The organism is Candidatus Pelagadaptatus aseana (assembly GCF_040362265.1).
Classification (GTDB): domain Bacteria; phylum Pseudomonadota; class Gammaproteobacteria; order Pseudomonadales; family Cellvibrionaceae; genus Pelagadaptatus; species Pelagadaptatus aseana.
This window is the reverse complement of sequence record NZ_BAABNJ010000002.1, coordinates 265,677-323,347: the sequence shown is the minus strand read 5'-3', so window position 1 is coordinate 323,347 and position 57,671 is coordinate 265,677. Positions and strand designations below refer to the sequence as shown.

54 protein-coding genes (1 of these 54 only partly in view) are annotated in these 57,671 nt (G+C 52.5%); 27 read left to right on the top strand and 27 right to left on the bottom strand.

Translation table 11 applies throughout. The features are described 5' to 3' along the window. The 12 genes from ACPXV9_RS04055 to ACPXV9_RS04000 all read left to right on the top strand — a co-directional run. Positions 1-61: the 3' end of a PEGA domain-containing protein gene (locus ACPXV9_RS04055; protein ID WP_423894811.1), read on the top strand. It extends 2,024 nt beyond the left edge of the window; only the last 61 of its 2,085 coding nucleotides appear in the window; its start codon lies off the left edge, out of view; it ends in the stop codon at positions 59-61. Beyond that, positions 61-354, top strand: a complete 294-nt coding sequence (locus ACPXV9_RS04050) for a hypothetical protein (protein WP_423894810.1) — start codon at positions 61-63, stop codon at positions 352-354. The genes ACPXV9_RS04055 and ACPXV9_RS04050 overlap by 1 nt, the downstream gene beginning before the upstream one ends. A gap of 28 nt (positions 355-382) precedes the next feature. Further along, positions 383-1,192, top strand: coding sequence for a MotA/TolQ/ExbB proton channel family protein (locus ACPXV9_RS04045; RefSeq protein WP_423894809.1), 810 nt, complete (start codon positions 383-385; stop codon positions 1,190-1,192). A gap of 13 nt (positions 1,193-1,205) precedes the next feature. Continuing rightward, complete coding sequence (locus ACPXV9_RS04040; protein WP_423894807.1) at positions 1,206-2,282, top strand: vWA domain-containing protein; 1,077 nt, start codon at positions 1,206-1,208, stop codon at positions 2,280-2,282. Next, positions 2,282-3,286 (top strand): VWA domain-containing protein, encoded by a 1,005-nt coding sequence (locus ACPXV9_RS04035; protein WP_423894806.1) that lies wholly within the window; start codon positions 2,282-2,284, stop codon positions 3,284-3,286. The genes ACPXV9_RS04040 and ACPXV9_RS04035 overlap by 1 nt, the downstream gene beginning before the upstream one ends. A 15-nt stretch (positions 3,287-3,301) precedes the next feature. Beyond that, positions 3,302-3,922, top strand: coding sequence for a hypothetical protein (locus tag ACPXV9_RS04030; protein ID WP_423894804.1), 621 nt, complete (start codon positions 3,302-3,304; stop codon positions 3,920-3,922). Positions 3,923-3,924: 2 nt separating this feature from the next. Then, entirely contained in the window at positions 3,925-4,599 is a 675-nt protein-coding gene (locus ACPXV9_RS04025) for a hypothetical protein (protein WP_423894802.1), read from the top strand. Between the two features lie 10 nt (positions 4,600-4,609). Next, positions 4,610-6,082, top strand: a complete 1,473-nt coding sequence (locus ACPXV9_RS04020; protein ID WP_423894801.1) for a M48 family metalloprotease — start codon at positions 4,610-4,612, stop codon at positions 6,080-6,082. Positions 6,083-6,179: 97 nt separating this feature from the next. Then, positions 6,180-6,965, top strand: a complete 786-nt coding sequence (locus ACPXV9_RS04015; protein ID WP_423894799.1) for a hypothetical protein — start codon at positions 6,180-6,182, stop codon at positions 6,963-6,965. Between the two features lie 55 nt (positions 6,966-7,020). Beyond that, positions 7,021-7,815, top strand: coding sequence for a DUF4126 family protein (locus tag ACPXV9_RS04010; protein WP_423894797.1), 795 nt, complete (start codon positions 7,021-7,023; stop codon positions 7,813-7,815). A 206-nt stretch (positions 7,816-8,021) separates the two neighbouring features. Beyond that, a complete protein-coding gene (locus tag ACPXV9_RS04005) occupies positions 8,022-8,333 on the top strand; it encodes a hypothetical protein (protein ID WP_423894795.1) in 312 nt (103 codons plus the stop codon). 154 nt (positions 8,334-8,487) lie between these two features. Continuing rightward, positions 8,488-9,069, top strand: a complete 582-nt coding sequence (locus ACPXV9_RS04000; RefSeq protein WP_423894793.1) for a UbiX family flavin prenyltransferase — start codon at positions 8,488-8,490, stop codon at positions 9,067-9,069. Here the strand turns inward: ACPXV9_RS04000 and nhaC are convergent. The 16 genes from nhaC to rpsB all read right to left on the bottom strand — a co-directional run bounded on the left by nhaC (position 9,035) and on the right by rpsB (position 25,495). Then, the gene (nhaC, locus tag ACPXV9_RS03995; RefSeq protein WP_423894791.1) at positions 9,035-10,564 is read right to left on the bottom strand and encodes a Na+/H+ antiporter NhaC; all 1,530 of its coding nucleotides are present in this window, start codon (positions 10,562-10,564) and stop codon (positions 9,035-9,037) included. The two genes, ACPXV9_RS04000 and nhaC, sit on opposite strands and share 35 nt — an antisense overlap. Positions 10,565-10,631: 67 nt before the next feature. Further along, entirely contained in the window at positions 10,632-11,237 is a 606-nt protein-coding gene (rnhB, locus tag ACPXV9_RS03990) for a ribonuclease HII (RefSeq protein WP_423894789.1), read from the bottom strand. Next, complete coding sequence (gene lpxB, locus ACPXV9_RS03985) at positions 11,237-12,373, bottom strand: lipid-A-disaccharide synthase (protein ID WP_423894788.1); 1,137 nt, start codon at positions 12,371-12,373, stop codon at positions 11,237-11,239. Before lpxB ends, rnhB begins: the two co-directional genes overlap by 1 nt. A 43-nt stretch (positions 12,374-12,416) precedes the next feature. Continuing rightward, positions 12,417-13,199 carry an acyl-ACP--UDP-N-acetylglucosamine O-acyltransferase gene (gene lpxA / locus ACPXV9_RS03980; RefSeq protein WP_423894786.1) on the bottom strand — a complete coding sequence of 261 codons (783 nt, stop codon included), beginning with the start codon at positions 13,197-13,199 and terminating at the stop codon, positions 12,417-12,419. A gap of 19 nt (positions 13,200-13,218) precedes the next feature. Further along, positions 13,219-13,656, bottom strand: a complete 438-nt coding sequence (gene fabZ, locus ACPXV9_RS03975; protein ID WP_423895040.1) for a 3-hydroxyacyl-ACP dehydratase FabZ — start codon at positions 13,654-13,656, stop codon at positions 13,219-13,221. Positions 13,657-13,694: 38 nt separating this feature from the next. After that, positions 13,695-14,732, bottom strand: a complete 1,038-nt coding sequence (gene lpxD, locus ACPXV9_RS03970; protein ID WP_423894784.1) for a UDP-3-O-(3-hydroxymyristoyl)glucosamine N-acyltransferase — start codon at positions 14,730-14,732, stop codon at positions 13,695-13,697. Between the two features lie 141 nt (positions 14,733-14,873). Further along, positions 14,874-15,383 carry an OmpH family outer membrane protein gene (locus ACPXV9_RS03965; protein ID WP_423894782.1) on the bottom strand — a complete coding sequence of 170 codons (510 nt, stop codon included), beginning with the start codon at positions 15,381-15,383 and terminating at the stop codon, positions 14,874-14,876. Positions 15,384-15,411: 28 nt separating this feature from the next. After that, positions 15,412-17,979, bottom strand: a complete 2,568-nt coding sequence (gene bamA, locus ACPXV9_RS03960) for an outer membrane protein assembly factor BamA (RefSeq protein ID WP_423894781.1) — start codon at positions 17,977-17,979, stop codon at positions 15,412-15,414. Positions 17,980-18,054: 75 nt separating this feature from the next. After that, positions 18,055-19,413, bottom strand: a complete 1,359-nt coding sequence (gene rseP / locus ACPXV9_RS03955; protein WP_423894779.1) for an RIP metalloprotease RseP — start codon at positions 19,411-19,413, stop codon at positions 18,055-18,057. Positions 19,414-19,445: 32 nt separating this feature from the next. Then, positions 19,446-20,630, bottom strand: coding sequence for a 1-deoxy-D-xylulose-5-phosphate reductoisomerase (gene ispC / locus ACPXV9_RS03950; protein ID WP_423894778.1), 1,185 nt, complete (start codon positions 20,628-20,630; stop codon positions 19,446-19,448). A gap of 46 nt (positions 20,631-20,676) precedes the next feature. Continuing rightward, positions 20,677-21,516: a phosphatidate cytidylyltransferase gene (locus ACPXV9_RS03945; RefSeq protein WP_423894776.1), complete on the bottom strand. Its 840-nt coding sequence runs from the start codon at positions 21,514-21,516 to the stop codon at positions 20,677-20,679. Between the two features lie 30 nt (positions 21,517-21,546). Next, positions 21,547-22,272 carry a polyprenyl diphosphate synthase gene (uppS, locus tag ACPXV9_RS03940; protein ID WP_423894774.1) on the bottom strand — a complete coding sequence of 242 codons (726 nt, stop codon included), beginning with the start codon at positions 22,270-22,272 and terminating at the stop codon, positions 21,547-21,549. Positions 22,273-22,317: 45 nt separating this feature from the next. Continuing rightward, positions 22,318-22,875, bottom strand: coding sequence for a ribosome recycling factor (gene frr, locus ACPXV9_RS03935; protein ID WP_423894772.1), 558 nt, complete (start codon positions 22,873-22,875; stop codon positions 22,318-22,320). Continuing rightward, the gene (gene pyrH / locus ACPXV9_RS03930) at positions 22,865-23,611 is read right to left on the bottom strand and encodes a UMP kinase (protein WP_423894770.1); all 747 of its coding nucleotides are present in this window, start codon (positions 23,609-23,611) and stop codon (positions 22,865-22,867) included. Before pyrH ends, frr begins: the two co-directional genes overlap by 11 nt. Before the next feature lie 144 nt (positions 23,612-23,755). Then, positions 23,756-24,613, bottom strand: coding sequence for a translation elongation factor Ts (gene tsf / locus ACPXV9_RS03925; protein ID WP_423894768.1), 858 nt, complete (start codon positions 24,611-24,613; stop codon positions 23,756-23,758). Between the two features lie 135 nt (positions 24,614-24,748). Beyond that, positions 24,749-25,495 (bottom strand): 30S ribosomal protein S2, encoded by a 747-nt coding sequence (rpsB, locus tag ACPXV9_RS03920; protein ID WP_423894767.1) that lies wholly within the window; start codon positions 25,493-25,495, stop codon positions 24,749-24,751. A 563-nt stretch (positions 25,496-26,058) separates the two neighbouring features. Here rpsB and map point away from each other — a divergent pair. From map to nth, 4 genes are all read left to right on the top strand, one after another. Then, positions 26,059-26,829 carry a type I methionyl aminopeptidase gene (gene map / locus ACPXV9_RS03915; RefSeq protein WP_423894765.1) on the top strand — a complete coding sequence of 257 codons (771 nt, stop codon included), beginning with the start codon at positions 26,059-26,061 and terminating at the stop codon, positions 26,827-26,829. 14 nt (positions 26,830-26,843) lie between these two features. Continuing rightward, positions 26,844-29,528 (top strand): [protein-PII] uridylyltransferase, encoded by a 2,685-nt coding sequence (locus ACPXV9_RS03910; protein WP_423894764.1) that lies wholly within the window; start codon positions 26,844-26,846, stop codon positions 29,526-29,528. Between the two features lie 125 nt (positions 29,529-29,653). Continuing rightward, on the top strand, positions 29,654-30,853 hold the full coding sequence (gene dapC / locus ACPXV9_RS03905; protein WP_423894763.1) for a succinyldiaminopimelate transaminase: 1,200 nt from the start codon (positions 29,654-29,656) through the stop codon (positions 30,851-30,853). A gap of 5 nt (positions 30,854-30,858) precedes the next feature. Continuing rightward, positions 30,859-31,512 (top strand): endonuclease III, encoded by a 654-nt coding sequence (gene nth, locus ACPXV9_RS03900; protein ID WP_423894761.1) that lies wholly within the window; start codon positions 30,859-30,861, stop codon positions 31,510-31,512. Between the two features lie 25 nt (positions 31,513-31,537). Here nth and dbpA read toward each other — a convergent pair whose 3' ends face one another. Continuing rightward, complete coding sequence (gene dbpA, locus ACPXV9_RS03895) at positions 31,538-32,920, bottom strand: ATP-dependent RNA helicase DbpA (protein ID WP_423894759.1); 1,383 nt, start codon at positions 32,918-32,920, stop codon at positions 31,538-31,540. A gap of 30 nt (positions 32,921-32,950) precedes the next feature. After that, positions 32,951-34,546, bottom strand: coding sequence for an ABC-F family ATPase (locus tag ACPXV9_RS03890; protein ID WP_423894757.1), 1,596 nt, complete (start codon positions 34,544-34,546; stop codon positions 32,951-32,953). Positions 34,547-34,809: 263 nt separating this feature from the next. Here ACPXV9_RS03890 and ACPXV9_RS03885 point away from each other — a divergent pair, with 263 nt between their 5' ends. The 6 genes from ACPXV9_RS03885 (at position 34,810) to ACPXV9_RS03860 (ending at position 41,446) form a co-directional block, all read left to right on the top strand. Then, positions 34,810-35,157 (top strand): ArsC family reductase, encoded by a 348-nt coding sequence (locus ACPXV9_RS03885; RefSeq protein ID WP_423894755.1) that lies wholly within the window; start codon positions 34,810-34,812, stop codon positions 35,155-35,157. 55 nt (positions 35,158-35,212) lie between these two features. Continuing rightward, on the top strand, positions 35,213-36,247 hold the full coding sequence (gene dapD, locus ACPXV9_RS03880; protein WP_423894753.1) for a 2,3,4,5-tetrahydropyridine-2,6-dicarboxylate N-succinyltransferase: 1,035 nt from the start codon (positions 35,213-35,215) through the stop codon (positions 36,245-36,247). A 36-nt stretch (positions 36,248-36,283) separates the two neighbouring features. Continuing rightward, on the top strand, positions 36,284-37,231 hold the full coding sequence (locus ACPXV9_RS03875; RefSeq protein ID WP_423894751.1) for an alpha/beta fold hydrolase: 948 nt from the start codon (positions 36,284-36,286) through the stop codon (positions 37,229-37,231). Positions 37,232-37,254: 23 nt separating this feature from the next. Further along, positions 37,255-38,382: a succinyl-diaminopimelate desuccinylase gene (gene dapE / locus ACPXV9_RS03870; RefSeq protein WP_423895039.1), complete on the top strand. Its 1,128-nt coding sequence runs from the start codon at positions 37,255-37,257 to the stop codon at positions 38,380-38,382. A 241-nt stretch (positions 38,383-38,623) separates the two neighbouring features. Further along, entirely contained in the window at positions 38,624-39,985 is a 1,362-nt protein-coding gene (locus tag ACPXV9_RS03865) for an ABC1 kinase family protein (protein ID WP_423894749.1), read from the top strand. A gap of 408 nt (positions 39,986-40,393) precedes the next feature. Then, a complete protein-coding gene (locus ACPXV9_RS03860; protein WP_423894747.1) occupies positions 40,394-41,446 on the top strand; it encodes a hypothetical protein in 1,053 nt (350 codons plus the stop codon). Here the strand turns inward: ACPXV9_RS03860 and ACPXV9_RS03855 are convergent. Next, positions 41,433-42,017 (bottom strand): TetR/AcrR family transcriptional regulator, encoded by a 585-nt coding sequence (locus ACPXV9_RS03855; protein ID WP_423894745.1) that lies wholly within the window; start codon positions 42,015-42,017, stop codon positions 41,433-41,435. The genes ACPXV9_RS03860 and ACPXV9_RS03855 overlap by 14 nt on opposite strands. A 91-nt stretch (positions 42,018-42,108) precedes the next feature. Between ACPXV9_RS03855 and ACPXV9_RS03850 the strand changes: the two genes are divergently transcribed. Next, complete coding sequence (locus ACPXV9_RS03850; RefSeq protein ID WP_423894744.1) at positions 42,109-42,480, top strand: hypothetical protein; 372 nt, start codon at positions 42,109-42,111, stop codon at positions 42,478-42,480. A 38-nt stretch (positions 42,481-42,518) separates the two neighbouring features. Here ACPXV9_RS03850 and ACPXV9_RS03845 read toward each other — a convergent pair whose 3' ends face one another. From ACPXV9_RS03845 to ACPXV9_RS03810, 8 genes are all read right to left on the bottom strand, one after another. Continuing rightward, the gene (locus ACPXV9_RS03845; RefSeq protein WP_423894743.1) at positions 42,519-44,390 is read right to left on the bottom strand and encodes a DUF3604 domain-containing protein; all 1,872 of its coding nucleotides are present in this window, start codon (positions 44,388-44,390) and stop codon (positions 42,519-42,521) included. 93 nt (positions 44,391-44,483) lie between these two features. Further along, positions 44,484-45,155 carry a hypothetical protein gene (locus ACPXV9_RS03840; RefSeq protein ID WP_423894741.1) on the bottom strand — a complete coding sequence of 224 codons (672 nt, stop codon included), beginning with the start codon at positions 45,153-45,155 and terminating at the stop codon, positions 44,484-44,486. A 22-nt stretch (positions 45,156-45,177) separates the two neighbouring features. After that, entirely contained in the window at positions 45,178-46,485 is a 1,308-nt protein-coding gene (locus ACPXV9_RS03835) for a hypothetical protein (protein ID WP_423894739.1), read from the bottom strand. A 144-nt stretch (positions 46,486-46,629) separates the two neighbouring features. Then, entirely contained in the window at positions 46,630-47,316 is a 687-nt protein-coding gene (locus tag ACPXV9_RS03830) for an SDR family NAD(P)-dependent oxidoreductase (protein ID WP_423894737.1), read from the bottom strand. A 36-nt stretch (positions 47,317-47,352) separates the two neighbouring features. Next, positions 47,353-48,612 carry a glutathione S-transferase family protein gene (locus ACPXV9_RS03825; RefSeq protein WP_423894735.1) on the bottom strand — a complete coding sequence of 420 codons (1,260 nt, stop codon included), beginning with the start codon at positions 48,610-48,612 and terminating at the stop codon, positions 47,353-47,355. Between the two features lie 69 nt (positions 48,613-48,681). After that, positions 48,682-49,389, bottom strand: coding sequence for a hypothetical protein (locus ACPXV9_RS03820; protein ID WP_423894733.1), 708 nt, complete (start codon positions 49,387-49,389; stop codon positions 48,682-48,684). Between the two features lie 144 nt (positions 49,390-49,533). Beyond that, on the bottom strand, positions 49,534-50,565 hold the full coding sequence (locus tag ACPXV9_RS03815; RefSeq protein WP_423894731.1) for an AraC family transcriptional regulator ligand-binding domain-containing protein: 1,032 nt from the start codon (positions 50,563-50,565) through the stop codon (positions 49,534-49,536). 109 nt (positions 50,566-50,674) lie between these two features. Next, positions 50,675-52,249, bottom strand: coding sequence for a flavin-containing monooxygenase (locus ACPXV9_RS03810; protein ID WP_423894730.1), 1,575 nt, complete (start codon positions 52,247-52,249; stop codon positions 50,675-50,677). 176 nt (positions 52,250-52,425) lie between these two features. Here ACPXV9_RS03810 and ACPXV9_RS03805 point away from each other — a divergent pair, with 176 nt between their 5' ends. The 4 genes from ACPXV9_RS03805 (at position 52,426) to ACPXV9_RS03790 (ending at position 57,586) form a co-directional block, all read left to right on the top strand. Further along, positions 52,426-53,448 carry an AraC family transcriptional regulator gene (locus tag ACPXV9_RS03805; protein ID WP_423894728.1) on the top strand — a complete coding sequence of 341 codons (1,023 nt, stop codon included), beginning with the start codon at positions 52,426-52,428 and terminating at the stop codon, positions 53,446-53,448. A gap of 148 nt (positions 53,449-53,596) precedes the next feature. Then, the gene (locus tag ACPXV9_RS03800; RefSeq protein ID WP_423894726.1) at positions 53,597-55,348 is read left to right on the top strand and encodes a SulP family inorganic anion transporter; all 1,752 of its coding nucleotides are present in this window, start codon (positions 53,597-53,599) and stop codon (positions 55,346-55,348) included. A gap of 204 nt (positions 55,349-55,552) precedes the next feature. Continuing rightward, on the top strand, positions 55,553-56,551 hold the full coding sequence (locus ACPXV9_RS03795; protein WP_423894725.1) for an AAA family ATPase: 999 nt from the start codon (positions 55,553-55,555) through the stop codon (positions 56,549-56,551). Positions 56,552-56,602: 51 nt separating this feature from the next. Beyond that, positions 56,603-57,586 (top strand): DUF58 domain-containing protein, encoded by a 984-nt coding sequence (locus ACPXV9_RS03790; protein ID WP_423894724.1) that lies wholly within the window; start codon positions 56,603-56,605, stop codon positions 57,584-57,586. Positions 57,587-57,671: the final 85 nt, after the last annotated feature.

Genomic DNA, 57,671 nt, shown 5'->3' with positions numbered 1-57,671 from the left:
CGGTGCTCAGGACAGCGTTGGTTTTCGCGTGGTTCGCAGCGTAATCATAGAGGACAAATAATGACGACTTTGATTCGCACCGGTTTTCTGATTGCGGCGCTGCTGATACCGGCGGCAACTGTCTGGGCACAACAGGCCGCGGAGGAAAACACTCCGGACACAGTCGATGCCAGTAACCAACAGCCATCCGAGCAGACCGCGGACGTCGCACCAGACGTGGATGCCACATCAGACGCGAACGCCACATCAAAAAAGCCCATAGACATCAGCAACACATCCTCAACCCGGGGGCGCTTTATCCCCAGTGAAGAAGTGTCGGAAGATTTATCCATCAGTTTTCCTGCGGATATATAATTTTTAAAAATAATTACTGAGACAAACCATGAAGCGCAACGCCAGCTCCGAATTTATCTACCAGCTGTTTGCCCTGATGATCTCGATCATCATTGTCCACAGCGTCTACGTCACCATGATCCGCCCGAACGCCGATGCCATCCTGCAGCAGCAAATGGAACAACAGGCCTCCGGTGAACCCTATGTGGTGCAACGCAGCTGGTACATAGTCTTGCGCGACTACGAGCAGGAAACCTGCTTTATACTGATGCTCTGGGCCATGGCCATCATGTCCTACAAGGCCCGTCAGGTGACCGTCGAGCGACGCATGCTCAACCTGCCACTGCTGCGCGTCAAAGAGGGCAGTCATATCCTGCCGGAAGACACGGAAACCTTTGCCCAACCAATCCATCAGCTACCCCGAGAGCAACAGGACTATCTGGTGCCTCGAACGCTCCTCGCCGCTCTTCAGCGCTTTCGCACCAGCCACAATATCGCGGCCGCCAGTGCGGCAGTGAAAGAAAACTGTGACATCGAATCCGATCGCCTCGACAGCGAATTATCCATGGTGCGCTACATCGCCTGGGCCATTCCCTCAATTGGTTTTATTGGTACCGTGCGCGGTATTGGCAACGCTCTGGGTCAGGCCCATCTGGCGATTGAAGGCGATATTGCCGGGGTTACCGCCAACCTCGGCGTGGCTTTCAACTCCACCTTTGTCGCCCTGATGATCAGTATTGTGGTGATGTTTTTCAGCCATCAGTTGCAATTGATGCAGGAGCGTCAGGTACTGGATACCCAGCGCTACTGTGATGACAAGCTGTTGCGTCACCTCAGCGTCGAAACCGACAGCCAATAGAGCGTTATCGAACATGGCCCGCAAACGCCCCTTTTCCACATTCAACCTGTCGTTTCTGGACATCATGTCCTGCGGCTTCGGGGCGGTGGCGCTGATTTTTCTGATCATCAAGCACGATGTCGACAACACCATCAAACAGGAAAACAACGAGTTGCTGGCCGAAGTCCAACTGCTGGAAGAAGACATACAGATCGGTCAGGAGGGGCTGGTGCGGGCTCGCAACACACTGTCTGAGCTGGATCAGCAAATGGCCGAAGCCACAGGGCTGGCAAGCCGCATCAACAGCCAGATAGAAACCCTGTCAGCCAGTCTGGCAAAACTTCAGGCAGACAATCCCCAAGACAGTGTTGAAGCCCTGCAGCAGCAGCTGGAGGAACTGGAACAACAGCGACAGGCGCTGCTGGCCCAACAAAGTCAGGGCAACAACGTGCGCCAGTTTCTGGGACAGGGTAACCGCCAGTATCTCACGGGCATGAAAATGGACGGCGCCCGTGTTCTGATCCTGCTTGATGCGTCAGCCAGTATGCTCGACGAGCGTCTGGTGAATATTATCCGACGTCGCAATATGGACGATGCCAGTAAACGTCGCTCACAGAAGTGGCAGCGTTCTCTGGCCACGGTGGAATGGTTGACTGCCCGCTTGCCGCAACAGAGTGCCTATCAAATTTACACCTTCAACACCGATGTCACGGCCGCCATCAGCAACACAGAGGGCTCCTGGCTGGAAGTGGAAAACAGTGCTGAGTTGGAGCAAGCCATCCTTAACCTGCGCCAGCGCGTGCCAAACAAAGGCACCAATCTGGAAGAGGCCTTTGCCAGCATCAATCGCCTGTCACCGCGACCAGACAATATTTTCCTGATCACCGACGGCCTGCCCACCCGGGGCAGTGTGGCCAACAAATCCAACAAAGTCAGCGCCAGCGATCGCATCAAACTGTTCAACCGGGCCATGGACAAACTGCCCAGCGGCATTCCCATCAACATCATTCTCCAGCCCATGGAAGGAGACCCCATGGCAGCCGCCGCCTTCTGGCAGATGGCACAACGCAATCGAGGGTCCTTTATCACGCCCTCGGAGGACTGGCCCTGATGCTCAAACGCCGCCAGACCGAAGTATTCAGCATGTCCTTTCTCGACGTCATCTGTTGCGGCTTCGGTGCGATTGTCCTGTTGCTGTTGATCACCAAGAAAACCCTGCCCATTGCCATAGAACAGGCCGAAGTCAATCTCGAGCAGCAGTTTAAAGCCCTGCAGCAAACCCTGTTTGAAGTGCGCGGCGAGACCACCGTACTCAACCGCGATCTCAACGCCAAACACGAGCAGCTGTCACAGTACAATCAGCGCATTGCCCTGCTGAAAACCCGTCTGCGCAATCTGGAACAACAGCACAGCGCTCTGGCGTCATCCCGCGCGGGCAGCGCCGATGAACAGGGGCAACTGCAGTTGGCCCTGCAAAGTCTGACCGAGGAAATGCAGCGCCTGCAACGTCAACAGGCCAACCAGCAAAGCAGTGTTATTGGCGGTATCCCGGTCGACAGCGAGTACATTATTTTTATCATCGACACCTCCGGCAGTATGTTCAACTACAGCTGGCCGAGGATGATCGACGAGTTAATAGCTACACTGAAAGTCTACCCACAGGTTAAAGGCATTCAGATCATGAACGACATGGGCGATTACATGTTCAGTAACTATCGCCGTGAATGGATTCCGGATACACCGGGGCGCCGGGACATCATCATCAAGCGCCTGCGTAACTGGAACCCATTCAGTAACAGCAGCCCGGTGGAAGGCATTGAGAAAGCCATCAAAAGCTATTACGACCCCAATAAGAAAATCAGCCTCTATGTACTGGGCGATGAGTTTACCGGGGCATCCATCCAGAATGTGGTCAAAACCGTAGACAGGCTGAACCACAAACGCAATTCCGGTGAGCGCATGGTACGCATACATGCCGTAGGCTTCCCGGTGCAGTTTGCCCGACCCGCCCATTTGCAGGGCACAGGTATTCGTTTTGCCGCACTGATGCGAGAGTTAACCCATCGCAATGGCGGCAGTTTTGTTGGGCTGAACGACTTTCGCCCTGAGCCATAGGAAAACAATAATCACATGGTCACAACAACCCATTTACGTTTTGCCTTATGCTGGCTGATCGCCATGACACTGTTGACTGGCTGTGAAAGTACCGTTGAAGTCTCCGGCAACTACCCCAAGCCACTGATTCAGCCAATGCCGGTTGATGGCGGCCTGATTCTGGATGAGGATTTCCGCAACTACAGTTTTTTTGAACAGGACAAACGCCGCTGGAGTCGCACAATAACCCTCGGCAACAGTCAGGCCGAAATGCTGCGCACGGTTGTGCCCTCTATGTTTACCAGCCTCGAAGTGCGGGAATCCATGCCCGCCAATTTTTCAGGAAAGCCCCAGCTGTGGCTGCACCCTACGGCACTGGAATTTCAGTACGCCACACCCCGTGAGACCCGGCTGAAACTGTTCGAAGTCTGGATCAAATATCAAATCAAAGCCTACGACAATCAGGGACAGATTCAGGCTGACTGGATTGTCACCGCCTATGGCAAAACCCCCACCGCGTTCTTGAGGTCGGAGGAGGAAGCACTCAATCTTGCAGTGGTGGTTGCCCTGCGTGATTTCGGTGCCAACTTGAGCCTGACCACACCCAAAGTTGCCGAACTGCAACAATGGCTGGCACAACAAACCCAGAGTGAATAATCATGTACCAGATCATCAAACCACTCAAAATATTGCTGCTGATTGGGTTGCTTCAAGGCTGTACATCCGTGGTTGTCGACGAGCACAAAACCTCGGTCACCAACAGCCAGTGGCAACAAGGCGAACAGGCGTTGGTTCTGGGACGTCGCCACTCCAGCAACTACGAAACCGAACTGAGTCTGGTGAGCTGTGTTGCGGATGAACTGCGCAGTAACACCCCCATCGAAGTCATCGATGAACTGGCGTTTATCAATCAGCTCTACCCCTGGTTCGAACCTCGCACCGCCCCGATGCGGCTCAAGGATATGAAGCGCCTGTTGCGCAACCAGCAAATTGCTACGGCACTGCAACAGCGCAACCTGCGCTACATCATTTGGATCAATGGCAATACCGAAACCACCAAGAGTTCCGGCTCCATTGGCTGCGCCATCAGTGTCGGCGGCGGCGGTTGTTTTGGGTTTGGCAGCTGGGAAAAAGAATCGGACTATCAAGCCACCATCTGGGACCTGAAAGAAAGCAAAAACCTGGGCGAAATCAGTGCCGATGCCTCGGGCACGTCCTATATGCCGGCTGTGATCATTCCCATCCCCCTGATCGCCAGAGTGCAGAGCAACGCCTGCGAAGCCATGTCGCAACAATTGACTGGTTTCTTTAATACCGGCGGCTCAGACCGGTAGAGGAAACATTATGACCAGATCAGGCCAACCCCATTGTCGACTTGCTGCCGCGGTGATTCTGTCACTGACGTACCTGTGCTTAAGCGGCTGTTCGGTTAATCCTGCCACCGGCACGCCGGATCTGGTGATGATGAGCGAAAGCAAGGAAATATCCATCGGTGAGGAACTGCATAAAAAACTGTTGGAAAAAACACCCATATACCCCGACCCGGAGCTTCAGGCCTACGTCAATGAAATCGGCCAGAAGCTGGTACGCAACAGCCATCGCAGCGATATCCAGTACACCTTTACCCTGGTTGATGCGCCAGATATCAATGCCTTTGCCCTGCCCGGCGGTTATATCTACGTCAACCGGGGCCTGCTGACTTACCTGCAAAACGAAGCGCAATTAGCGGCGGTTATCGCCCACGAAATTGCTCATGTCACCGCCCGTCACGCCGTGCGGCAGGATACCGCGAGAAAAGGCTCCAGCGTTCTGTCTGTAGCAGCCGCCATTGCTACTGGCAGTGGCGTGGTGGGCGATGTCACCCAGATGTGGAGTACCGCTGCGGTCATGGGCTATGGCCGGGAAATGGAACTGGAAGCCGACAGCATTGGGGCAGAGTACCTCAACCGCAGTGGTTATGATCCCCAGGCCATGATTGATGTGATCAGCCTGCTAAAGGATCAGGAAAAGTTCTCCAGACGCATGGCTCGCGAATCCGGTAAAAAAAGCACCACCTATCATGGCGTATTCGCCAGCCACCCACGCAACGACACCCGCCTGCAGCAGGCCATTGCCCAAGCCGCCAAAACCGAACGTAAAACCCAGTACACCGATAACGCCGAACGCTTTCGGGAAAAAACCCAGGGCATGGTCTTCGGAGTCAATTACGATGCCCAGTTAACCCACAAGAATACTTTCCGCCATAAACGTCTGGCGTTTGAAATTGATTTCCCCAAGGGCTGGACCACCGAAAATCAGCGCAGCCAGATACTGGCTCAGGCACCGGATAAATCGGCCCAACTGGCCATCACCATAGACACCCTGAAGCAACGCTGGGGGCCGGATGCTTACATCAATAAAAACCTCGGCATCAAACAGCTGGAACAATCACAAACCATTGCTCCGGGTGGATTTGCAGGACACAGTGGCATTGTGCCCGAATCCGACTCAGCACAGCGGCAACGCATTGCGGTGATCTATCGCGGCAGACTGGTTTATACACTCAGAGGTCAAACCCTGCAGGGGGACTATACCGATGCTGTGGATCAGCCATTGTTTGACAGCATTTTGAGTTTCCGCCCTGCCACCAAAGCAACGCTGAAATCAGGCAAATCGAAAACCATCCACTACGTGCGAGCCAATGCCAATACCACCTACAACCGCATTGCCCAGCACCAGAAGCTGGATAAAAATGCCGAGCAACTGTTGCGATTGATCAATGGCCACTACCCCAGAACGGAGCCTGTGGCAGGTCAGTGGATAAAGGTGATTCAATGACACTCATGGCATATACTGAAGTGAGAAGCGAAACACAGAGAGTGATATTTTGAGTCCTGAAGGTTCTGTAAACCCACTGATGAAATGGCTTGCCTGTATGGCACTCAGCTTAATGCCCCAGTGGCTGCAGGCCAAAGATCCGGTCAACATTCTGGCGATTGATTATATGCCGTATGTCGGTGCCGAGGGTCTGGTGACAAAACTGGCAGGAAATTACTGTCAACAGCATCACGACGAGTGCCGCTTCCTGTTTTTACCCCCGGGTCGGGCCGTTGAGCACTATGGTTCGGCCAAATACCCCTTGCTGCTGGGAACCCTGCAGATTCTACCCAAAGAAAAGCAGGCCATTTCCGATATCTACCCATTTATTCGCTTTTACCCCACCGCGTTTTATCTGCAAGACCAACGTACAACCAACTGGCAGGATTTGGGCTATGAAGACCTCAAGGGTATGGAACTGACCGTTGGTATTGTGCGGGGATTTGAAAGTGAGTATCGCTTTTTTGGTGAGCATCTGGGGCTTAATGTCATCAAAGCCAATACCTTTCAGCAGCTGATCAATCTGCTTGTTACCAACAAAATTGATCTGGCATCGGGGACACTACTGAGTGCCCACTACCATTTTGAACAGTATTTCCCGGAACACCACCAACAGGTGAAATTCTTCAAGCCCTACTATGAAGGCGTGGGCGGCATGGTATACCTTAAAGACAGCCGGTATGCGGGCCAGAATATTCAGGCAGAAACTTTTGCCCTGGCACATGAGCAATACCGACAAATGATGGTCGATTATATTTCCCGCTGGCCGGATCTGAACCCCGAAGACTTCTTTATCAAATCCATTCCCACTCGTGAAGAAACCCTGCAGATTGGCATTGACTAGGCTGTCTCATCAAGTACAGCCGCAGACTATTAACGGAAACCTGAGTTAATCCTCTATGGAAAGTTACGAAGCACTGATCGGCACTCTGGCATTGACCATGGGAGCATCCTGGGCCAGCGGCATCAATCTCTATGCCGCATTACTGGTACTGGGTCTGGCAGGCAGCAGCGGTAATCTGGATCTGCCACCGGACCTGGAAGTACTGCAGGACCCGATGGTTATTGGTGCCGCCGGGCTGATGTATTTTGTCGAATTTTTTGTGGATAAAACCCCGGGAGTGGATACCGGCTGGGATACCATACACACCTTTATTCGAATCCCCGCCGGAGCCCTGCTGGCAGCAGGAGCCGTAGGTGATGTTACCCCGGCACTTGAAATTGCCTCCGGCATTATGGGCGGCACTCTGGCCGCCACCAGCCACACCACCAAAGCAGGCACCCGAGCCATTATCAACACATCGCCCGAACCATTCAGCAACTGGGGTGCCTCCATCACCGAAGATCTGATGGTATTTGGTGGGCTTTGGGCGGCACTCAATCACCCGGTTATTTTTCTGTGTATCCTGTTGGCATTTATCCTGATCGCCATCTGGTTGCTCCCTAAAATCTGGGCGGCACTGAAAGCCATTGCCAACACCATTTCCGGGTGGTTCGGCAAGGTGGAATCGTCACTGCAATCTCTGCCTGAGGAATCCCCGGTGCAAGCATCCAACGGCAATCCGGAAACCGATATCGGTCACAATGACACGGCTTCGTTTGTGGACGAGCTCGCGCGATTAGAGCAGCTCAAACACAACGGCAGCTTAACCGACGAAGAATTTGAAGCCGCCAAAAGAAAACTATTGATCTAAATCACTTTACAATTATCACTTCCTAATAAACGCCCCCTGAAAGCAAAGAAAGTAAGAAAAACTTCACATTTCTTATGGCTTTTTGGGAGGCCAATTCTAATTTTTTTCTATAAATTCCTCCTGGAAAGGAACCCCAAGACAAACACAAAGTCTAGAAGGGCAATCCTGTTAATAGCCGTAACTTTCGAGTTCAAAGGAGGTACCACATGTCTTTGAAAGATACCCTAGAGTCCAGACTGCACAGTGTTGAAACCTATATCGCCCACAAGCTTGATGAAATCAAAGCCGAGTTGGACGAGCAACACCATATTGACTACGAAGCCAACCTCGCGGCCTTCGAGGAAAAATGGCAAAAAATTGGCAAGCGGGTTCACTCCGTCGAGCATGTTGTTGGTAAGGTATCCCCCAAACTGGAACATGAAATCGAAGAGCAATTTCAGATCGAATACAAAGTTGCTCTGGAAGCCTTCCAGAGAAAGTGGAAAGACGAAATAGCCGAGAACGAAGCCCTGGCATGATCTCGCCAAACCGCGGTTGCACAGCTGTCGGGCTTGTTGAGCATGACAATTCGTAACCGCGGAGCACTTCTTACCTGCAGTATGATTCAACCATTCCATCCGCTCCGACAGCAGGTATACTAGGCAGCTCGAAATACTCAGAGCTGACCCGTTCATGACAGATCGCAAGCGCATTATTGTTGGAATTTCCGGTGCTTCTGGCACCATCTATGGCATTCGTCTGCTGGAAGCCCTGAAAGAACTCGACGTCGAGTCTCATCTGATTATGAGTAAGACCGCCGAGCTGACTCTGACCTATGAGTCCGATTTGAAGCCCGATGACGTCAAGGCGCTGGCCGACGAAGTTCACTCCATAAAAAATCTGGCGGCGTGTACTTCCAGCGGCTCTTACAAAACCCTCGGTATGGTCATTGCGCCCTGCTCCATTCGCAGCATGTCCGAAATAGCCACCGGTGTGACATCCAATCTGCTGACCCGCTCAGCCGATGTGGTTCTCAAGGAAAGACGTAAACTGGTGTTGATGGTGCGAGAAACGCCTTTACACACCGGCCACTTGAAAACCATGACCAGTCTGTCGGAGATGGGCGCCATTATTGCGCCACCGGTTCCGGCCTTCTACAACCGCCCACAAACGCTGGATGACCTTGTCGACCACAGCGTCGGCCGGGTGCTGGATCTGTTCGATCTCGATACCGGCAAGCTTAAACGCTGGGGCGAAGATCCTCGCCATTCATAAGCTCAGGGGTTTCGGTCTGCTCAATTCGGGCAATTTTGATATTGCAGTAACCATAGATAATGGCTACCAACGGCCCCAGCAAATTAAAGAAGGCGTAGGGCAAATAAGCCAGCGTTGCCACACCCAGAGTCCCGGCCATATAGGCACCGCAGGTATTCCACGGAATCAGCGGTGAAGTAATGGTACCGCCATCCTCAATTGTTCTAGACAGGTTCAGTGGGCTCAGGCCACGTCGGGCAAATTCCACTTTAAACATACGACCGGGCAGGATAATCGAAATGTACTGATCCGCGGCAACGACATTGGTACCGATACAGGTTCCGATGGTGGCGACAATCAGACTGCCGGTACTGTTGACCATGCCGAGGACACCCCGAATCAATCTGGCCAGTAAACCAGTGCGCTCCATCACTGCACCAAACACCATGGCACAGAGAATCAACCACACGGTATTGAGCATGGAGCTCATTCCCCCACGGGACAGTAATTTATCAATCACTTCATTGCCCGTAGTAGCCTGATAACCATCATAGAAGGATGTCCAAATACCTTTGAACAATTGCAGGCCCAAGGCCAATTCCGGTGCCGCGGCAAACGCCACAACATTATCCCGCTGCAGTAACAACGCCATTAACGCCCCAAGCAAAGCGCCAATCAGAATACTGGCCAGTGCCGGTACTCGCAGCCAGGCCAATAACAATACCGCCAGCAGAGGCAACAGCAACCAGCCAGAGACATTAAACTGCTGATCCAGCACAGCAATCATGGCATCCATTTCACCGCCTCCGGAAGCCACCTGCTCACCCATGCCCAGCCAGATAAACGCACTCATAGCGATGATAAAACTGGGGATGGTAGTCCAGCTGAGATGGCGGATGTGATCAAACAATTCCACCCCGGTAACGGCCGGTGCCAGATTGGTTGTCTCAGACAAGGGGGATAATTTATCCCCGAAATAGGCGCCGGAAATAATCGCGCCGGCGGTAATTTCTGGCGACAGGCCAAAACCCGCAGCAATACCCATCAATCCAATACCAACGGTACCAGCCGTGGTCCAGGAGCTGCCAATACAAACGGAAACCATGGCACACATCAAACAGCTGGCAGCGTAAAACCAACCCGGATCCAGCAACTGCAAACCGTAATAGATCATCGTCGGTACAGTACCCGAGAGAATCCAGCTGCCTATCAACATGCCCACTGCCAGTAAAATCAGAATGGCTCCCAGGGCAATGGCAATCCCCTGATGCATGGCACTTTCCAGTTGGTTCCAGCTCAGGCCATTTTTCATGCCGACAATGGCTGCAACCAGTGCCGAGATAATCAGAACAATTTGATTGGAGCCGTAAGAAGAGTCGTCACCAAACAGGTACACGGACAAACTCAGCAAAGCAATCAGGGTGAGAGTGGGAAACAGAGCGTCCAACAGCGATGGGGGTTTCAGGGGCGTTTCGAGGGCTTGCTCCTGCTGTTTAATGGATTGCTCTATAGTCATATAGCGGTACCTGTTGCTGTATTAAACTCAGTTGTTAACCCCGTTCATCCACAGCCAAATCAGATACCTAAAACAGTGTCATCTGATCCAGCTTGGCCTTAATGGGCCCGAACGATTTGCGGTGAATGGGTGTGACGCCCAGTTTTTCCACCGCTGCCATATGCACCTTGGTGGGGTAGCCTTTATGCCCGGCAAAACCATAACCGGGGTAAACCCGGTCAAACGCAACCATTTCCCGATCGCGGGTCACCTTGGCGAGAATGGAGGCAGCACTGATGGCGGCAACCCGATTGTCACCTTTCACTACAGCTTCTGCCGGGTAGTGCCATTGGGGAATTTTATTGCCATCCACCCAGACATGCTCGGGTTGAACCTCAAGCCCTTCGACTGCACGCTTCATCGCAAGCAAACTGGCCTGAAGAATATTCAGTTGATCAATTTCCTCTACCGAACAACGTGCAATACAGAAACTCAGTGCTTTTTCCTGAACTTCATCAAACAGTGCATCTCGTTTTTTCTCGGTGAGTTTCTTGGAATCTGCCAACCCCGCTATGGGTTTGCCCGGGTCCAGAATCACGGCCGCAGTCACTACATCACCAGCCAAAGGGCCACGCCCGACTTCATCGACTCCGGCTCCCAACAGCCCTTGATAGCTACTGACAAACGGCTCCATCAGGATCGATCCTCTATCAGTTCGGCAATCGCGGCGGCGGCTTTGACACTGGCGTCTCGGCGGAGTTCACAGTGCATGGCATGAAAAGTCTGTTTCAATTGGCCGGTTTTATCCCCATCATCCAAATACCCCATCAATTCACGTCCCAGATTCTCCGGCGTTACCTGTTTCTGCAGTACTTCCGGCACCAGCGGCTTATCCGCCAACAGATTGGGCAACGAGACGTATTTGGACTTAACCAAGCGGGAGATGATGGCAAATGATAACCAAGCCATCCGGTAAGCCACCACCATGGGCTTTTTCAACAGCATGGCTTCCAACGTGGTGGTACCGGAAGCCATCATCACCACATCGGCCGCAGCCATGACCTGATGAGATTTACCATCCACCACCGTCACCGGTAGATCCTCAAAGTCCTGTAACTGCTCATCGATCTGAGCCCTGCGGGCAGGATTGGCAGCGGGAACCACAAAGTTCAAAGCCGGATCACGAGCCAGACACCAGCGCGCCGTTTGCCAGAAAGCCGGCCCCAGCATTTTGACCTCACCACCGCGGCTGCCGGGCATCAATGCGACCAGACGTCCCTCAGGGTTCAATTCGAGTTCACGTCGAGCCTCAGTGGCGTCGTTTTCCAGCGGAATTTCATCGGCGAGAGGGTGCCCGACAAAACAAACAGGCACCTGATGCTGTTGATAAAAGGCTGCCTCGAAAGGCAATAGGGTCAACATCAGATCAACGGATCGGGCAATTTTAACAATGCGTTTCTGCCGCCAGGCCCAAACCGACGGGCTGACATAGTGAACGGTCTTTATGCCTTGCGCTTTGAGTCGCTCCTCGATGGTTAAATTGAAATCCGGCGAATCGATGCCAATAAACACGTCCGGCGGATTGTCGATAAAATGCTGAATTAAGGTGCGACGGATTTTAAGCAGTTCAAAAATCCGCTTGAGAGGTTCGACAATGCCCATTACAGCAAGGCGTTCCTGAGGGAAAAAGCTATTGAAGCCCTGAGCCAGCATGCGCTCGCCACCGATACCTTCAAATTTGGCGCCCGGGTATTTTCGTGCCAACTCGGCCATCAGACCAGCCCCCAGAATATCCCCGGAAGCTTCACCGACCACCATACCTATGCGCATTATTGCTCCTGAGAAATTGTCTGACGGATTTAACTGACTGGTATCAGCGCAAAATACCGCGAGTAGAGGATTTGAGAGAATCAATCATCAAGTTCAGCGCTTCACAGTTCTGCGCCAACTGATCCAGCTCATTCAGGGCTTCTTCCATGGTCAGCCCCCGGCGATAAATCAGTTTGAATGCCTTGTTGATGGTGGCTATATCGGATTTGCTGAAACCACGACGCTTCAGGCCTTCGGCATTGATGGTCTTGGCGGCCCCCGGATTACCATTCACCATGACATAGGCGGGCACATCCTTGCCAACCAGGCTGCCAAATCCAGTAAACGCATGGGCGCCGATTCGGCAAAACTGATGCACCAGAGTGTAGCCACCCAGAATCGCCCAGTCCCCCAGATGGACATGACCTGCCAAAGCCGAGTTATTCACCAGAATGCAGTGATTTCCAATCACACTGTCGTGGCCAACGTGGACATAAGCCATCAGCAAGTTGTCATTGCCAATCACTGTCTCAGAGTTGTCCTGAACCGTGCCACGATGAATGGTCACACCTTCGCGGATAATGTTGTTATCGCCCATAATCAGTCGCGTAGGCTCACCCTGATACTTCATATCCGGAGTGTCTTCACCCACAGACGAAAACTGATAGATGTGATTATTCTTACCAATGATCGAAGGCCCCTTGATCACAACATGGGACTCAATTTTGGTACCTGCACCGATTTCCACATCGGGTCCAATAATTGACCAGGGGCCAACACTGACCCCTTCTGCCAGCTTGGCGGAAGGGTCAACTATCGCTCTTGAATCAATCAGACTGGTCGTCATCTATTTTCAACTCCCAAGATCAAACTTGCTTGTCAGCACACATAATATCGGCCGCGCAGGCCAATTCACCATCCACTTCGGCGCGACATTCAAATTTCCAGATACCGCGTCTGGATGAAACAATTTTAGACTCCAGATACAGACGATCACCCGGGATCACCTGACGCCTGAAGCGCACATTATCAACGCCGGCAAACAGATAGAGAGAGCCTTCACCGGCTTTCTTGCCCTGAGTTTTAAAGCCAAGAATACCAGACGCCTGTGCCATCGCCTCTACGATCATCACCCCCGGAAAAATGGGCATCTCAGGAAAGTGGCCATTGAATACATCTTCATTGGCTGTGATGTTTTTATAGGCGCGAATATATTCACCTTCCACCAGTTCTTCCACCCTGTCTACCAACAAAAAGGGGTAGCGATGTGGTAAATACTCTTTGATTTCTCGAACGTCCATAATCTTTGCTTGTTAACTCCTGAGTATCTGATAGCTATTGATCAATCGTTGCGGGACTTAAAGCCCTTCTCTAACGCTGACAATCGTGAGGCCATTTTATCCAGCTGGTTAAACCTTACCGCGCTCTTACGCCAGTCAGCACTCAAGGACATACCGGTCCCTGAAGAATAAGATCCGGGTTTGGTGATGGACTTGGTCACCAGACTCATACCGGTGACATGAACGCCATCACAAATATCGATGTGGCCCACCAAACCCACGCCACCGGCCAGAGTGCAGTTTTTGCCAATGGTGGTACTGCCTGCAATCCCCGAACAACCGGCAATGGCGGTGTTTTCACCAATGCGGACATTGTGGGCAATTTGCACCAGATTATCGACGATAACGCCGTTCTCCAGCACCGTATCATCGAGTGCTCCACGATCGATGGTGGTATTGGCCCCCACCTCTACCCGATCACCGAGTACGACACCGCCCAATTGATGCACCTTAATCCAACCTTCGTTGCTCGGGGCAAAACCAAAACCATCGGCCCCTATCACCGCGCCACTGTGAATGACAACATGTGCCCCCATGGTAACGCCATGATAAATCGTCGCATTGGCATGCAATCTGGAAGCGCGACCGATGCGACTGTTGGCTCCCACAAAGCTGTTGGGCCCAATGATCACATCCTCTTCAAGTACAACGCCCGCTTCGATAACCGCATTGGCACCCACCCGAACACCATCGGCGAGGGTTGCGGAAGCATCTACAACCGCGGAAGTATGAACCCCGGTCGACTGCTGTGGTGCATGATCAAACAGAGACGTCAGTCGCGCATACCCCAGATAGGGATTGGCCAGTATCAGTTTATTACCCGGATAAGCGTCAGCCAGCTCGGGCTTTAGAATCACCGCTGCCGCTCTGGTTGTTTCGAGATACTTTTGATAATTGGGATTGGCGAGAAAGGCTAATTGATTGTCACTGGCATCCTGAATGGTGTTAAGACCCGAGATCACTGTCTGGGCATCGCCACTCAGTTCTGCACCGAGAAAATCGGCCAGAGCCTGAAGTGTCCACTGGGTTTTATTGGTCACGGACAATCTCCAACGAAGGACTTGGTAGCATTAAAGATAAGGATTAATTGTAAACCCTGTGATTAGAAATAAGAATCCAAAAACAAAAACTCCCGGTATTGATAGTCAATAACCGGGAGTTTCACAGAAGAGTCTGAGCGCTTACTGCTTGTTCAGCATAGCCGTTACTTTACCCGTGATATCAAACTCTGGCGTAGCAAAGAAGGCCGCACCACTGTCGAGCACCAAACCGATATTTTCAGCCTTGACCAGCTCATCCAGAACTTTCTTCGCTTTAGGGCCCAGTTCCTTAACAATGCGTTGAACCACTGCGTTGCGCTCGGCCTTGAGTTTTTCTGCCGCCAGCTTCAAATCGGCACTCTTGTACTCAACTTTTTTGCGATGCTCTGCGGTTTGCTCCTGACTCCAGGTCATGCCATTGGTTTGAAAATCCTTGTCCATGGTAATCAGTTCAGCACGCAGGGATTCGAACTTACTCTTCATGGCGGCAAAATCAGAGTTGCTATCCAGAGCTTTCAGAGTCTGCTGAGCAGAATTGGTTTGCATCAGAGCGGCCTGCATATTGAAAACAACCACTTTGCCCTGGGCTGCTGCAAAAGATGAAACCAGCATGGCTGCCAGCGCGATGGAAAAAAGTTTGATTGCTTTCACGTTGTTACTCCGTTTGTTATAGCTTTATTTAGAAGGCAGAACCCAGCGAGAACTGGAAGAACTCAGTCTCATCAAAATCATTTTCTTTAATGGCCTTGGCAACACTGAAGGTCAATGGACCGAAACCGGTAATCCAGGTAACGCCCACACCGGCGGAGACACTCAGTTTACCCAGATCCACATCGAAACAGTTCAGCTGTTCTTCGCCACAGTCACTGTCAAAAACATTACCGGCATCGATAAAGAAGGCCGACTGCAGCGAACGCTGGTCTTTGATAAACGGCATCGGGAAAAGAACTTCCGCGCTACCTTCAATCAGAACATTACCACCAAAAGGATCATCGGTATCGCCGACGGTATTAGTCAATAAGTTAGTGCCATCGCTGACATATACGATTTTATCGTCACCATCGATGTCGCCATCGCCATCGCTATCAATGGCCGCTAAAGCGTATTGCTCAGCCGCAGTCGCTCTGGGCCCCAGAGTGTTACGCTGGAAACCACGGACCGAACCAAAACCACCGGCGTAGTAATTTTCAAAGAACGGCAGACCTTCGGTATCACCAAAGGAATCCGCATAACCCAACTCAGTGCGCAGGCGCAAGGTCAGGGATTTGGTCAGCGGTCGGAAATACTGGCCCTTGTAGCTCAGCTTGTAGTATTCAAGGTCGCCGCCAGGTAATGTCATTTCAAAGTTCAAAGACTGAGAGGCACCGCGGGTCGCCAGGCGGCCACGATTCAGAGTGGACTGGCGCCAGCTGGCGGTGAAGTTGACAATATTAAAGTTATCACCGTTTTCATCAATCCAACCAGCAGGGTTATTGGTGACTTGATCATCGAAGTTGGCACCACTGAAAATACAGGCTGTTGTAAGATCGTCTTGATCATCCTGACAGTCGGCCAGGTTGGTTTCTAAGACATATTCTTCATCAATACCTGCAAATAAATTAGGAGAAGTGGCAATCTCCTGTGCCGCGAAATCACCGGTTTCAATGGTGATATTACTGACACCAATGCCAAAGTTCAGTCGCTCGATTTCCGAGATTGGGTAACCAAAATTCACAGCGGCACCGTAGGAATCGGTGCTGTAGCTCGATACGTTAACCTCTTCGAAATCACGCTCGCGGTAGTACACATTAAAGCCACGGCTTACACCGTCCGAGGTAAAGTACGGGTCCATATAGTTAAAGCTGTACACCGTCTGGTACTGCGACGTACTGATATTGAAGCCAACGCGTTTACCGGTACCAAACCAGTTGTTCTGTTGGACATTGGCACCCAATACAACGCCGGAGCCCTGAGCAAAACCGACACTGGCGCCAATACTGCCCGATGGCTGCTCTTCAACACTATACTCAACATCCACCTGATCCGAAGTGCCGGGTACTTCAATGGTTTCAACATTCACTTCTTTAAAGAAGCCCAGGCGCTCAAGGCGTACCTTGGAGGCCTCGATACGAGCGGTTGAGGCGGAACCACCTTCCATCTGACGCATTTCGCGACGCAGCACTTCATCAGAGGTTTTGGTGTTACCGCGGAAATCAATACGGCGTACATAGGAGCGCTTACCCGGATCCATAAAGAAGGTAACTTTTACCGTACTGTCTTCTTCGTTGTGTTCCGGAATACCGCGCACTTCGGCAAAGGTATAACCTTCGTTGCCCAGACGACGAGTCAGGTAATCAGAGGTAGTCGTCATCAGTACCTGTGAAAAGGTCTGCCCCTCTTTCATCAGGAACAACTTCTCCAGTGAATCCTCTTCAACCACCAGGTCACCGGCCAGTGCCACTTCACTGACTTTATAAACATCACCTTCATCAACGTTGATGGTGATATAGACACCTTTTTTGTCCGGGGTCAGAGACACTTGAGTGGAATCAATGCGAAAGCGCAGGTAACCACGATCGAGGTAGTAACTTTCCAGTCGCTCAAGATCACCAGTAATTTTTTCTTTGGAGTAGCGATTATTGCTGTTGAGCCAAGACAACCAACCGGTGGTTTTGAGTTCAAACAGGTCCAGCAGTTCCTGATCTTCAAAGGCGTTGTTACCGACAATATTCAAATGCTCAATACTGGCAACCTTGCCCTCATCGACATTAACCAACAACTTCACCTGATTGCGTGGCAGCTCTTCAACCTCGGCGCTTACAGAGGCGCTGTAGCGGCCTTGAGCAACATACTGACGCTCGAGTTCCTGAGTCAGACCATCCAGAGTGGCCTGTTTGAAAATCTGACCTTCCGACAAACCGTTTTCGGTCATACCCTTCAAAAGGTCTTCGGTTTGGATGGCCTTGTTGCCATCAATCACAATTTCACTGATAGCCGGGCGTTCAAGTAATTTGATGACCAGAACACCACCATCACGGCCCAGCTCAATATCGGCAAAGTAACCGGTGCGGAACAGTGCACGCGTGGCTCTTTGAATCACATAGGGATCAATTGTGTCACCCACCTGAAGTGGCAGTGCCGCAAATACAGTTCCTGCAGACACGCGCTGCAACCCCTCGAGGCGGATATCATCAACTCGGAAGCTTTGGGCAAAAGCCAGAACAGGAAACAGGAACAAACAGATAAAGAGCGAACGCAAAGGCTTCATAGATAAAATTCTAAAGTATTATTTTCACTTATTTTGGCTACAGACGTACCCGTGGCGAACCAAAGGCCAGACAGTTTAAAAACGCATAATATCGTTATAAAGCGCCAGAACCATAACCCCGGCAATTAAAACCATCCCGATCTGATAACCGATCATTTGTATTTTTTCCGGTACCGGGCTGCCTTTTACCACCTCAATCAGATAGTAAAACAGGTGTCCCCCATCCAGGACCGGAATCGGCAACAGGTTAAAGACCCCCAGACTGATGCTCAGCAATGCCAGAAATCCAATGTAATAACCCATTCCCGCTTTGGCGGAAGCGCCCGCCACTTTAGCAATGGTGATGGGTCCACTCAAGTTTTTCGTGGATATTTCTCCCACCACCAGCTTTTTCAAAGAAAGCAACACAAAAACCGAGGTTTCCCAGGTTTTTTCTGCCCCTTTAACGGCCGCTTCGAAAACACCATAGTGCTGTTTGCGCAACATATGCTCTGGCCACTCGGGCATTTTCACAGCCACACCGACCCGACCAATGACTTCACCGCCATCCACTTCAACTCTTTCAGGCACCATGACGGTCGTCATCACACTGCCACCGCGCAGATAACCCACTTCTATTTTCTGATCTGGCCTGGCGCGCACATAATCCACCCAGGCGTTCCAGTCAGTCATGTCCATACCGTCAGCACTGACAATTTCATCTTGCGGCAACAGACCAGCCTGCTCTGCAGGACTGCCAGATACCACATCAGAAACAATGGCCTTGAATTCGGGCTGGAAGAAAGTGATACCCAAGCCGGCAATCACATCGGGATCACCCTCATCCTTGAGCCACTGATTGAGATTGGCCTGTGATTCATATTGCAGAGAGGAATCCGGGTATTTGACGGTAAAACGGATGAGTCCATCCTCCCCCATACGCGTAACCGCCTGACGCAAAACATCCTGACGAGTATTGGTAGCCACACCATCAATTGCCAGTATTTCCTGCCCCGCCTCAAGTCCGGCCTCCGCAGCAATGGACCCTTCCTCCACTTCACCGATCAGCGGCGACAGATCGGTGGTTCCGGGAATCAGCATTATCCAGAATAACAGTATTGCCAGTACAAAATTGGCAATGGGGCCGGCAGCCACAATGGCGATCCGCTGCCAAACTCCTTGACGATTAAAAGCCTGATCCAGCTCGGCTTCGGCAACCTCTCCCTCGCGTTCATCGAGCATTTTGACGTAACCACCGAGGGGAATGGCCGCTACGGTGTACTCCGTACCCTGCTTATCGGTCCAACCCCACAGGGGCTTGCCAAAGCCCACAGAGAAACGCAGCACTTTAACGCCACAGCGACGGGCGACCCAGAAATGACCAAATTCGTGCACTGTTACCAGCACACCCAACGCCACAAAAAACCACAGTATGGTCAGAAGACTGCTCATCATTATTATGTATTTCCTGTCTTAGATAACCGGCCTTAGGCCGTACGCTGCAACCTGGCCACCCATTGATAGGCCATCTCCCGGGCTTCAGCGTCCGCAACTTTGACCACATCAAGATTCACAGGTTCATGGCAATCACTGCCATTCAACACCTGCTCGATTACTTTCGGAATATCGGTAAAGCCAATTTGTTCACCAAGGAAAGCATCCACCGCCACCTCATTGGCCGCATTGAGGGTGGCCGCCAGGGTACCTCCACGGGCCGCCACCTCGGTAGCCAACCTCAAACAGGGAAAGCGCTGGTAATCAGGGCTTTCAAAATCGAGTCGCGCCAAATCGGTAAAATTAAGACTGGCCACTCCCGATTCAATCCGTTCAGGCCAGGCCATGGCATGGGCAATTGGAGTCCGCATATCGGGATTCCCCATCTGCGCCAGCACCGAGCCATCGGCGTACTCGACCATCGAATGAATAATACTCTGAGGATGCACGACCACCTCAATATCATCGGGGCGCACACCGAACATCCAGCATGCTTCGATAAACTCAAGCCCCTTGTTCATCATGGTCGCCGAATCCACAGAAATTTTACGCCCCATGCTCCAGTTTGGATGGGCACAGGCCTGATCCGGCGTCACCTGAGCCAGATCCAACAGGGGCGTCTGCCGAAAGGGGCCGCCCGAGCCGGTCAGCAGAATCTTGCGAATTCCCGCCTGCTCCAGGTTTTGGTAATTGGCCGGCATACACTGAAAAATCGCATTATGTTCGCTGTCGATTGGTAATAACACGGCGCCGGATTCAGCCACAGCCTTCATAAACAAACCGCCGGCCATAACCAGTGATTCTTTGTTGGCAAGCAGCACTTTTTTGCCCGAATTGACCGCCGCCAGTGTCGCCGCCAATCCCGCCGCACCAACGATCGCCGCCATAACGGAATCCACATCATCGTGCGCTGACACCCATTCCAGCCCGGATTCACCGGCCAGCACCTCGGTTTCCAGGCCCTTCGCCTGCAATCCTGCCCGCAACTGCTCGGCACTCTGCTCATCGCGCATAACGGCGAAACGTGGCCGGCAATCACAGCACTGCCGCAATAACTTCTCGACACTGGTGTGGGCTGTCAGAGCAAATACCTGATAGCGATCGGGGTGACGAGCTATCACATCCAGTGTACTGACACCAATGGAGCCGGTTGAACCTAAGACTGTAATCGTTTGCATGGTCGTGGGTATCAGAGATTTCTATGGATTGAATAGGGGGCAAGCTTTAAAAAGCCGGCATTTCCCAGCCGGTAAGCAGAATCGCCAGAGAAAAGATTGGCGCAGCGGCGGTCAGACTGTCGACGCGATCCATAAACCCACCATGACCAGGCAGCAGATTACTGCTGTCTTTTATGCCGCGTTCACGTTTGACCATACTGGCCATCAGATCACCCAGCACCGACACCAGTGCGACCGGCGCCACAATAGCGACCAGTTGATAACCCTCACCAGCCCAGTAACAAAAACCGGTTGCCAGCAACAGACACAATGCAAAACCGCCCCAGAAGCCCTCCCAGGATTTTTTGGGACTTACATGCACCGCCAACTTACGCTTGCCGAAGTTCTTGCCGACAAAATAAGCGCCTACATCGGCAGCGGCCACAATCACAACCAACAGGATAATCAGCCATTCACCGTTCGGCTGGGTTCGCAGGAAAATAAACGCCAACCAGGTGGGCACCAGAACAAACACACCCATAATCGCGCGAGTCCAGCGACGCCCCCAAAGCACCGCACTGGCTGGATAGGATTGTACCCACAACAGAGCAACCGCCCACCAGATCCCGGCCGCGCCAAACACCGAAAGCAATTCTTCACCGGAAAATACGCCGGTCTCGTAGTAGCCGTTGTACCCTGCTGCCACCATGGCCAACAGCAGAATACCGATGGCATAGAGAACCCTCTGCCATTGGGCTTTGAAGCCGGACATATTGGCCCACTCCCAGGCAGCGATAGCAACCACCACCGAAATAACCTGTGCATACTGTTGCAACGGCGCCAGAAAAATAACACCCAGAAACAATGCCGCCAGAATGACCGCTGTAATAATGCGTTGCTTGAGCAAAAGGCTCCCCTTAATTCTTTGTAATTGTTGTTATTGGCCCTGCTCGACCTGCTCTGAGGTCTTGCCAAAGCGCCGCTGGCGACTGTGAAAATCGGCAATGGCACCACTGAGGTCATCGGCACCAAAGTCCGGCCACAACACATCCGTAAAATAGAGTTCACTGTAGGCCGCCTGCCACAACAGATAATTGCTGATACGGTGATCTCCGCCGGTGCGAATCATCAAATCAAGAGCCGGCAACCCCGAGGTTGACATACCGGCATCCAGAGCGGCTTCATCGATCTCATCAACCGCCATACGACCTTCAGAAACCTTTTCAGCAAGCTTTCGCGCAGCCTGAGTCATATCCCAACGACCGCCGTAATCCGCGGCTATCACCAGAGTATGCTCACCCTCACAGGCAATGGCTTCGGCATCAAAAATGGCTTTCTGGATTTTTTCACTGAAACGGCTGCGATTACCGATTACCCTGAGCCGAACCCGCTCGTCCTTCAGCTTTTTGGCCTCGTTTTTCAGATAGGAAAGAAACAACCCCATAAGAGCCTCTACCTCTTTAGGGGGGCGTTGCCAGTTTTCACTACTGAAAGCAAACAGGGTTAAGACCTCCACACCGTGCTCTTTGCAGGACTGCAGCACCTCACGGATTTTTTCGACGCCGGCACGATGTCCCTGCACGCCCATTTTGCCGTTCAGCTTGGCCCAGCGGTTGTTGCCGTCCATGATGACAGCAACATGTCTTAACGAATCATCACTCACGATACATCCTCGAGTGCGGGCCTGCGTCCATGCCGGCCCCAATAATTAAATTTCCATCAAGTCCTTTTCTTTGGCCGCCAGAGCGGTGGCCACATCGGCAACGAACTTGTCGGTAATTTTCTGGATCTCATCCTGTGCGCGACGATCATCGTCTTCGGTAATCTCTTTTTCTTTCAGCAGATCCTTCACGTCTGCCAGCGCATCGCGACGGATATTGCGGATAGAAATACGGGCGTTCTCCGCTTCGGCGCGTGCCTGCTTGATGTAATTCTTGCGAGTTTCCTCAGTCAAAGGCGGCATTGGCAGGCGAATCAGCTCACCCTGGGTGGAGGGGTTCAGGCCCAGATCCGACTTCATAATGGCCTTTTCAATTTCCGGCACAATGGCCTTCTCCCAGGCACTGATAGACAGGGTACGCGCATCCAGAACCGAGACATTAGCGACCTGATTCAGCGGGGTATCCGCACCGTAGTAGCTGACGGTAATGCCATCGAGAATACTTGGGTGGGCGCGCCCAGTGCGAATTTTGTTGAAGTTAGTACCCAGCGCCTCGATGCTCTTGCCCATGCGCTCTTGAGCTTCCTGCTTGATTTCATCCAACATTTTCTTGATTCCCCTCTTCAATCAGGGTGCCTTCATCTTCACCCTGGATAATTTTGACCAGTGCGCCGGTTTTATCCATACGGAAAACACGCACAGGCATATTGTGATCACGGCACAGGCAAATGGCCGTCAAATCCATAACGCCCAATTTCTTCTCCAGCACCTCATCATAAGTCAGGCGCTCGTAGCGAGTGGCATTGGGATCTTTCATTGGGTCGGCAGTGTAAACACCATCAACCTTGGTGGCTTTCAGTACAATATCCGCTTCCACTTCGATGCCGCGCAAACAGGCTGCAGAATCGGTGGTAAAGAACGGGTTACCGGTACCAGCTGAGAAAATAACCACTTCACCGCTTTTCAGAAAACGGGAAGCCTTGCGTCGGTCATAGTGATCCACCACCCCACTCATGGGAATGGCCGACATAACGCGGGAAGAGATATTACTGCGCTCCAGAGCGTCACGCATGGCCAGAGCATTCATAACGGTAGCCAGCATGCCCATATGGTCGCCGGTAACACGATCCAGACCAGCCGCACTCAGAGCCGCACCGCGAAACAGGTTACCGCCACCGATAACCAGCCCAACCTGAACACCGATACCGACTAATTGACCAATTTCCAGAGCCATTTTATCCAAAACCTTGGGATCGATTCCGAAACCTTCGGTTCCCATCAATTCTTCCCCGCTGAGTTTCAGCAGAATCCGCTGGTATTTCTTTTCTCTGGTATTGGGCATAGAGGTGCTCCGCTTGGTGCTAATTCAATGGCAGGACAAAATTCACCGGATTTTAACAGCAAAAAGGCGGAGGTATCGACCCCCGCCTTCTTAAAATTAGAGGCTTACCACAAAAGGGCGACCTCCGATTGTCTTAACGCAAAATTAAGACTTGCTGGCTTCCAGCTGAGCGGCAACTTCAGCAGCGAAGTCAGCTTCTTCAACTTCGATACCTTCGCCCACTTCAAAGCGAACTACCTGAGCAATGGTGGCACCGCCGTCTTTAACCAGCTGACCAACAGTTACGTCAGGGTTCTTAACGAAAGGCTGCTCGGTCAGGCTGTTTTCTTTCAGGAACTTGTTGATACGACCAACCATCATCTTTTCAACAATGTCCTCTGGCTTGCCAGCCATATCCGGCTGAGCCTTGATGATCTCTTTCTCTTTGTTCAGCTCGTCTTCCGGCATGTCTTCAGGGCTAACAACACGAGGGTTAACAGCAGCAACGTGCATGGCAACGTCGCGAGCCAGCTCATCGGTACCGCCTTCGAGCTTAACCAGAACCGCAATCTTGCTGTTGGAGTGAACGTAAGCACCAACCACGCCGCCGTCTACAACTTCAGCACGACGGAAACCAATATTTTCACCAACCTTCTGAACCAGCGCCTGACGCTGATCTTCAAGGCCTGCAGCGATATCAGCGGTCTTACCGTCAAATGCAGCATTTACACACACATCAACAAACGCCAGGTAATCTTCGTTACGAGCAGCGAAGTCAGTCTCGGTGTTAACCTCAACTACAACACCGAAAGAAGCGTCATCGGCTACTTTAACAGCAACAACACCTTCAGCCGCAGTACGACCAGCTTTCTTCTCAGCTTTCAGGCCAGAAGCCTTACGCAGGTTCTCAATTGCCAGCTCGATGTCACCGTCGGCTTCTTTCAGAGCTTTTTTACACTCCATCATGCCCAGACTGGTGCGCTCGCGCAGTTCTTTTACCAGGGAAGCAGAAATAGCTGCCATGATCATGTCCTCTTAAATTTGGATGCTTTATAAAACTCGAAAAAGGGGGCCATGCCCCCTTCTTGCTCTTGTGGCCACCTTGGCAGCCACTGGAAATACATTCCGGGCGCCCTTTATAAGGGCGCTTTATGACAATTACTGCTCGGCAGCACCGTCATTGGCTTCAACGTACTCGTCAGCTTGCTTAGGAGCGGACTGAGCAGATGCAGCACCTTCAGCGTAAGCGTCGGCAACAGCGCCAACGTACAGTTTGATAGCGCGGATCGCATCGTCGTTACCAGGGATAACGTAGTCGATACCGTCTGGGTTGCTGTTGGTATCAACAACACCGATTACAGGGATACCCAGCTTGTTGGCTTCCTGAATGGCAATGCGCTCATGTTCAACGTCGATTACGAACAGAGCATCAGGCAGACCGCCCATATCTTTAATACCACCGATGGATTTTTCCAACTTCTCCATGGCACGGGTACGCATCAGAGCTTCTTTCTTGGTCAGCTTATCGAAGGTACCGTCAGCGCTTTGGGTTTCCAGATCACGGAAGCGACGGATGGAAGCACGAATGGTTTTGTAGTTGGTCAGCATACCACCCAACCAGCGGTGGCAAACGTATGGCTGACCAGCGCGCTCTGCTTGTTCCTTGATTACTTTGGAAGCAGCACGCTTGGTGCCAACAAACAGAACTTTCTTCTTCTGGGAGCCCAGAGCTTTAACTACATCCAGAGCTTCGTTAAAAGCTGGCAGAGTGTGCTCCAGGTTTACAATATGAATTTTGTTACGAGCGCCAAAGATGTATTGACCCATCTTTGGGTTCCAGTAGCGAGTTTGGTGACCGAAGTGGACACCAGCTTGCAGCATATCGCGCATGCTAATAGTAGGCATATCAAGTTTTCCTTGGGTTAGGCCTCCATACACCCCATCTTTCCAACCCTGTCACGGCAATGGCCGATTTCCAGAGCACCCGAAAAGACGTGTCGGAGTATGTGTGACGTTATCTATCTAAAGTAGTTTTCCCGGCCCTTTATGAGCAGGGGCGCGCTTTATACCACAAACCTGCCTTACAAACAAAGAAAATCGGGCATTTGAGGCTAAAGAATCCGCCCGGTTGTTTGAGGGATGTGACTCTCCTTCCGCTTCGTGGCACATCCATGTGCCGTCCCGCGCTCATCCCTGGCGCTAGGCGCTTCAGGAGAGCCACACCCCTCAAGCAACCTAAGCAGTAGATTCAAGCTAATCCTATCTTGCCGATAAGGACTATAAAGCTGTCGGGTACTGTTTTGGAGTGACTAGCGCCATGGATGGACGCGGGACGGTGCATGGATGCACCACGGAACGGAAAAACAGTACCCGACAGATTTATAGGCCGCCACCCAACACCCTACAAGCTACCCTAGACATGGTTTACAATACCCGACCATTTTTGTCAGACGAGCCGTACAGTCACCATGAAAGTCAGCATCAAAACCCCCGAACAAATCGAAAAAATGCGCATTGCCGGCCGCATGGCTGCCGAATGTCTGGAGCTTATTGAAGAATACGTGGTTCCCGGGGTAACGACAGCTGAACTGGACCGCATCATTCACGAACACATCGTCAATGTGCAAAAAGCCATTCCCGCCTGCCTGGGCTACAAGGGCTTCCCCAAATCCGTCTGCACCTCGGTCAACCAGGTGGTGTGCCACGGCATCCCATCCGAGAAAAAGATTCTGAAAAATGGCGACATCATTAATATCGACGTAACCGTCATCTACGAAGGCTGGTATGGTGACACCAGCAAGATGTACACCGTGGGCAAGTCTGCACCCCACGCCGATCGACTGATCCAAATTACTCAGGAATGCCTATACAAGGGTATTGAACTGGTTAAGCCCGGCTGCCGCCTGGGGGATATTGGTGAAGTTATCCAGAAACACGCTGAAAAGAACTACTACTCAGTTGTGCGTGAATACTGTGGTCACGGCATTGGCGATGTATTTCACGAAGAGCCTCAGGTTATGCACTACGGCAAGGCCGGTACCGGTCTGGTTTTGGAAGAAGGCATGACGTTCACCATCGAACCCATGATCAATGCTGGCAAGGCTGCTACCAAGCTTTTGAAAGATGGCTGGACCGTTGAAACCCGCGACAAACGCCTATCCGCCCAGTGGGAACACACCCTGGCCGTGACCAGTGACGGAGTGGAAGTTCTGACTGCACGCGGCGAAGAATCCTTCTAAGAGACATTCGCACCATGGAAATGCCCTATTTTGAAGGACCTCTGTCGTTCTTTAACCAAGCTCGCTTTCGCAAAAGTCTGGAAGCCTCTGAAGGTCGCTATATTCCCGTATTCAAAGACGCCATCAACGCCGCCAATGTGCAACTGGATCGCCGCTTTGAAGAAGGCGAAGAAATTCGCAACCTGATTTACGACCGATCACTGTTTATCGACTGCATTCTCCACTACGTCTGGCATCAATTTACCTGGAGCGACAGTGTCTGCCTGATGGCCGTGGGTGGCTATGGTCGCGGCGAATTGCACCCCCGCTCGGACATCGATCTCCTGCTGTTGCTCAGCGAAGAAAAGCCGGAAGATATGGAATCCGCTCAGGGTCTGGTCACCTTGCTCTGGGATATCGGTCTGGATATTGGCTCCAGCGTGCGCACCATTGATCAATGTCTGGAAATTGCCGCAGAAGACATCACCGTGATGACCAACCTGATTGAATCACGCACTCTTGTTGGCAATCGCGAGCTGTGCCTGCAATTGCAGAAGAGTATCCAGCCTGAACATATGTGGGACTCCAAAGCCTTTTTCCAGGCTAAATGGCAGGAACAGATCGAGCGCCACAAGAAGCACAGCAACACCGAAACCAATCTCGAACCGAACGTGAAAAATGCCCCGGGCGGACTGCGCGACATCCAAACTATCGCCTGGGTGGCCAAACGTCACTTCAAGGTTCGCACCCTGAAACAGCTGGAAGGTCACAGCTTTTTCACCGAAGAAGAATTTGCCCTGCTGCAAAACGGCGAAGAATTCCTCTGGAAGATTCGCTATGGCCTGCACATGGTGGCCGGCCGCGCCGAAGAACGCCTGCTGTTTGATCATCAGCGATCACTGGCCGCGGTGATGGGCTACAAGGATCAGGACGGTAAGCTTGCCGTTGAGCAGTTGATGCACCGCTATTACCGGGTGGTGTTATCACTGGCCGAACTCAATGATGTCCTGCTGCACTACCTTGACGAACACATTCTCAATGACGAACTGGATGATGTAGTTCGCCCGATCAACCCCCGCTTTCGCCTCCGCAACGGCTATATCGAAGCCTCAACAGAGACTGTGTTTCTGGAAGAGCCCTCAGCACTGCTGGAAATCTTTGTCCTGATGGGGCAAAACCCGACCATCAAAGGTGTGCGCCCGGAAACCATCCGCCTGTTGCGTCAGCACCGCAACCTGATTCACGAAGATTTTCGCGACGACACCAAAAACAAAGATCTGTTTATGCAGTTATTGCGCAGCGAACACGGCTTGTTCAAACAACTGCGTCGCATGAAGCGCTACAACATCCTGGGGCGCTACCTGCCGGAATTCAAAAACATTATCGGCCAGATGCAGCACGACCTGTTCCATATCTACACCGTGGATGCCCACACTTTGTTGCTGATTAAAAATCTGCGCAAATTCCGCTACCAAGAGGCCGAGCAGACATTCCCTCTGGCCTGGGAAGTCCACAAGCGTATCGACAAACCGGAACTGCTCTACATAGCCGGCCTCTACCACGACATTGCCAAGGGTCGCGGCGGCGACCACTCGACACTGGGCGCGGTCGATGCCATGGACTTCTGTCAACGCCACGGACTCAATAACAGCGATTCCCGTCTGGTTGTCTGGCTGGTGGAAAAACACTTGCTGATGAGTCAGATCTCACAGAAACAGGACCTGTCCGATCCGGAAGTGATCCATCATTTCGCCAACGAAGTGGGTGACCAGAGGCATCTCAACTATCTGTACCTGCTGACCGTGGCGGACATCAATGCCACCAACCCGACCCTCTGGACCAGCTGGCGCGACACACTGATGCGCCAACTCTACACCGAAACCAAACGCGCCCTGCGCCGCGGTCTGGAAAACCCGATTGATCGCAAAGAGTTGATCGAGGAAACCCAGCAAGCCGCGATGCGCAAAATGATCATCAACGGCGCCGAAGAGGATATGGTACTGCGCCTGTGGGACTATCTGGGTGACGATTATTTTCTGCGTGAAAGTGTCGATAATATTGTCTGGCAGAGTGAGGCCATTCTGCAGCACAACAGTCCGCAAGACCTGATCCTGATTCGCAACAACGAAGATGCACATCAGGCAGACATCACCGAAATTTTCCTGCGCACTCAAAACCGCGACAACATTTTTGCCGCCGTTGCCTCTGCACTGGACAACCTCAACCTGAGCATCATCGACGCCCGCATCTACAACACCGAGCGCGGCGGTTACACCATCGATACGTTCTATGTCACTCAGGAAGATGGCTTGCCGGTTGAGCTGGATGATAAAACCAGAGACAAAATCCATGGTGCCCTTGCGGAAGAACTGGCCCTGACCGACCGCTATTCCGACATCGTCAAGCGTCGCACACCGAGAATGCTCAAACACTTTGCGGCACCGACTCGCACCAGTCTGAGTAACGACATCAATACCAATACCACGGTATTGGAAGTGATCAGCCCTGATCGCCCCGGACTTCTGGCCCTGATTGGCCGCATCTTCCTGCAATACGACATTCAGCTGCAAAACGCCAAAATTACCACCCTTGGTGAAAAGGTCGAAGACATCTTTTTCCTTACCGACAAAGACGGCAATCCGCTCAGCGACCCACAGTTGTGCGATGAGCTGCAACAGGACATCTGCAAACAACTCGATCAACAGGTACAGGGTGAGTAGCTCACTGCATAACCTACATGTCATCCTGAGCCCTTAAACATGTCATCCTAAGCGAAGGAAGGATCTCCCAGAGAGATCCTTCCTTCGGTCGCCTGAATGACAATATTATTTTTTAGGTCACACTAATGAATCCAGATCTGACTCTTTTACAGCCCTACCCCTTTGAAAAGCTTAACGCTTTAAAGGCCGAGGTTACGCCCCCCAAAGATCTCGCTCATATCGCCTTATCCATTGGTGAGCCCAAACACGAACCTCCCGCGTTTGTGCTGCAAACCCTGGTTGATAATCTGCCACGCATTGCCAACTATCCCACCACCAAGGGCCTGCCGGAACTCCGCGAGGCCATTGCCAGCTGGCTGCAAAACCGCTTTAAATTGAATAAAGGCAGCCTCAACGGCGAAGATCATGTATTACCCGTCAATGGTACCCGTGAAGCCCTGTTTGCCTTTGCCCAAGCGGTGATTGACCGAACTTCAAATCCACTGGTAGTCAGCCCCAACCCCTTTTACCAGATCTACGAAGGGGCGGCGTTTCTGGCCGGCGCCGAACCGCACTTTTTGAACTGCACCAAAGACAACGGTTACATCCCGGATTTCGATGCCGTACCGGCGGACGTATGGCAACGCTGTCAGCTGCTGTTTCTGTGTTCCCCGGGCAACCCCACCGGTGCCGTGATCGACACCGCCACCCTGCAAAAGCTGATTGCGCTGGCCGACGAACACGACTTTATTATCGCCAGTGACGAGTGTTATTCCGAACTCTACTTCGATGAAGACCGCCCACCGGTTGGCCTGCTGCAGGCCTGCGCTGAAATTGGCCGCGACGACTTCAAGCGCTGCGTGGTATTCCACTCGCTGTCCAAGCGCTCTAATCTGCCCGGTCTGCGCTCCGGCTTTGTGGCCGGTGACGCCGAGGTACTGAACAAGTTTCTGCTATACCGCACCTATCATGGCTGCGCCATGCCCATCACATCGCAGCTGGCCTCGATTGCCGCCTGGAACGATGAGGGGCATGTCAAAGCCAACCGCGACGCCTATCGCGCCAAGTTCGATGCGGTGCTGAACATTCTTGATGGCCACCTGAACGTCAGCAAGCCCGACGCCAGTTTTTACCTGTGGCCACAACTCGATGGCATCAGCGATATCGATTTTGCCCAGCGTTTGTTTGCCGAACAGCACATTACGGTGTTGCCCGGTCGCTTTATTGGTCGTGAAGCCGAAGGCCTGAATCCGGGCGAAAATCACGCGCGCATGGCACTGGTGGCCACACTGGAAGAGTGCGTAGAAGCCGCCGAACGCATCAAGCATTTCCTGCAGAAGGGTTAAGACGGATGCTAAAGGCCGAACGCGTCGAATTTATCCAGAACCGCCTTGAGGAACTCTACCCGGAAACACCCGTGCCTCTGGATCACAAAGACCCCTATACACTGTTGGTGGCTGTATTACTCTCTGCCCAGTGTACCGACGAGCGGGTCAATCAGGTCACCCCGGCGTTATGGGAATTGGCCGACAATCCCTTTGATATGGCGATGCAGCCGGTGGAAGCCATTCAGGCCATTATTCGCCCCTGCGGCCTGTCACCGCGCAAGTCCAAAGCCATTTCCGAGCTGTCGCAAATTCTGGTGGAAAAATACAACGGCGAAGTGCCTGCCGACATGGAAGCATTGGAAGAACTGCCCGGCGTCGGCCATAAAACCGCCAGTGTCGTGGTTGCACAGGCGTTTGATATTCCCGCATTCCCTGTGGACACCCACATCCACCGTTTGGCCCAGCGCTGGGGACTTACCTCAGGCAAAAACGTGGTGCAAACCGAGAAAGATCTGAAGCGATTATTTCCCGCCGAGAAATGGAATGCCCTGCACTTGCAGATCATTTTTTATGGCCGGGAGTACTGTTCCGCCCGCGGCTGTGATGGCACGGTGTGCGATATTTGCCGCAGCTGTTACCCCAACCGCAAGAAGCCCAAAAAGGTTTTAAAACCCTGAACTGCAGGGTAAGTTCTGATGCGTTTTAACGCAGTTTACGCACCTTGAATTTGCGACCTTTGATCTTGCCATCCGTCAGGCGTTTCAACGCCTTATTGGCCTGCCCCCGCTCAATGGCGACGTAGGTGACATAGTCCATCACCGTAATCTTGCCCACCGCCTTGCCATTGATGCCCGCCTCACCGGTCAGCGCCCCCAGCACATCACCCGGGCGCACTTTTTCTTTACGGCCACCGGCAATACACAGGGTTACAAACGGCGGCGCCGGAATCGTGGCAGCTTCTACCGTAAGCGTTTCAACGGCCTCAAACTCCAACTCTCGCTGCTGATAATCGGCAATGGCATCGAATTTATAACGCTCCGAATCGGCCAACAAGCTCAACGCAAACCCCGCTTTACCGGCACGGCCGGTTCGACCAATGCGATGCACGTAGACCTCGGCATCGCGGGGCAAATCGTAGTTCACCACCAACGGCAGATCATCCACATCCAAGCCTCGAGCGGCAACGTCGGTAGCCACCAACACGGTGCAACTCAACTGCTTAAACTGCACCAGCACCTGATCACGATCACGCTGCTCAAGATCCCCGTGCAGGGCACTGGCCGAGATACCCTGCTCACGCAAATGGGCACACACCTGCTGAGTGGCCTGCTTGGTGTTACAGAACACCACCGCCGCCTGTGGCTGATGAAGGCAGAGCAATTTAACCAGACTCTCCAGCCGCTCACTCTTCTGGCAGATATAAAACTGCTGATCGATCTGCTGATCGTTGTGCAGAGACTCTACCTGCACATGCTCGGGATCTTTCTGAAATTGAACACTGATGGCCTTAATATCTTTAGGAAAGGTGGCCGAGAAAAACAGCGTCTGCCTTGATGCCGGTGTCTGCTCGATGATGGTTCGCATATCCTCGATAAATCCCATCTCCAGCATGCGATCGGCCTCATCCAGCACCACACATTTAGCGCGTTTAAGAGACAGGGTCTTCTTGCGTAGATGATCCTTAATCCGCCCCGGAGTGCCCACCACAATATGAGCACCATGCTCCAATGAGCCAATCTGCGGACCAATGGACTGGCCACCGCACAGGGTCACCACTTTGATGTTCTGCTGGTAGCGGGCCAGCCGACGGATTTCCGTAGCCACCTGGGTTGCCAGCTCCCGGGTTGGGCAGAGCACCAGAGCCTGGGTGCCAAAGTCTCTGGGGTTAAGCTGTTTCAGCAAAGGCAAAGCAAAAGTGGCGGTTTTACCGCTGCCAGTCTTGGCCTGAGCAATCAGATCCTTGCCAGCCAGAGCCAGCGGCAGGGCCAACGCCTGAATCGGCGTCATCTCCCGATAACCCAGGTGTTCAAGATTTTTCAGCTGGGCAGGTGGTAGCGACAGGTTGGCAAAACTTTGATCACTCATGGTGTTATCCCGTAATTATTAGTCTGACCGCTACTGCTCGGCCAGCTGGCTGGCCAGATACTCTTCGTAGGTGCCCTGAAAATCCACCAGTTGCTTATGGCGCACATCAATCACCCGGGTCGCCAGCGAAGACACAAACTCGCGGTCGTGGCTGACAAAAATCAGGGTGCCTTCGTAATGTTCCAGCGCCAGATTCAACGCCTCGATGGATTCCATGTCGAGATGGTTGGTGGGTTCGTCCATCAACATCACGTTGGTGTCCATCATCATTAGCTTGCCAAACAACAGTCGGTTCTTTTCACCACCGGAGCAAACCTTGACCTGTTTTTTGAAATCACCGGAGGAAAACAACAAGCGCCCCAGCGTTGACCGGACAATCTGATCATCGTGCTTCGGCTTGCGCCACTGGCTCATCCAGTCAAACAGATTCAGATCGCAATCAAAATCGGCGGTACTGTCCTGCGGACAATAGCCCAGCGTGGCATTCTCCGCCCATTTTACCGTGCCTTCATTGGGCGTCAGCTCACCCATCAGGCAGCGCAGCAGGGTGGTTTTACCGGCACCGTTTTCGCCAATAATAGCCAGTCGGGAACCAGCTTCCAGAATCAGGTTGCCGTCACTGAACAGGGATTCACCATCAAAACCGTGGCCCAGCTTTTCCAGAATCAGCGATTGGCGATGCAGCTTGGTTTCCTGCTTAAAGCGGATATAGGGGCTGACACGACTGGAAGGCTTAATGTCTTCCAGCTTGATTTTTTCAATCTGCTTGGCGCGTGAAGTCGCCTGCTTGGCCTTGGAGGCGTTGGCGGAAAAGCGGCTGACAAACTGCTGCAACTCGGCAATCTGGGCACTCTTCTTGGCGTTTTCAGCCTGCAACAGTTCCCGGGCCTGGGTCGAGGCCGTCATAAAGTCATCGTAGTTGCCGGGGTAGATGCGCAGCTCGCCATAATCAATATCGGCCATATGGGTGCACACGGAATTCAGAAAATGACGATCGTGCGAGATGATGATCATGGTGCTCTGGCGGGAGTTCAACTCGGACTCCAGCCAGCGAATCGAATCAATATCAAGGTTGTTGGTGGGCTCATCCAGCAGCAAAATATCCGGATCGGAAAACAGAGCCTGCGCCAACAGCACCCGCAACTTCCAGCCCGGGGCCACCTCACTCATGGGACCGTAGTGCAACTCTTGTGCAATACCGGCACCCAGCAGAATCTCGCCGGCACGATTCTCGGCGCTGTAGCCATCCATCTCGGCAAAGCGCACTTCCAGATCCGCGACCTGCATGCCCTCTTCTTCGGACATCTCCGGCAAACTGTAGAGCCGATCCCGCTCCTGCTTCACCTGCCACAGCTCACTGTGCCCCATGATCACGGTGTCAATCACGCTGTATTCCTCAAAGGCAAACTGATCCTGGCTCAATTTACCAACCCGCTCATCGGGCCCAAACGACACATTGCCAGCCGAGGGCTCCAGACTGCCATCGAGTATTTTCATAAACGTCGATTTGCCACACCCGTTGGCACCAATCAGACCATAGCGATTGCCATCGCGAAATTTGACGGAAATATTTTCGAACAGGGGCTTGGCGCCAAACTGCATGGTGATGTTAGCGGTTGTAATCACGGGAAATTCCTGAAGATAGCGGCCCAAATACCGGGGCCTGAGAGGGATATTGGCAAGGTGGCGAACTATAAAGACTCGGCGCCTTAATGTCGAGATAAACGACCAGGTCAAAACCCTGACAAAGACAGGGTTAAGCCAAAGCTTGCCGCAAGAAAACACGGACAGTAAAAATGCGTACATAAGAGCCAGCATTCATAGTAAAATGCTCGGCTTTTGGCGTCATCAGACCCACATTTTACTATTCTCAGGCAATACTGACCCCTATGAACGTTACTCTTTACGGCATCCCCAACTGTGACACCGTCAAAAAAGCCCGCGTTTGGCTGGACGACAACAATATCGAGCACCGCTTTCACGACTTCCGCAAAGACGGCCTGGAAGCCGATCAGGTGAAACAGTGGATTACCACACTGGCGCTGGACACCGTGATCAACAAGCGCAGCACCAGCTGGAAAGCGCTGACAGATGAACAGAAGAATGGCCTGAACGAACAAACTGCGGTTGAACTGATTCTAGACAGCCCCACATTGATTAAACGACCACTGCTGGACAAAGACGGCGAGCTGCAAGTGGGCTTTAAAGCAGCTAATTACGAATCCACTTTTGCCTAAAGGCAGTACTTACTGCATATCGAATTTTTATTACTGATTAAAACGGAAACTGACCATGACTCAACTCTACGCAATCGGCCTCGGTGTCGGCACCCAGAACAACAACGGCGAATGGCTGGAAGTTTTCTACCCTCAGCCTCTGATGAATCCATCCGCTGACGTAGCCGCTGCCATCAGCAACGTGCTGGGCTACAGCGAGGGCAATCAGGTAATCGACATTGCCGCTGACAAACTGGAAGAACTGAGCCGCGCTCTGGATTCCGCCGGTGCCGCGGATCAGGCTGCCATTGCCAAGTCCTTTGCCGGCAGCAAGCGCCCTCTGGTTGCTACCATTCTGGCTGCTGACGAAGCTCCAACTTCAGTGCCCGAGGGCTACCTGAAACTGCACCTGATCTCCCACCGTCTGGTTAAGCCCCATCAAACCAGCCTGGCCGGCCTGTTTGGCGTACTGCCCAATGTGGCCTGGACCAACCAGGGTGCAGTGGATCTGAGCGAGCTGACCGAGCGTCAACTGCAGGCCCGCGTTAACGGCGAGCTGCTGGAAGTATCCTGCGTCGACAAATTCCCGAAAATGACCAACTACGTGGTACCGGCCGGTGTTCGCATCGCCCACACCGCGCGCGTGCGCCTGGGTGCTTACCTGGGTGAAGGCACCACCATCATGCACGAAGGTTTTGTTAACTTTAACGCTGGCACCGAAGGCCCGGGCATGATCGAAGGCCGCATCTCTGCCGGCGTATTCGTGGGTAAAGGTTCCGATCTGGGTGGTGGCTGCTCCACCATGGGCACCCTGTCTGGTGGCGGTGACATCGTCATCTCTGTCGGTGATGAGTGCCTGCTCGGCGCCAACGCCGGTATCGGCATTCCTCTGGGCGATCGCTGCACCGTGGAAGCCGGTTTGTACATTACTGCAGGCACCAAAGTGGCCGTACTGGACGACAAGGGCGAGCTGGTTGAGCACGTTAAGTGCCGTGATCTGGCCGGCAAATCCGACCTGTTGTTCCGTCGCAACTCTGTGACCGGTGCGGTTGAGTGCAAAACCAACAAGAGCGCCATTGCCCTGAACGAAGAGCTGCACGCTCACAACTAAGCCCTCCCGAAAAGGAGTCTAAAACAGGAAGCCGCCATGAGAGTTGTTAAAATCACCTTACTGTCACTGGCGGCTCTCGTGTTGCTCGGTTTAGCCGCACTGGCTGTTGCGCTGTTTCAGGCACACCAAAAGTATCAGCCACTGACCGATACCTTCCACCACGCCGGTGGTAACAGCATCAGTCTCACTGACGGTCGCATCAGCTACCAGTGGCACGGCCCTGAAGAGGGCGAAGTGGTGGTGTTGGTGCACGGCTTTTCCACCCCCAAATTTGTCTGGCAAAACACCGTGCCGGATTTGGTGTCTGCCGGTTATCGGGTGCTGACTTACGATCACTTTGGCCGCGGCCATTCCGATCGCCCCGAGCAAACCTACAATCGCGACTTCTATGTGCGCGAACTCAAAGAACTGCTTGATGGTCTGGGCCTGCAACAGCCGTTAAAGCTGGTGGGTTACTCCATGGGGGGCGCCAATATCACCAGTTTTGCCGCCAGTTACCCCGAGCGGGCAAAACAATTGGTGTTGTTGGCACCGGCCGGGTTTCTGCAGCCCTATACCGGGCTGTTTAAACAGCTGGCCAAACCGGTAATTGGTGAACAGTTACTCACTCTGGCCGGACCGGACAGGTTTGTCGATGCTCTGCAAACAGCGGTAGACAACGGTCTGATCAGTGCCGACACGCCGCAACAATTTGCGACCCAGTTTCGGGTTCAGGGCACGCCCTATGCTCTGAACTCGACACTGCACAATTACCCGTTTTACGATCTCAAGGATGATTATCATCAGGTGGGTCAAAGCCAGATTCCGTTTACGGTAATCTGGGGGGATCAGGACAAAATTTGCCCCATTGACGGTGCCATTGCCATGCAACAACAGGTGCAACAAATGCAGCTGAAAACCCTGACTGGCGCCCGTCACGACTTTACTTTTACCCAGGCCTCGCGGGTAAACCCCTTAATTCTGGAAGCTCTGCAAAGACTATGACTGACACAACCCCGGCAACTGCAATGACCCCTACTCTGGAACTGGCCTGCGACCTGATAAGCCGCCGCTCCGTCACCCCTGAAGATGCCGGTTGCCAACAGCTGATGGCCGAACGCCTGGAGGCGATAGGCTTTAAATGTGAGCATCTGCGCTTTGACGACACCGACAACCTCTGGGCGGTTCGCGGCGACAGCGGCCCAATTTTTTGCTTTGCCGGACACACCGATGTGGTACCCACCGGCCCGGAAGCCAACTGGCAAACACCACCGTTCGATCCCACTTTTGTTGATGGCATGCTCCATGGCCGCGGTGCCGCCGATATGAAGGGCAGCTTGGCCTCCATGATCATTGCCTGCGAAGAGTTTGTCGCCAAACACCCGGATCACACAGGACGCATTGCCTTTCTGATTACCAGCGACGAAGAAGGCCCGGCCACCAACGGCACAGTAAAAGTTGTGGAGCGGCTGGAAGAGCGCAATGAAAAAATCACCTGGTGTCTGGTCGGTGAGCCATCGAGCACCACTGAAACCGGAGACACCATTAAAAATGGCCGCCGTGGCTCGCTGGGCTGCTGGTTAACCGTCAAGGGGGTTCAGGGTCATGTGGCCTACCCGCATCTGGCCAAAAACCCGATCCACAGCTTTGCCCCGGCTCTGGCCGAACTGGCCGCTGAACACTGGGATCACGGCAACGATTTTTTCCCGGCCACCAGTTTTCAGGTATCCAATATCAACAGCGGTACCGGTGCCACCAATGTGATTCCCGGCGAAGTCCATGTCATTTTTAACTTCCGCTTCTCAACCGAGCTGACTGAAGAGATCCTGCGCCAGCGCACCGAGGCCATTCTCGACAAGCACAATCTGGATTACGACATCGACTGGCGCCTGAGCGGTCAGCCGTTCCTGACCGCCGAGGGTCCGCTCGTGGACGCCGCCGTGGCCGCGATCAAGACCGAAGCCGGTATCGATACCGAGCTGTCCACCGCCGGGGGCACCTCCGATGGCCGCTTTATTGCGCCTACCGGGGCTCAGGTTGTGGAGTTGGGGCCGGTGAATGCCACCATTCATAAGGTGGATGAGTGCGTTCGCGCCGAGGATTTGAACATTCTGTCGCGGATTTATGAAAAGATTTTGGTGAACCTGCTGGCCTGAGTGGCATCGCTTGCCTTTATCACTACGACCAACGCTTCCTTTGTTATTCTGAAGGCTATCGCTTCCCTTGGTCATTCTGACGGCAATCGATCCCTTTGGTCATTCTGACGACCAAAGGGAGGAAGAATCTCATTAAGATCCTTCCCCAAGCTCAGGATGACACCCTTGGTGTCAATTAGGGGGCAGTTTCCAAAAATCTTTTGCATGATTTTATATCGTATTTTCACAAGGTATTTTTCCAATGGCCCGTCTGCCTAAACTGCCCCGTTTACCCAAGTCCATCAGCGTTTTACCTAAACCGGTCGATCGAGGTAACAGCTCTGTCGGTTTCGCAGAACTGGGCCTGCGCGGCAGTGTTCGCCTGACTCAGACCGTGATTCAGCTCTACCCGCGAGCGGCCAGATGGCTGATCAAGCGCAAAGTACCGCCCGCCAAAGAAGTGCGGGAACTGTTTGAAGCTCTGGGCGCCACCTACATCAAATTCGGTCAGTTTATCGCCAGTTCCCCATCGGTATTCCCCACCGAGTACGTGGAAGAGTTCCAACTGTTGCTGGATCAGACCGAGCCCATGGCTTTCAACAAAATCAAACAGATTGTTGAGAAGGATCTGAACCAACCTCTGAACAAAACCTTCAGCTATTTCGATCCGGAACCGCTGGCGTCTGCCTCCATCGCCCAGGTCCATGCCGCGGTGCTGGAGACCGGTGAAGATGTGGTGGTCAAAGTCCAGAAGCCGGGTGTTGCCACCGAAATCATGGTGGATCTGCACACGGTGTATCTGATGACCCGCCTGATGGAATTGATCCTGCCCAATATGGATCAGGAAGCCATCGCCGGCATCATCGAAGAAATGTACCAGTCCATGATCGACGAGTGCGATTTTGAGAAAGAAGCTGACAACCTTGATCACTTCCGTCAGTTCCTGCAGAACACCGGCAATCAGGACGTTGTCGCTCCGAAACCCTATCGTCAGGTATCCGGGCCCAAGGTTCTGGTGATGGAGCGCCTCTACGGCTGCTCCATGGCTGACCGAGCCGCGTTAAGCCAGCATCGGGGTAATCCGGCCAACGCCCTGTTCAGCGCTCTGAACACCTGGTTTGCCAGCCTGACAGCCTGTGATTTTTTCCATGCCGATCTGCACAGCGGCAATATGCTATTGCTCAATGATGGTCGGGTCGGGTTTATCGATTTTGGCATGGTGGGCCGGGTGAAATCGGAAGCTTGGGAGGCCATGTTCAGACTGTTTACCGCTCTGGGTAATGAAGACTACCGCGGCATTGCCGAAGCCATGGTGGCGGTGGGAATCACCCGCGAAAAAGTGAACATGGATCGACTGACGGTGGATATCCGCAACCTGTTCAGCTCCATGCAGTCGGTTAACCCGGAAACCATGATGGGCAATCTTGGCCAAGGCAAGACCGACGACATCAATGACATGATGATTCAGCTGGGTGAAATTGGTAAGAACTACGGCATCCGCTTTCCGCGGGCCTTTACCATGTTACTTAAGCAGTTCCTGTATTTTGATCGCTATATGCAGATTCTGGAACCGGGCGGCAGTGTGTTTGATAACCCCAATATTGAGATGCTGCCGGGGCAATAATATCTGTTTGTTTTATTGTCATCTTGAGCGTTAACGAGAGATCTCTCACATGCGTTCGAGATGACAGTTTCCTGCCTACGAGATGGCATTCAGAACCAAAAAGCTCCGCAACGCTCGCCTTCAACCCCCATGCGACCTGAGAGCTTGCCACGTAAAACAACCTTGTGATTGATGGCTACCAGTTTGACAAAGCGACGCATGGGATACACCTCCATTGGCGGGTTCGGGATTTGATCGAATTGGCGCGCATCATACAAGCCGTGTCGTCAAAGTCAACAAACTGCACAAATAACCAGCATAACCCTGATCTATGGCAAGCCCCCCTTTGCTTCACCACAACAGCGAGTAAGATAGACACATCATTTCCATAATTTTGATGCCCTATTTGACACTCCCTATTGATGCCCTATGAAGATTCGCTTTGATTTACAGCGCCTGAGAAATAACCCTGAAACACCCTGGTTTGTATTGGATTTGATGATGATTGTTTTGGTCACCATCAACCTGAGCTGGATCATCTTTGACTGGATGTTCACCAGCGAATGGATTGCCAGCGGCATTCACTATCTGTCGCCACAATTCCATGACTTTTACGCCACCAAGGTGCACATCAACTTTGTCGCCTACGATCTGGTGTTTGTCTGGATCTATCTGGTGGAATTGACCCTGCGCTGGTGTGTGGCCATTTACAAACAAACCTACCATCGCTGGTTCTTCTACCCCTTTGTTCACTGGTATGACGTACTGGGCTGCATCCCCATTGGCTCCTTCCGCTTTTTGCGGATTCTGCGGGTCATCTCCATTTTCTATCGCCTGCAGAAACTCGGCATCATCGACATCAAAGAGACTTATCTCTACCAGAAATTTCAAAAATACCTGGGCATTCTGACGGAGGAAATCTCAGATCGCGTAGTCATCAACGTCCTAAGTGGCGTTCAGGATGAAATTCGCAAAGGCAATCCGGTCACTCACGCCATCCGTGACGATGTTCTCGGCCCCAAGAGTGAAGAACTTGTAGCCTGGCTGGGAAGCCGTCTGGGGCACGCTCTGGATCACGCCTATGAGCACAATGAAGCGGAAGTGCGCAAATACCTGCAATCTCTGGTTCACCAGAGCCTGGATCGCAACAGCAATATCAAGCGATTAAATCTGTTGCCCATAGTCGGCCCCCAGATTCAGGAAACCATGGAGGGCATGTCGGTTGAGCTGGTGGAAGACGTGCTGATTACGCTGATGAACGATCTGGCCGATTCCCGCCAGCAACTGGCCGCCAATATCATCAACAATCTGCTGAAGGCACCGGCCGAAGCCGAGGCCCAGCAGCTGATGCCAATCATTCAGAACGCCGTTCTGGAATCACTGGAACTGATCAAGGAACAGGTAGCGGAGCAACAATGGAAGCTGTCGGAGCAGGATAGTCCATCGGACCACAGTGAACCGGTCGATCTCAGGGCGTCCTGATGCCCTCGATCAGTTGGCGTACGGCCTGCTCCTGATCACTGACGGAGACAGCAGGTTCATCATACAAGGCCGTCAGAGCGGATTCTGCGAGAATGGCGTTGATCAGTCTGGCGGCCATTTCAATGGAAGGCACGCTTACCTCCCCTTTCGCGACAGCCGCCTGCAGACCTTTAACCATCAGGCCCAAACTGGATTCGGCCTCCAGACTCCTGGCCCTTTGCCACCCCAGAACCTGAGGCCCCTGCTCCAGTAAGATGCTGGCCACTTCAGCGCGCCGCACCACCTGCAACCAGGCCAGACTGGCAGCGATCAGGTTATTAAAGGGTGAAGCATCACGGCCGGCTGCATCGCTGGCCTCGGCAATGGCTTTATCGGACTCAGCGATAAACACCGCCTCAAACAATTCCTGCTTACTCTTGAAGTGGTGATACATCGCACCACGTGACACGCCCGCATGCTTAAGTATCTCGCCGGTGTGGGTCTCGTCATAGCCCTTGGCAGCAAAATGCTGACGGGCTGCTTCAATCAGTTTGGCGCGGGTCACCGCACGTCGTTGTTCATTCGTGGCCATAAAAACAGTTTACAGACTCAGTGTCGGTTTGTTAACCTGATAAATACCGACACAGTGTCGGTTTATTAACCACCCATTTGAGGAGTACCCCATGGCGAATTACCCCGAAGCGTTCGATCATATGCTCGCAGCCTGGAACGAATCTGACCCCAAACTGGTTCGCAGTCATCTGGAAAAAGCCCTGTCTCCGAGCGTACGTTTTGTAGACCCCTCCATCGATGTCACCGGTATTGACGGTTTTGAAGCCAATGTTCATGAGGTTCATCAACAACTGCCGGGCGCGGTCTATTCCAGAAGCAGCGGTTTTGATTGCCAGCACGGCTTTTATCGCTATCACTGGGCCATCCATCAGGATGGCAAGCTGGTGATGCCGGGCTTTGATGTGGTGGAAACGGACGAGTCAGGGCGCGTGGTCACGGTGATTGGTTTTTTCGGAGCGATACCAGAAGCACCCCAGAGCTGATCAAGAACAGCCAGCCCCTGAAGGGCTGGCGGATTGTGTCAGGGGGTATACCAGATCGGCGAGGTGTAGCCTCGCTCCTGAGTAATCATGGGCACATTTCTGTCCATTCTTACGTCAAAGCGCTTGGCATCGTAACTGGTCCAGCGAGGCGTCGGAATTTCAATGACCCGCACATAATAGAACGCTCGCTGTTGGGGATCGAATTCGGGATCACTCCAGACCGTTCGCAGTTCAGAAGCGCCAATGGTGTTGGTCCAGGTTGCGGATTTTACATCCACGGTATTGCCAACCCCGGGGAGTTTGCCATTGGCCTGTAATTGCCGTTCACCAGACCAGGCGACATTGTAGATTTTCTCATGGGTTTTGCCCTTGGCGTCGAGCCAGCCCTTGATCACCTGAATCCGGTCCAGATTGCCGCCTTCCGGATCGCGACTGGCCTCAATCAAAAAAGTCGGGGACTGATCTTTGGGAGCTGCGGTCAGATCTCCTCCCATGGGAACCCCTTTGGCGTAACCGACAGCAGCCAGTGGTCGAGCGCCGGCATCCGTATCACGGTAATCCCAGCCGCCAAAGAAGCGCAGCTTCATCCGGCTACCGGTAGTGGCGTAGGTTTCCCGGCGCTTTAGGGCATCAAAAATACTGGCCCGGGTATTGTCCTTTGCCCACACTGCGGCATAACCGGAAGACGCCATGGTCCATGACAGGTGGGAAATCTCACCAAACTCGCCGACTTTTTTCTTCCAGCGTTTGGCATTGGGCTCTACCGCAGAATGTTTGCCAAAGAAGTTGGCTTCGTCCGTGGTGGGCAAGCCGGTATGAGAATCCGTTGAACCTATCAGGCCAAATTTGTAGGGATTGACGCCCAATTGTTGTTCCAGCTTGAGGCCATTTTTAAGTGCTTCGCGGGCGTATTCATACTGCAGCATACCGGGCTTCTTGAGGTTGGGCCCCAAATTGGATTTATCCCAGGTTTCGTAATCTGCAAACTCATCATTGGGTGACAGATAGGGATGAGCCTCACCATCGCCTTTGATTTGGGTTACTTCATACAGGGGCTCCCACCGGGCTCGGGTTTCGGCGTAATTTTTATCCAGAGTCGCACCGAAGAACGTTTTTTCCATGGGGAACATGGTGCCGTTACTGAGATTGCCATTGTGGGCAATGGCCAGTACATTGCCACCTGTGTGCTTCTCGTAATTGTCCAACCACTGCCAGAGATCTTGCGGGTTATCACTGTCGAGTACGGTAAAAGGCATCACCTGATTGGCTTTATCAGCGCCATCGCGGTACAGCACATTGCGGTGCAGGTTATTGCCGGCCGTGGTGGACGTCCACTCATAACCAATCATCGCGGTAAACCGACCCGGCTCGTTAAAGTGATCCGCGGTGGCGGTGTAGTCTTCCCAGACACTTTTGACAAAGGGCTTGGCCGTCAGCACATCGGGCGTTTTGCCTTTGGTAAAGGCGCTGATCACATCCATCACCGCCATCAACCCCGTCTCGCCACCCTGATTAATCCGCTTATTCCAGTCTTTGACAGTGGGGTCCACCATCAACTCGGGGTTGCCCTTGATCAATTCATTCATCGCCCCCAGGGCATCGGAATGATCCGAAATCACCAGCCAATCCAAAGGGCGCAACAATTTTACTTGTTTGCCATTGGAACTGGTGACGGTTTCGCCCCGGGCAAAACGGTAAGCCATCTCTGGTGACAGGGTGACCCCGAAAGCCCGCGCATCCAGCGATAAATTGGTGTGTAAATGGGTATCGCCCCACAATACCTGATCCGGGTAATCTCCCACATAAGGTGAAAAATTTTCGCCAGAAACTGCCGCTGTCACAGTCAGGGATGATGAAACAACCACTGTGCCCATTGCTGCAGCCAGAGTATTGCGAATGATGGGATTCATTGAAGCGTCCTTTTTTATTATTCAGTGTCTTCTGGTTCAGACTTTGTTGTTATCCGCACATAGTAGAAATAAATGAATACAACGTCCAAGGATTTACTTGCTTGGCCAGAAACGCGCACGAACCCAGGCCAACGCAAAAAATACAATCAACAATCCCAGGCCAATAATCAGGCGCGGATCGGGAATTACCCATTGCGGAGTCATCGGAATCAGATTGGTTCTGGCCCCCATGAGTTTATAGGCGGATTGCTCTCCATACTCGGGATCGGCCATCAATCGGAAAAAACCACGACGATTCGGATAGCGAGCAAAGCCAACCCGATTCCATCGGGTATTGGCCTCGGCATCATCGGCACGAGCCACATTGCGGGGTAAATTAACCTCCCCCCAGGCCACCGGATAACCACCCTGCCCCAGAAGAATTTCTTTGGTACCCAATTCATAGGTGTAGTTGGACTGTTTCGGTGTACCCTGAAAGCTTTTGATGGTTCCGGGGTATTGTAGAATTTCATCGCGGTAGCGCATCATATTGAGCATCATAAATTCCTTGCCATCATCCGCATAACCCCACTCTTTCAAGGAAGTCATCATGTAGGACTTCATGGGCTCGGGCCATTGCAAATTTTTGTCGATGACTTGCAGGTATTCATCCACTTCGGCTCGAGTCATTTTACCGCCACTCCAGTTTCCCCAGAATGCCAATGCCGCAACGAAAACCGCCGAACAAAGCAGGCCGCTGATGATTTCAAATTTAAATTGTTTCATTTTTTATCTCCTCTGTGTGTACTCACTCGACGGCGATATAAGTCAGCTTATCGAGGCCCAACCAGTAAAAGTCGCGCCCCCAACCCGGAGCCGGAAAACACGCGGACTGCCAATAATTATTCATGGGCACCCGCGCTTTTTCGCGGCCAGTCTCTATATCCAACACCACACTGTGTTCGCCTTCACGCAAACCCTTGATCGATTTCAAACTTTGGTAATCGGCGGTAACCACTTCACCGCTATCGGCGTAGTAGATGGTGTGACCACCAATCCCAAAACCCTCCCGACGCCAAATTTCTATGAGGGAGCGCGATTGCGGATCAAACTGCCAGGCCTTTAAAAACGCATTGGCCGAATCGTAGGCCAATAAAATATTGCGTTTGCTACAAAACAGTGGCGGATTGGTGACGGAACCATGAGATAAGCCGCATACCGGGGTAATGTCGTAGTCGTCACTGTTGTGCTGACTCACCCGGATAACATTATTGGGGGTTGGATTGACTCCGGCATTTAACATCGACAGGGACGTCTCACCCATGCGGTGCTTGCCGTTGTCCATAAACCAGAGCTGTTCACCGGCGACTACCGGATCCCAACCGTATTGCTGGGTACTGCCACCGACATAGTTCAACGACCAGTCTTTATCCAGAACCAGCTCATTTTTATCGGCCTCAAAGTGATAGCGATAAATGGTGGTAATGCCGGTGACATAGACGCAATTTCCGGACGCACTCAACCGCGAAATGGACGGCTCCGGCATCAGTTCATCGGCGCAGACCGGCTGCATGGTATCGGGATCCATAACCGTCAAATATGACTGTTCCTCAGAAGTGATGGGCTTGGTAACAAGCAAACCGTTATCGAGTACCACATGGGAGTTGTAGGGCAGATTAACCGGTAATTGATAGGAAGCCTGCAGTTCACAGTCTGGATTCAGGCGATGCATATAGCGGCCAAAGGTCACGTACAGATCGCCATTGCGATGCACGCAAAAACCGCCCGGCCACCATTTTCCGCCTTTGAGTTTTACCGACTTCTTAATCGGTTTAAGAGTCTGCGGGTCCAGCTTTTCAACATGGGAAAAACAAGGCAAGCCCAATTTGCTGCGGTAGGTGTCCACGGTCATCAAATAGACTTCGCCCGGATCCCGCAGCACCACCATATTGCCGGTAGACAGACGCCGCGATGCCTTCACCACCAACTTTTCATTCGGCTGAATATTCAGCCCCGGTAAGCCGGTAACAACCTGGGTTCGCTCTGCACCACCGTCTTCACAGGACCAGGGACTTTGATAGTAACCGCTTGTCTGATTTTTTTTTGTGTTTTTCACAGAGAGTTATCCTTTTTTGTTCATTTCACACTAACTCAAAAAAAAAATGGCTAGAGGTCATAGCTGTTCTCAGCAAGGCGAATTGAGCGCAGTTTAGTGTTTCTAAATAAGCGAGATTCAACGCAGCTGAGGGCAGCTATGGCCCTAGCCAGTAGTGGTGCTCCAGCCGCCGGCCCAGGGAATAACCTGCCCTACCATATGTGTGCATTTTTCAGATGCCAGATACAGAGCCAGCTCACCGGTTTCCTCTGCTTCTGCCACCTTGCCCGTGGGGATCTGCGGTAGAAATTTTTCTTTGAAGAAATCGCTTTCGATAAACTCGTCGGGGAAATAGCGCTCGTTTTTGACAAAATTCTGGGCAATGGCATTGAACTGAATATTCTGTGCCGCCACTTCCAAACCCACTGCACGAACAAAGGCGTTCTGTGCGCCCCGTGCAGCACAGTAAGCACTGTAACCTGCAATACCACGCAATGGCGCAGCGCTGGTCATGGCCACAATTTTGCCGTGTCCCTGCTCAATAAAAGCCGGAACCACACTGCGTACGATTCGCATCAAGGGCGTGACCATACCGGAGAACAACGTCTCGATTTCTTCGTCGCCAATAGCAACCACCGATTGCGGGTTAGGGTCTTCAGCAAAGTTGGCTACCAGAACGTCGATTTCGCCCACACGCTGCAACAAGTCATTTATTTGTGCCTGAGTTGTCAGAGCAGAGGTATCGGTAAACACCTCTGCGCCTTCGGCAATAAAAGCGTCGGCAATCGGCTGTCCCATATAGCGATCGACACAGGTCACCAACACTCGCTTTCCGGAAAATCGGTCAGACATACACACCTCCAAACACTCATTTTTGTCGTAATGGTTTTATTTTTTGATCATGTCCCATGGCGTTCCCACAAAGAACGCATGGAATTTTTCGCGCAGACCAATCTCACCTCTGGGCTTTAAGGGCAGTTGCAGCTCTTCAACCAGTCCGGATTCAGTGTGACTGTTAAGCAGCAGTTCACCGAAGGGGGCGAACAACTGATCGACGGACTGACGCTCCGGCTCTGACAGCGATTGATACTGCTGTTCTAGCATCTGCAGGCAATAGCAACGATATTGCACCACCGGCAATTTTTTCAGATGCACCGCATCACAGCTAAAATCAAAACGGGTTTTTCCCTCATCAAAAGCTTTGGCATTGGCCTGCAAGTAAGGCAAATAAATCTGAACAATTTCTTTAAAAATGATGTGCCAGCCAGACGCGCTAAAATCATCGAAATCACCTTTGCCAATCTCAGGATCATTAACAGGTCTTGATGCGCGGCTGCTCCACACCCGGGTCACCCATGCCAGCACCTGGGGAAATTGATCCCGCATAATTTTGGCCGGTACCGGATCACAGAAATAGTGACGAAAAAACGGTCCCATAAAGGCAAAGTCCACCAACGATGGCTTATCGCCCAGCAAAAAAGGCTGATCCTGCAAGATGTCGGTTAAGGCTTGTGCCACCAGGGGATAGTGGTCGTGAATATAACTTTCACTGTTGTTATCCAGGCCGTCGCCCCACATAAAAGTGCGACGCTGGCGATACTTGAACAACTTGCCCGCCAGCGACACCGGCATGGGCCAGTCATTGAATACTTCCCGGCCAATGCGATGACCAAGAAAACCGGCATTGTCATCACTGCGCCAGCGATGGTACATGGCCGAGCGCCAACACCATTCGTCGGCGTAATCTTCTACCAGCTTCGATACAAAGCGCTGCACAGGATCGCCGGGGACAACCTGAACCTGTGGGTACTGCCGCTCAAACCAGTCAATCATCGGAGTCGTGTCTTTCAACCATTCTCCTCGGGCGGTTTTTACCGCAGGCACCTTGCGCATCCCTGTATGGCGATAGATTTCAACGCCCAGAGCGGCATCCATTTCGATGCGATTAAAGGGGATTTGCTTGTAGCGTAAATAGGATTCCCACTTGCCACTGAAATACGAGACATCGGCCAGATACACATCAAAGGGCTCGTGGTTTTTTATGTTGGGCTCATGGCTGTTTATATCAGGCTCATGGCTGTTTACGCTGTTCTCATGGCTGCTTTTGGTAGGCTCATAGCTGCTTTTGGTAGGCTCATGGCTGTTCATAATTTGCTCCTGAAAAAATCAGCTCCGGGACTTTCAAGTTTCCGTAACCACTTAAACTCTTTTGTCACCTCAGGCTTTGCGGGCCAGAGACCAGAGCTGCACAACAACAGACAACAAGTAGAAAATAATAAAAACTGCAGCCAACAACACCGGGATATTGGGCATTGGATTAAACAGCAGGCCATGGGGCTGCGAAGGTACCAGAGCGATATCGCGCATGGATGCCATTTTATAGATCATGATGTCTTTGTAGCTGTCACTGGACACCATGTTGAAAAAATCACGACGACTGCTGTAGCGGAAGATACCCACTTCACCCCAGTGATCCGCAGCACCGGAGACACCGAGATTCAGAGCATTGGGCAGAGTACTGCTGAGATAGGCGGTGTGGCTGGCATTCCCCAGCAACTCCATAAACAATTTTTCATTGTAGAGTCGGTCGGCCTCCTGCACATCGACACCCTCAACACCGGCAATGCCCTCGCGAAAAACCGCCTGTTCACGCCACCGCATCAGATTGATCATATAGAAAGGTTTGCCATCGTCCGTTTCGGCAAAGTGGCGCAACTCGGCCAGACTTTGCTTAAGACTGGCTTCCGGTTCACCGTCTGGAATACCCACTTCCATCATATGGCGAGTAAAGAGGCTTAAATAACGGTCTACTTCTGCCTCGGTAAGAGGCTGAACTGGTCCGCAGTAGCGCCAGGCCACACCACCCCAGACAGCCACCAGGCAGACTGCGATAAAGGCATTCACTAACAGTTTGGGCTGGCTCATAGTCTTTCCTCTGTACCGCTTTTTGTTATTTGTGCGGTAAAGATTAAGACCCAAGGCCAAAAAGGTCTGGTGCTGAAATCGTTAATTATGGTGAAATTGCGACATTAAAATCAGTCATCAAAGACCAAGCATCACTCTGACTGACTATCCCCCCAGCAAGCGGCTGCGGTATTGCCCCGGTGGCTCGCCCTGCCAGCTTTTGAATGCCTTGCTGAAGTTACTTTGATCCTGAAAACCCAGCAAAAAAGCGGTTTCGATCAAGGTCATATTCGGATCCTGCAAATAGTGACAGGCAAGATCCAGTCGCTGTTGCTGCAACAATTCACCAAAACTGGTACCGAGGGTTTTTAAACGTCGCTGCAGATGTCGAGCGGACATATTCAGCAAGCAGGCTATCTCTTCCTGGGAAGGTGGCCCATCGCTGAGGCGATCAACGATCATTTTGCAGACCCGGCCAATCAGATTATCTTCACTTAAACGCGCTACCTCAGCCAGCGCCTGTTGTTCACACAAACGTGCCAGCGACGGATCCCAATAGGGGTTTTGCTGTTGCGCCCTGTCCCAGTCAAGCTCCAGACTGTATTCGCCGAAACCAAAAGTCACAGGGAACGAACAGAGTTTTTGCACATAGTCTTTTAACTCCGACTCCGGCTCCTCTCTGCCAAAGCACAAGCAGCGGACTACGGAAGCATCAGTGACACCGGATTCAATCAAGTTAAAAATAATCAGAAACGCCGGATCCATGGCACCCGGATTGTGTAATACCGGATCCTGCACATCGAAACGCAGAAAAAGCGAATTGTCCTGTCGTTCAAGAACAATATCCACCGCCTCACAAATGAGTGGAATCAAACGACTCAATCGCTGCAGGGCTTCGTACAATGTGCGGCTGGCCATCATGGCAACAGCCAGAGCTCCGCCCTGTAAAGGGCCCGCATAACGAGCGATTTCAATACCAATAAAAGGTTTTCCAGTGGCTTGTGCTGCCGCTTCCCACAGAGGTGCGGCATTGGCCAAAAGAAGACGTGCGCCGGGGATGTAGACCTGACGAATATCCACACCTGTGAGAGCCAGAATCGCCTTGGCATCATGGCCTTCACGCTGTAAATATTCGACCAGAGGCCGCAACCAGATTGCCAAAACGGTGGGCTGATTATTATTCTTTTGCGTATTCATTCGCTCTGCAGTTTGTTACCTGAGTTCTTTATTCAAGCAGAGACATTCAGGAAAAACAAAAAAGCCACAGAACCTGTCTGTGGCTTTTCATTAATTACCGAGAGGAAATTCAAGCGACCACTTCATCTTTTTTGGTCGAAGATTTGTTCTCGGTCACTTTTTTAGCCGCCTGTTTTTTTGCCGGTTTTCTGGCAACTTTTTTGGCTGATTTTTTTGCCGCAAACGTCTGGGTGTTGAACGCCGCCATATCCGGCTCCTGCATTTCCTTCACCCACTGGCCCCAGGTGTATGGCCACAGGATGGGATCGCCATCGCCATCGAGGTACCAACTCTGACAACCGCCGGTCCAGGCGGTATTGGCCATGCCCTCTTTGATGTACGCCATAAATTCGTCAATGGCTTCGGGTTTGGCCTCCAGCGCATCGTATTCACCCTGACGCCAGCGGCCAATCAGTTTGAGAATGTAATCGGTTTGCACTTCACTCATGGCAATCACAGAAAAGTTACCGATGGGCGTATTGGGGCCAAGCATCAAAAAGAAGTTGGGGTAATTCTCCATATTTACCGAGCGATAGGCTTTGATCTTTTTCTTCCAGGCCTCGTCAATGTGCAGACCATCACGGCCCACCATATTCATCGGGCGCATATAGGCGGTCGGCTTAAACCCGGTGGACAATACAATCACATCCAGCTCATGTTCAACGCCATCTTTGGTGACAATGCCTTTGTCTGTAATGCTTTCAATACCATCGGTAACCAGATGGGCATTGGGCTTTTGAATGGCATCCAAAAAGGTATTATTGATGATCAGGCGCTTACAACCGACTTTATAATCCGGTGTCAGTTTTTTGCGCAGCTCCGGATCCTTAACCTGTTTTTTCAGGTTACGCTTGACCCATTTCTCCATCACCATACCCTGCACCTTACCCTCACCGGTAACCGCTTTGGTAAAGAACTGCTCAAGGAACGCGATGCCGAAACGGTTAAAGGCGCGCTGCAAAGCCGGACTCTTGCGCATCAATTTTTTATGGGTCTCAGAAAACTTGCGATCTTTCAGCGGCAGAATCCACTGAGGGGTGCGCTGGAACACCGACACCTCGGCCCCGCCATTGATGAGTTCGGGAATGAACTGGGCCGCGGTGGAACCATTGCCAATTACCCCAACGCGCTTACCCTTCATATCGATGGAGTGATTCCATTCAGCCGAGTGGAACATGGTGCCCTTGAAACTGTCGATACCCTCGATATCAGGTCTGGCCGGATGGTGCAGAATGCCGGTCGCCGCCACCACAAAATCGGCAATGATGGTGTCGCCCTTGCTGGTTTTTACCGTCCACTTGCCTTCATCGTAAACCGCATCGGTCACAGACTCATTAAAGCGCACACTCTGGGTCACACCATACTTGTCGGCCACCATCTGGAAGTACTGCTGGATTTCGTCACCGCGGGCAAACAGGTGGCTCCAATTGGGATTCGGCTCAAACTTGTAGGTGTAGCTGTAGGAAGGTACATCACAGGCGACACCGGGGTAGGTATTTTCACGCCAGGTGCCGCCGACTTTATCGGCCTTTTCCAGAATAATGACATCGTTAATGCCCGCTTCACGCAGCTTGATGGTCATCAGAATACCGGTCATTCCGGCGCCAATTACCACTACCTTGGGGTTTCTCAGTTGTTGAGCCATGTTCAGCCTCTTATCTTTGTATTCTTTGGATTTCATTTGTTGGCTTCAGCCAGTAAATCCAGTCTAAGAGAATAAAAAACTGTTCAGAATGTGGTCAGGGGCCATAGATTTGTGAATTTCGGCCAACTGCATTAACCTTATCAGCAAATAATAATGACGCATCTACGGCCCTCGCCATGAATCACAAATCGCCGCCCATATCCCATCACATCAAAGGCATCAGTCCGGTTCTGTCGGTAATGCAATCCATGGGGCTGGATTCGGAAGCCTGTCTGGACAATACCGGCATCTCCCAAACCATGCTGTCTGATCCTGAGGCCGGTATAACTCTGGAGCAGGAATTTCAGTTTTACCGTAACATTCTGACGATCAGTGACGACCCACTGATCGGCCTGAAACTCGGTGAAATCTTCCGGCCTGAAGCTTATGGCCTGTATGGCTACGCCATACTCAGTGCCAAAACCCTGAGAGAATCTCTGCAACTGGCGGCCGAAATGGGCACCCTGAATTTCAGCCACTACCGCTTTCTGATTCAGGAAGACAACAACAAGACTTATATCGCTTTTACTCCACAGTACGCCCTGCCCCCCGACCTGATTCAAATTTACAGCGACCGTGACATTCAGGCCGCCATTACTGCTAGCCAGTACTTGCAGGGTATTGCAATCAAACCCCGTTTTGTCTATCTGATCCACAACGACCTAAGCCAGCTGTCAGCCTATCAGGACTACTTTGAGTGCCCGGTCATTCTCGGACACCATCAAAACGAGCTGCATTTCGACCGGGCTCTGCTGGATACACCATTACCCAAGCACGATATGGAGACCTCTCGCTACTTCCAGGATCAATGTCAGCTTTTACTGGAAAAGCTGGGCGGTAAAAGCTCACTGATTGAATCGGTTCGGGAACTGTTGATTGCCTCTCCCGGGCAGTTCCCATCCATTGAGGATGTCGCCGCCAAGCTCAATTATTCCGTCAGAAGTCTGAGAAGACATTTGGATGGCGAGGGCAGCAGCTACCGCCAGCTGCTTAATGAGATTCGCAATCAGCTGGCCCAGGAATATTTGGCGACCAACATGTCCATAGAACAGATTGCCGAATTACTGGGTTATACGGAGCCGGGAAATTTTTCTCATGCGTTCAAACGCTGGCATGGCCTGTCTCCAAAACAGTATCGCCAGAAAAATCTCAGCAATTAGACACAGCCATAGCGATAATTTTTACCGCAACAGTATCTGCAAACGATGATAACTCAGACCATCAACAATCTGCATTTGGCATCATTGAACTGACGGTCGGCTATAGTGTCGGAGCGCTTAACCAACCACGCCAGCCAATCGTCATGATATGAAGCCCAATATTCGCCCATTTATGCCCTGCTCCGGCTGGCTCCCTGAATACAGCCGTCAGTTATTACTGAAGGACACCATTGCCTCTGCCAGCATCAGTGCCCTGATGATCCCTCAAGCCATGGCCTATGCGATGCTGGCCGGCTTACCCCCGCAACTGGGCCTTTATGCCTGTATTTTGCCGCTGCTGGCCTACAGCTTCTGGGGCAGCAGTGGGGCATTGTCAATCGGGCCTTTTGCCATCACATCGATTATGACGGCCGCTGCCCTGAGTCAGTTGTTCCCACTCGACAGTTACAGCCTCGACGACCGGATTGTGGCAGCCGCGCTGCTGGCACTGCTGAGTGGTTTGTTATTAATCACAGCAGGTGTGCTACGGCTGGGGTTTCTGACCAACTTCATCAGCTTGCCAGTGGTCAGCGGGTTTATTTCTGCCTCGGCTCTGATCATTGCCGCCAGTCAATTCAGCAACATCATCGGTATGCCGACTGTTGATTCGGAGGATTGGCCACACAGTTACGAGCTGAGTCAGGTGCTGGTTACCATCAATCCAATCACACTGGCGGTAAGTGGCATCAGTCTGGCTGGGTTGATTTTGCTACCTCGCTTACTCAAGGCCGGCCTGCCCAAAATCGGCGTCACATCCACCACGACAGCCACTGTGGCGAAATGTTCGCCTCTTGTCGTGCTGGCGATTGCCACCGGGAGCAGTGCCTACTGGGATTGGCATCAGCTTGGTCTGGCGGTAGTGGGCGACATTCCCTCCGGGTTACCGGACATCCGACTGCCAGACTGGCATCACTCAGACTGGTCCGAGTCACTCTGGTCTGAGCTGCTGAAGTCGGCGGCACTGATCAGCATCATCGGTTACATCAGCGCCCTGTCAACGGCTCAGCTGTTTGCGGCCAAGCAACGTCAGCGTATCAACCCCAATCGCGAAGCCGTCAGTCTGGGCGCTGCCAATCTGGCCTCCAGCGTATCCGGGGCCTTTCCCGTAGCAGCGAGCCTGTCCCGCTCGGCGGTCGCGTTTAATGCCGGAGCCGCGACCCCTGCAGCCAGTGCCATCACAGCCATCGCCATTGCACTGGCCACCTGCTTTTTGCCCCCCTATTTTTATCATCTGCCCATTGCCAGCCTGGCGGCACTGATTCTATTGACGGTGACCTCACTGGTGGATATCGACGCCATGCGCCGATGCTGGCACTACAGTCGCAAAGACTTTGCTGCGCTAGCCGCGACCTTTGCCATCACTCTGGCAGGAAGTATTGAACAGGGATTGATTACAGGGATCCTGCTGTCGATAGGCCTGCATCTGTACCGCTCCAGTCACCCCCACAGCGCTGTTATGGGGCTGATTCCCGGCACCCATCACTTTCGCAACATCGAGCGCCACGAGGTAATCACCGATTCCGGGCTGATCATCTACCGAATCGATGCCAGCCTCTATTTTGCCAATACCGCGTTTCTGCAGGATCAGGCCAACCGGTTGGTGGCCCGCTACCCAGAGGCAAAACATCTGTTGCTTGTTTGCTCTGCCATTAACGACATTGATGCCAGTGCGATGGAGGGATTGATCACCCTCAACGATCAGCTCTACAACGCTGGAATTCGTTTGCACTTATCCGAGGTAAAAGGTCCGATCATGGATCGCTTTCAGCACAGCTCCCTGCCGCACAATCTGCACGGAGAGATCTTTCTCGACACCTATGATGCGTGGAGTAAATTAACCGGCAGAGGCAACACACATTGATCTGTCAGAAAAACACATGACGAGAGAGTCTGTTCGACTAACCTATGACTAAATCTGTTTAAGTATTGCGGAAATTCCCATAAACCAAATGCGGTTTTTCACAGTCTATTCGGGCAGTAATTTAGCTTGTTTGCCCGGAGGCAGATCGTCTATAAATATAGAGGTCTGCGACTCACCTATTCAATATTCGCCCAGGGAGGCCACATGTCAGCACGTGAGCAAATCGAGAAACTTCAACAACTGATGCGCGCCTCGATTATTGGCCAGGAAACCGTGGTTCAGCGGCTCGTAATTGCGTTGCTGTGTAACGGCAACGTTCTGGTTGAAGGTTTGCCTGGTCTGGCAAAGACCCGCGCCGTCAAGAGCATGGCCAATAATATGGAAGCGGATTTTAACCGCATCCAATTTACCCCGGATCTGCTGCCCTCAGACGTCACCGGTACCGAGGTCTATCACCAGACCGCTTCCGGTGGTGAATTTCACTTTGAGGCAGGCCCCATTTTCGCCAATCTGGTATTGGCCGATGAAATCAACCGGGCCCCGGCCAAAGTCCAGGCGGCGCTCCTTGAAGCCATGGAAGAGCGTCAGGTTACGGTTGCCGGCACCTCCCATAAATTACCGCCACTGTTTATGGTCATGGCAACGCAAAACCCGGTGGAACAGGAAGGCACCTACCCATTGCCAGAAGCCCAGATGGATCGCTTTATCATGCACGTTCTGATCGAGTACCCACCCGTGGAAGACGAAGTTCTGGTGATTCAACTGGTGCGCAATGAAGAAATTGCCGCGGCCGAGCTGGGTGCTGAGAAGCCGAAAAAGTCAGCCAAAAGCGACAGTGAACTGGTGCCTCAGCAAGCCGTTTTCGATGCCCGCCGAGAAATCGCCGCGGTCAACGTGGCTCCGGCCATGGAACGCTATATGGCCGATCTGGTTTACGCCACCCGCACCCCGGAAGTCTACAGCGAGGAACTGGCCCAGTGGATCGATGTGGGTGCCAGCCCGCGTGCGTCTCTGGCTCTGGATAAAACCAGCCGCGCCCACGCCTGGCTGGCTGGTCGTGATTATGTCGACCCGCAAGACATTCGCGCGATCATTCACGATGTCCTGCGGCATCGCCTGTCCCTGAGCTATGCCGCCGTCGGCCAGGGAGTTTCTGCCGACAAGGTGATCGATACCATTGTTGAATTGGTTGCGCTGCCCTGAATACCTCAGGCATGAATAGCCACCATTAACCGAATCAATCAGGACTATCCCATGCGTGATTATGCTGCCAGAGGCCGCAGCGGAGTTCCGGAAGCCCCTCACACTCAAGAGGCAACCGACACTCGCATCCATGTCGACCAGACTCACCTGATGAGCCTGGAAGGTCAGGCGCGTCGCATGACCTTGTTACCGAGGCAACCGGCCCACAGTATTCTTAATGGTCGTCATGCTTCCCGCCTGCGAGGCCGCGGCCTTAATTTCGAAGAACTGCGTGGCTATCTGCCGGGAGACGATTCACGCACCATCGACTGGAAGGTGACCGCCCGCACCGGCAAACCTCACGTCCGCGTCTACACCGAAGAACGCGATCGCCCCACCCTGCTGGTGGTGGATCAGCGCATGGCGATGTACTTCGGCACCCAACTGAATATGAAGTCCGTGACGGCGGCCGAAGCCGCCACCATTGCCGCCTTTACCACCCTCAATCAGGGCGATCGCATTGGCTGCATCCTGTTCGATGACAACGAATTAGTTGAGCTGCGGCCACTGCAGAGCCGCTCCAATATCGATCGCATGGTCGATGCCATGGCTCGTATGAATTGCGCCATGAACCCCAATGTGATTCCCGGCGACCCCATGCCCCTGAATAAGCCTCTGGAAGCGGCAGCACGGATTGCCAAAAGCAACCATCTGGTGATGGTTGTCAGTGATTTTGACGATATTGATGACCAGACCGAGCAACTGCTGACCGGAATCGCCCAACACAACGATTTACTGCTGTTTCTGGTGACCGACCCGGTGGCCCACTCACTTGCCGAAGACTGGAATGTGGTGATCTCCGACGGCGAGCTGCAGAGCCTGCTCAACACCACAGATCCGGTCAAACGCGCCGCCATTGCAGAGTTCACCGAGGAGCGCCTGGCCTACATTCACGGCTGGCAGGAACGTCTGGGCGTCCCCGTCTTACCACTCAGTGCAGGCCAACCCACCCTGCCCCAGATACAAGCCCTGCTGGGGTATAGGCAACAGCCATGAGCCGCTGCCGATCGCGTTTTCAAATCGGACGTCCAACATGTCGCCGACACGGGCCCGTAATTCGGGACCCGGGGACATGTTGGAC

Bases quoted from the DNA above. Each gene is read 5' to 3' on its own strand.
- dbpA (WP_423894759.1), bottom strand. From the start codon at position 32,920: ATGAGTGATCAAAGTTTTGCCAACCTGTCGCTACCACCTGCCCAGCTG.
- ACPXV9_RS03810 (WP_423894730.1), bottom strand. From the start codon at position 52,249: ATGGCTCAACAACTGAGAAACCCCAAGGTAGTGGTAATTGGCGCCGGA.
- ACPXV9_RS03840 (WP_423894741.1), bottom strand. From the start codon at position 45,155: ATGAAACAATTTAAATTTGAAATCATCAGCGGCCTGCTTTGTTCGGCG.
- ACPXV9_RS04015 (WP_423894799.1), top strand. From the start codon at position 6,180: ATGGCACTCAGCTTAATGCCCCAGTGGCTGCAGGCCAAAGATCCGGTC.
- ACPXV9_RS03855 (WP_423894745.1), bottom strand. From the start codon at position 42,017: ATGGCCACGAATGAACAACGACGTGCGGTGACCCGCGCCAAACTGATT.
- ACPXV9_RS04025 (WP_423894802.1), top strand. From the start codon at position 3,925: ATGTACCAGATCATCAAACCACTCAAAATATTGCTGCTGATTGGGTTG.
- nhaC (WP_423894791.1), bottom strand. From the start codon at position 10,564: ATGACTATAGAGCAATCCATTAAACAGCAGGAGCAAGCCCTCGAAACG.
- ACPXV9_RS03790 (WP_423894724.1), top strand. From the start codon at position 56,603: ATGCGTGATTATGCTGCCAGAGGCCGCAGCGGAGTTCCGGAAGCCCCT.
- rseP (WP_423894779.1), bottom strand. From the start codon at position 19,413: ATGATGAGCAGTCTTCTGACCATACTGTGGTTTTTTGTGGCGTTGGGT.
- ACPXV9_RS03885 (WP_423894755.1), top strand. From the start codon at position 34,810: ATGAACGTTACTCTTTACGGCATCCCCAACTGTGACACCGTCAAAAAA.
- ACPXV9_RS03795 (WP_423894725.1), top strand. From the start codon at position 55,553: ATGTCAGCACGTGAGCAAATCGAGAAACTTCAACAACTGATGCGCGCC.
- ACPXV9_RS03875 (WP_423894751.1), top strand. From the start codon at position 36,284: ATGAGAGTTGTTAAAATCACCTTACTGTCACTGGCGGCTCTCGTGTTG.
- ACPXV9_RS04020 (WP_423894801.1), top strand. From the start codon at position 4,610: ATGACCAGATCAGGCCAACCCCATTGTCGACTTGCTGCCGCGGTGATT.
- ACPXV9_RS03860 (WP_423894747.1), top strand. From the start codon at position 40,394: ATGAAGATTCGCTTTGATTTACAGCGCCTGAGAAATAACCCTGAAACA.
- dapC (WP_423894763.1), top strand. From the start codon at position 29,654: ATGAATCCAGATCTGACTCTTTTACAGCCCTACCCCTTTGAAAAGCTT.
- ACPXV9_RS03845 (WP_423894743.1), bottom strand. From the start codon at position 44,390: ATGAATCCCATCATTCGCAATACTCTGGCTGCAGCAATGGGCACAGTG.
- ispC (WP_423894778.1), bottom strand. From the start codon at position 20,630: ATGCAAACGATTACAGTCTTAGGTTCAACCGGCTCCATTGGTGTCAGT.
- ACPXV9_RS04040 (WP_423894807.1), top strand. From the start codon at position 1,206: ATGGCCCGCAAACGCCCCTTTTCCACATTCAACCTGTCGTTTCTGGAC.
- map (WP_423894765.1), top strand. From the start codon at position 26,059: ATGAAAGTCAGCATCAAAACCCCCGAACAAATCGAAAAAATGCGCATT.
- tsf (WP_423894768.1), bottom strand. From the start codon at position 24,613: ATGGCAGCTATTTCTGCTTCCCTGGTAAAAGAACTGCGCGAGCGCACC.
- dapE (WP_423895039.1), top strand. From the start codon at position 37,255: ATGACCCCTACTCTGGAACTGGCCTGCGACCTGATAAGCCGCCGCTCC.
- ACPXV9_RS04050 (WP_423894810.1), top strand. From the start codon at position 61: ATGACGACTTTGATTCGCACCGGTTTTCTGATTGCGGCGCTGCTGATA.
- ACPXV9_RS04035 (WP_423894806.1), top strand. From the start codon at position 2,282: ATGCTCAAACGCCGCCAGACCGAAGTATTCAGCATGTCCTTTCTCGAC.
- lpxB (WP_423894788.1), bottom strand. From the start codon at position 12,373: ATGCGCATAGGTATGGTGGTCGGTGAAGCTTCCGGGGATATTCTGGGG.
- ACPXV9_RS03825 (WP_423894735.1), bottom strand. From the start codon at position 48,612: ATGAACAGCCATGAGCCTACCAAAAGCAGCTATGAGCCTACCAAAAGC.
- ACPXV9_RS03830 (WP_423894737.1), bottom strand. From the start codon at position 47,316: ATGTCTGACCGATTTTCCGGAAAGCGAGTGTTGGTGACCTGTGTCGAT.
- ACPXV9_RS03800 (WP_423894726.1), top strand. From the start codon at position 53,597: ATGAAGCCCAATATTCGCCCATTTATGCCCTGCTCCGGCTGGCTCCCT.
- pyrH (WP_423894770.1), bottom strand. From the start codon at position 23,611: ATGCCCAATACCAGAGAAAAGAAATACCAGCGGATTCTGCTGAAACTC.
- dapD (WP_423894753.1), top strand. From the start codon at position 35,213: ATGACTCAACTCTACGCAATCGGCCTCGGTGTCGGCACCCAGAACAAC.
- ACPXV9_RS03820 (WP_423894733.1), bottom strand. From the start codon at position 49,389: ATGAGCCAGCCCAAACTGTTAGTGAATGCCTTTATCGCAGTCTGCCTG.
- ACPXV9_RS04000 (WP_423894793.1), top strand. From the start codon at position 8,488: ATGACAGATCGCAAGCGCATTATTGTTGGAATTTCCGGTGCTTCTGGC.
- nth (WP_423894761.1), top strand. From the start codon at position 30,859: ATGCTAAAGGCCGAACGCGTCGAATTTATCCAGAACCGCCTTGAGGAA.
- lpxA (WP_423894786.1), bottom strand. From the start codon at position 13,199: ATGACGACCAGTCTGATTGATTCAAGAGCGATAGTTGACCCTTCCGCC.
- ACPXV9_RS04045 (WP_423894809.1), top strand. From the start codon at position 383: ATGAAGCGCAACGCCAGCTCCGAATTTATCTACCAGCTGTTTGCCCTG.
- rpsB (WP_423894767.1), bottom strand. From the start codon at position 25,495: ATGCCTACTATTAGCATGCGCGATATGCTGCAAGCTGGTGTCCACTTC.
- ACPXV9_RS04010 (WP_423894797.1), top strand. From the start codon at position 7,021: ATGGAAAGTTACGAAGCACTGATCGGCACTCTGGCATTGACCATGGGA.
- ACPXV9_RS03865 (WP_423894749.1), top strand. From the start codon at position 38,624: ATGGCCCGTCTGCCTAAACTGCCCCGTTTACCCAAGTCCATCAGCGTT.
- ACPXV9_RS04030 (WP_423894804.1), top strand. From the start codon at position 3,302: ATGGTCACAACAACCCATTTACGTTTTGCCTTATGCTGGCTGATCGCC.
- ACPXV9_RS03850 (WP_423894744.1), top strand. From the start codon at position 42,109: ATGGCGAATTACCCCGAAGCGTTCGATCATATGCTCGCAGCCTGGAAC.
- ACPXV9_RS03805 (WP_423894728.1), top strand. From the start codon at position 52,426: ATGAATCACAAATCGCCGCCCATATCCCATCACATCAAAGGCATCAGT.
- frr (WP_423894772.1), bottom strand. From the start codon at position 22,875: ATGTTGGATGAAATCAAGCAGGAAGCTCAAGAGCGCATGGGCAAGAGC.
- ACPXV9_RS03910 (WP_423894764.1), top strand. From the start codon at position 26,844: ATGGAAATGCCCTATTTTGAAGGACCTCTGTCGTTCTTTAACCAAGCT.
- ACPXV9_RS03815 (WP_423894731.1), bottom strand. From the start codon at position 50,565: ATGAATACGCAAAAGAATAATAATCAGCCCACCGTTTTGGCAATCTGG.
- ACPXV9_RS04005 (WP_423894795.1), top strand. From the start codon at position 8,022: ATGTCTTTGAAAGATACCCTAGAGTCCAGACTGCACAGTGTTGAAACC.
- bamA (WP_423894781.1), bottom strand. From the start codon at position 17,979: ATGAAGCCTTTGCGTTCGCTCTTTATCTGTTTGTTCCTGTTTCCTGTT.
- rnhB (WP_423894789.1), bottom strand. From the start codon at position 11,237: ATGGAGCCGTTTGTCAGTAGCTATCAAGGGCTGTTGGGAGCCGGAGTC.